The organism is Xanthobacter sp. NM-25 (genome assembly GCF_022138605.1).
GTDB lineage: Bacteria > Pseudomonadota > Alphaproteobacteria > Rhizobiales > Xanthobacteraceae > Xanthobacter.
This window is the reverse complement of record NZ_JACBFS010000004.1, coordinates 113,865-171,535: the sequence shown is the minus strand read 5'-3', so window position 1 is coordinate 171,535 and position 57,671 is coordinate 113,865. Positions and strand designations below refer to the sequence as shown.

The window sequence follows — 57,671 nt, the reverse complement described above, 5'->3', positions numbered from 1 at the left end:
GGCGTGGCGGACAGGGTCAACACATGCACCTCGGCCCGCAGCTGCTTCAGCCGCTCCTTGTGGGCGACGCCGAAATGCTGCTCCTCGTCGACGATGACGAGGCCGAGATCCTTGAAATGGATGGCTTTGCCCAACAGGGCATGGGTGCCCACCACGATGTCGATGGTGCCGTCGGCCAGCCCCTTCTTCACCTCGGTGAGGGCCTTGCCGGTGACCATGCGCGAGGCTTGGGCGATGTTCACCGGCAGGCCTTTGAAGCGCTCGGCGAAGGTCTTGAAATGCTGGCGGGCCAAGAGGGTGGTCGGCACCACCACGGCCACCTGCTTGCCGGCGAGGGCCGCCGCGAAGGCGCCGCGCAGGGCCACCTCGGTCTTGCCGAAGCCCACGTCGCCGCACACCAGCCGATCCATGGGATGGCCGGAGGCGAGATCGTCCAGCACCGACACGATGGCGGCTTCCTGGTCGTCCGTCTCCTCATAGGGGAAGCGGGCGCGGAACTCGTCATAAAGGCCGGCGGCGGGCACCAGCTTGGGCGCCTCGCCGAGCTGGCGCTGGGCGGCGATCTTGATGAGGGCGGAGGCCATCTCGCGGATGCGCTTCTTCATCCGCGCCTTGCGGGCCTGCCAGGCGCCGCCGCCCAGCTTGTCCAGCTGGGCCTCGGTCTCCTCCGAGCCATAGCGGCTCAGCAGCTCCAGATTTTCCACCGGCAGGAACAGCTTGTCGCCGCCCGCATAATGGATTTCGAGGCAGTCATGGGGCTCGCCCATGGCCTCGATGGTCTTCAGCCCCACGAAGCGGCCGATGCCGTGATCCACGTGCACTACCAGATCGCCGGCGGTGAGCGCGGTCAGCTCGGAAATGACGTCCTGCGGTCGGCGCGCCTTGCGCTTGGGCCGCACCAGACGGTCGCCGAGGATGTCCTGTTCGCCGATCAGCGCGAAATCCGGCGTCTCGAACCCGCTCTCGACCCCATAGATGGCAAGCGCCGGCTGGGTCTTGGGCAGAGCTGCGAGGCTGGCGAAGCGGGAAATGGCGGCGGCACCGGTGAGCCCATGGTCCGCCAGCACCGTGCCGAGCCGCTCGCGGGAGCCTTCCGACCAGCCGGCGAGAATGACCTTCTTGCTCTTCTGCAGCTCGCGCACATGGGCCACGGCGGCGTCGAAGACATTGCCTTCGGGATCGGCCCGCTCGGCGGCGAAGGAGCGGCCCTGCACGCCGCCCACGTCGATCATCTCGCCCTTGGTGCCCTCCGGCACCGCGAACGGGCTCATCTGAGCGACGCGGGCGGCGCCGATGCGGGCGGTCCACTCCGCGCCGGTGAGATAGAGCCGGTTGGGCGGCAGCGGATTATAGATGGGGCCGCCGGCGGGGTGCTCCAGCGCCTCCTTGCGGGCGGCATAATAATCGCCGATCTGCGCCACCCGTTCCCCAGCGGCCTCTTCGGCCAAAGGATCGAGCACGATGGGGCTCTGGGCGACATAGTCGAACAGCGTGTCCATCTGCTCGTGGAACAAAGGTAGCCAATGTTCCATGCCCGCATGGCGCCGGCCTTCGCTCACCGCTTCATAGAGCGTGTCACCCTTCTGCGCGGCGCCGAACGCGGCCACATAGGCCATGCGGAAGCGCTTCATGGTGGCGGTGGTGAGCTGGAATTCCGCCATGGGCACCAGGTCCAGCGCGCGCAATTGGCCGGTGGTGCGCTGGGTCTCGGGATCGAATGCGCGGATGCTCTCCAACGTGTCGCCGAAGAAATCGAGGCGGATGGGGGCATCGAGACCCGGCGGATAAAGGTCGATGAGGCCGCCCCGCACCGCATATTCGCCGGTGTCGCGCACCGTCGGGGTGCGCAGGAAGCCGTTCTGCTCGGCCCATTCCACCACGCCGTCGAGGGCGATGGCGTTGCCCGGCGCGGCGGACAGCGACTGCGCCGCCACCAGCGCCTTGGCCGGCACCCGCTGCACCGTGGCATTGACCGTGGTGAGCAGCACGCTGGCGCTGCCGCCCTTCACCCGGGCGAGACGCGCCAGCGTCGCCATGCGGCGGGCGACGATGGCGGCATTGGGCGAGGCGCGATCGTAGGGCAGGCAATCCCAGGAGGGGAAGCTGTAGACGTCCAGCTCGGGGGCGAAGAAGGCGAGGCCCCGTTCCAGCGCCGCCATGCGCTGCCCATCCCGGCAGATGACGGTGACGGACGGCCAGGGCGCATCTTTTTCCGCCGAGACCGACCGGGCGAGATCGGCCACCACCAGCCCTTCCATACCCTCCGCGACACGGGACAGCAGCAGCGGACGGCCTTGCACCAGGGCCTCGGCCAGGGGACGGGGACGCTTCACAACACAACTCCGGGCAGACAGGACGGGAAGGAGGCGGCGGAAAGGCCTATTCCGGCAGGCCCCGCCCCTCGTCGTGGAACGCCTTCATGCGGCGGAACAAGGGGGTGTCGTATGCCGCAGGCAGCGGGTTGGTTTCCGAGATCCAGGAGAAGATGTCGTGATCCTGGGCGTCGATGAGCAGCTCGAAATCATCCAGCTCGGGATCGGACAGGTTGCCGATCTCGGCATCGGCGAACTTGCCCATGATGAGGTCCATCTCGCGGATGCCGCGGTGCCAGGCGCGGTAGAGCAGCCGGCGGCGGCGGGGGTCGAGATCGGCGCTGGAACGCTGGCTGCCCGACATGAGATGACCTTTCCGGTGAAACGGCGCAAACGGCGCAGCCGCAAAGGCGCCGCCGTTCCTGACGGGGCTGCTTATAGAAGCATTGGACCGGGCTTGACTAGCGCCTGCGGGCCCTGGCCGGCCTCACTTGGCTTCAAACAACAGGGCGAGACGGGTCATCCACGGCTCGTCCGTCATGTCGAGCCGCAGCGGGGTCACGGAGATGCGCCCTTCATCCAGCGCCCGCAGGTCGGAGCCCGGGGCGGTGTCGAAGATGCGGCGCTCGAAGGCGATCCAATAATAGGGATGGTTGCGCCCGTCGCGCCGGGCATCGATGCGCATCAGCCGCTGGTCGCGCTTGCCCTGGAAGGTGGCGGCGATGCCGGTGATCTCGTCCGGCGCGCGATCGGGAAAGTTGATGTTCATCACGATGCCCGCCGGAATGCCCTCGTCGAGCAGGGCGCGGATGACCTTGGGCCCATGGGCTTCCGCGGTGGCATAGGTGGGATTGTCGCGGCTCTTGATGCCAAACGCCTGGGACAGAGCGATGGAGGGGATGCCCAGAATGGTGCCCTCGATCGCCCCCGCCACGGTGCCGGAATAGCTCACATCCTCGGCGATGTTCTGCCCCCGATTGACGCCCGAAAGCACCAGATCCGGCGGCTGGTCGCCCATCAGGTGCCGCACCGCCATGATTACGCAATCGGTGGGCGTGCCCTTCACGGCGAAGCGCTTTTCGTCGATCTGCCGCAGCCGCAGCGGGTCGGATAGGGAGAGGGAATGGGCGACGCCCGACTGGTCGAACTCCGGCGCCACCACCCACACGTCATCGGAAAAGGCCTGGGCGATGCGCGCACAGGCCTCGATGCCGGGAGCGTGGATGCCGTCGTCGTTGGTCACCAGAATACGCATCTGCGTCCTTCCCCATGTTCATCACCGTGCCGGCGCGTCGCCGCGCCCTCAGCTCAGCTTCTCGATCACCTTCAGCCCGCCCATATAGGGCGCCAGGGCGTCGGGCACCGCCACGGCGCCGTTCTCCTGCTGGTAGGTCTCCAGCACCGCCACCAGGGCCCGGCCGACCGCCACGCCCGAGCCGTTGAGCGTGTGCAGGAAGCGCGGCGCCCCCTTGCCGTCCTTGGCATCCGCCGGGCGGAAGCGGGCGTTCATGCGGCGGGCCTGGAAATCGCCGCACACCGAGCAGGAGGAGATTTCGCGGAACGCCGCCTGCCCCGGCAGCCACACCTCGATGTCGTAGGTCTTCTGCGAGGCGAAGCCCATGTCGCCGGTGCACAGCGTCACCACGCGATAATGCAGATCCAGCTTCTTCAGCACCGCCTCGGCGCAGGCGAGCATGCGCTCATGCTCTTCCGCCGACTTCTCCGGCGCGGTGATGGAGACCAGCTCCACCTTGTTGAACTGGTGCTGGCGGATCATGCCGCGGGTGTCGCGCCCGGCGGCACCGGCCTCGGCGCGGAAGCAATTGGTGAGCGCGGTCAGGCGCAGCGGCAGCTCGTCCTCGGACAGGATGGCCTCCCGCACCAGGTTGGTCAGCGGCACCTCGGCGGTGGGCACCAGCCACAGCCGGTTGGTGAGCTCCAGCGACTTGATATGGGCCGCGAGGCTCACCTGATCGAGCGCGGCGGCGACATCCGCCCCGCCGGCGATGAGGGCGCTCACTTCCCGCGATGCGTTGACCTGCGCCTCGGTCACCGCCGCCTCGAACTCGGCCGCGCGAAAGGTGAAGAACTGATCGTCGGCGAATTTCGGCAGCTGGGCGGTGCCATACATGGTCTCGTCCCGCACCAGCACCGGCGGGTTCACTTCCATGTAGCCGTGCTCGCCCGTGTGGGTGTCGAGGAACAATTGGCCAAGCGCCCGCTCCAGCCGCGCCATCGGCCCCTTGTTCACCACGAAGCGTGCGCCGGAGAGCTTGGCCGCGGTCTCGAAATCCATCTGGCCGAGGCCTTCACCGATCTCGAAATGCTGCTTGGGGGTGAAGGCATAGGAGCGGGGCGCTCCGAACCGGCTGCGCTCCACATTCTCGTGCTCGTCCTTGCCATCGGGGACGTCGGCCAGGGGCACGTTGGGAATGGCGGCGAGCTCGTCGTTGAGCGCCTGCTCCACCGCCTTCACCTCGGCTTCCAGCGCCGGGACGTCTTCCTTGATCCTGGCCACTTCCGCCATCAAGGCCTGGGCCTTGGCCTCGTCCTTCTGGGCCTTGGCCTGGCCGATCTCCTTGGAGGCGGCGTTGCGGCGGGCGAGAAGTCCCTCCAGCCGGGTGAGGCTGGCGCGGCGCTGCTCATCGAGGCCGATCAGCTTCTTCACCAGGATGTCAGCGGCCAGCTGCGCCTCGGGCGCATTGCCGCCACGCCGCGAAAGGGCGGTGACGAGGCCCTCCGGCTGTTCCCGGATCCATTTGATATCGTGCATGGCAAGGCTCCGCCGCGTGCATCGGCGCCCGGCGCCGCCCCAGCACCTTCAGCCCGGGGGCTTGCCCGAGGCCGAGGGCACGGCGGCCCGCCGCGCGCCACAAATCGTTGCTGATGGGACGCCGTCCGCCTCAGTCGGCGGTCGATTCGGCCGCGTCGCGGGCCGCCTCTTCCGCCGCCCGCCGCTTTTCGACGAGCCCCACCAGATAGACGGACACCTCGTAGAGAAGGAGGGTCGGCAGGGCAAGGGAGAGCTGGCTGACCACATCCGGCGGTGTCAGCACCGCCGCCAGAATGAAGACCCCCACGATGGCATAACGGCGGGACTTCTTAAGCATCTCCTGGGTGACGATGCCGATGCGCGCCAGCAGGGTGAGCACCACCGGCAGCTGGAAGCAGATGCCGAATGCCAGGATCAGCGTGGTGATGAGGGAAAGATATTCCGACACCCGCGGCAGCAGCGAAATCTCCGCCTGCCCGTCACCGCCCGCCTGCTGCATGTTCAGGAAGTAGGTCATGGCCAGCGGCATGGCGACGAAATAGACGAACGCCGCGCCGATGAGGAAGCAGATGGGGGTGGCGATGAGATACGGCCGGAAGGCCGCCTTCTCATGCTTGTAGAGCCCCGGCGCCACGAACATGTAGACCTGCGCCGCCACCACCGGGAATGACAGGAAGGCGGCGCCGAACATGCCGAGCTTGATCTGGGTGAACAAAAATTCCTGCGGCGCCGTGTAGATGAGCTTGATGCCCGGCGCGAAGCCGGAGGCGAACTCATAGGGCCACAGAAGGATGTTGTAGATCTGCTTCGCCAGGGTGAAGCAGAGGAAGAAGGCCACCAGAAACGCCACCACCGATTTGATGAGGCGAGACCTGAGTTCAATCAGGTGGTCCATGAGCGGCGCCTTCGAGGCGTCGATATTGTCCTCGTCGCTCATTGCGGGCTCGTCGGGGCGGCAGGGCTCTGCGGGGAAGCGGGCGACACCGGTGGCTCGGCGAGCGGGAACACCGGCGGGGGCAGCGGGTCGTTGGGGGGCGGAGGCAGCATCTCGTCCAGGGTGGGCAGTGGCGCCGGGGCAACGTCCTGCGCGATCAGCGCCTCAGGAGCCGCGCCCGCCGGGCGGGTCGCGGCGCTGACGGTGGCGCGGATTTCATCGCGCACGGCGCTCAGCGGGTCCGGCGCACTGGCGGCAGGGCCGGCGAGCGGCGCCGCCGGGATCTCGGGCTCCGCCTTCGCGCCACCTTCCACCGTCGCACGGATTTCGTCGCGGATGGTGCGCAGCGGATCGAAGGTGCTGGTGGCGCCGATGGAGTTCAGCGTGGAACGGGCACTGTCCGTCACATCGCTGATCTCCTTGCGCATGTCGGCGATGTCCGCCTCGCGCAAGGCGTCCTGGAACTGCCCCTGAAACTCGCCGGCCATCCGGCGCAGCTTCGTCACCGTGCGGCCGACGGTGCGCAGCACCGAGGGCAGCTCCTTCGGGCCGATGACGATCAGCGCCACAATGCCGATCAGCATCAGCTCGGACCAGCCGATATCGAACATGAGCGCCTCAAGCCCACGGCCGTGCCGTGGCCCTCCTTCAACGCATCAGGGAGAAGCGCGGCCTCAGACGGCCTTCTTCTCGCCCTCGGTGGCGCTGGTGGTCTGGTTGGGGAGCGGACGCGGCGCCTCGGACGCAGCCGGCTTGGCCGGCTCGTCATCGTCCGCCATGCCCTTCTTGAAGGACTTGATGCCCTTCGCCACGTCGCCCATCAGGTCGGAGATCTTGCCCCGACCGAACAACAGGAGCACCACGGCCAGCACCACGATCCAGTGCCAGATGCTCAACGAACCCATTCCGGTCATCCTCCGAGAGGTGATTCTCGCCCAAGGCCGGAGCGCTCGGGTCTGGTGAAATTGGACAGTATGCCCCGCGCGCGGCGAAAACAAGGACTCCCCCGGCATCCACAGGCGACTTGCATGCAATTGATGTTGCGATGCACCAAGTGCCGGTGCGCGGGGGACATTTGGGCCGTGCCCCCGGGCGGCTCACTCCGTTTCCGCGGGGTCGTCGGAGGGGGGTGGCGACAATGTGAAGTCGAGTGGATCGGCCTCCAGCGCCTCTTCATCCGCCTGCAGCTCGGGATCGTCGGTGGGCAGGGGAATGGTGAAGCCGGCAGGGATGCGCCCATCCAGCAGACCGGCCCCCTTGAGCTCATCCATTCCCGGCAGGTCGCCCACGGAATCGAGGCCGAAATGCACCAGGAAGGCCGGCGTGGTGCCGTAGGTCACCGGCCGGCCAGGGGCGCGCCGCCGCCCGCGCAGGCGGATCCAGCCGGTTTCCAACAGCACGTCCAGAGTGCCCTTTGAGGTGGAGACGCCGCGGATCTCCTCAATCTCCGCGCGGGTCACCGGCTGGTGATAGGCGATGATGGCCAGCACCTCGACGGCCGCCCGAGACAGCTTGCGCTGCTCGGGCGCCAAATCGGCCAGCGCCGGGGCGAGATCGGGAGCGGTGCGCAGCATCCAGCCGCCGGCGACCCGCGCCACATTCACCCCGCGACGGGCATAATCCTGGGTCAGAGCCTCCATCAGGGCGTCGAGATCCGCGCCCGCGGACAGGTGCGGGCGGAAGGCACGGGCCTCCAGCGGCTGGGACGCGGTGAATAGCAGAGCTTCGATCACCCGCAGATCCCGCGCGAAGGCGACCGCCCGCTCGTCATCGGGACGCACATCGAAAAGGTCGATCCGCGGCGCGGGCCGTGTCATGTGTCCTCGCTCCGTGGCGGCCCTGCCCCCTCGGCCGCCGCGCCCTCCTCCGGCGCATCTCCCACAGGGGCCGCTACAGCCGCCCCCCGGGCGCGCAGCCAGAGCGGCGCGAACGGCGCTTCCTGGCGAATATCCACCAGCCCCTCGCGCACCATCTCCAGGGTGGCGGAAAAGCTGGAGGCCAGCGCCGTGGCCCGCTGGTCCGGCTCGGTGAGATACTCTAGCAGGAATTGGTCGAGCCGCATCCAGTCCGCGGTCAGATCCCGCCCCAGCAGCCGTTCCAGCCGCTCGCGCGCGTCGGCCAGTGACCAGACAGCACGCATCTTGAGAGTGACCGTCGACAGGGCCTCGGTCTGGCGCTGAAGGGCGTAGGCGGACAGCAGATCATAGAGGCTCGCCACATAGACCACCGGCCGCGGGCTGCGTTCCGTGGCTTCCGGGCGGGCCCGCGCGAACAGCTCCCGCCCCATCTGCGGGCGCGCCATGAGCTGTTCCGAGGCCCTGCGGATGCGCTCCAGGTGACGCAGGCGCCGGGTGAAGGCGGCGGCCAGCTCCTCAGCGCTGGGGCCCTCCTCCTGCGGTGGCGCGGGCAATAACAGGCGGGATTTGAGATAGGCGAGCCACGCCGCCATCACCAGATAATCGGCCGCCAGCTCCAGGCGCCCGCGACGCGCCTGCTCGATGAAGCTGAGATACTGATCAGCCAGCTCGAGGATTGAGATGCGGGTGAGATCGACCTTCTGGGTACGCGCCAGGGCCAATAAAAGGTCGAGCGGCCCCTCGAAGCCGTCGAGGTCGACGACGAAGGCGCCCTCGCCACCGCCTGCGGAAAGGTCCGCCGGGTCTGCGAAGGCGCTGTCGTCGTCCACCATGCTCACGCTCCGGCGTCGAGCAGCCGGCGCACCTCCGCGCGCAGGCCTGCGGGATCCACCGGCACCGTCCCTTCCCGCAGCGCCAGGGCGCGCGCGGCACGGTCGGCCGCAAGGCCTTCAAGGGCCGGCGCTGCCTCGGCCACCGGTTCCATCTCCTCCATCTTGCCGTTGCAGTGGAGCAGAAGATCGCAGCCGGCGGCGATGGCGGCACGGCTCCGGCTACCCAGATCACCCGCCAGCGCGCCCATGGACAGGTCATCGCTCATCAACAGCCCATCGAATCCGATGAAGCTGCGGATCACCTCACCGATCATCACCGCGGAGGTGGTGGCCGGCCGCTCGGGGTCGATGGCCGCATAGACCACATGGGCAGTCATCGCCAGCGGCAGGTCGCGCAACCGGCGGAACGCCTCGAAATCCGCCGCCTCAAGCACGGCGCGGTCGGCTGTGACCACGGGCAGGCGCTCGTGGCTGTCGGCGGGCGCGCGGCCATGCCCGGGGATATGTTTCAGCACCGGCAGCACGCCGCAATCCAGCAGCCCGGCCGCCGCTTCGCGGGCCAGGGCGGCCACCGCCTCCGGCGTCGTGCCATAGGCGCGATTGCCGATGATGCCGTGGCCGTCGGGATGCCGCAGATCCGCTACGGGCAGGCAATCCACATCAATGCCGAGATCCATGAGATCGGCGGCGATGGCCTGGGAATTGAGCCGCACCGCGGTCAGCGCCGCCTGAGGATCGCGCAGATAGAGGGTCCCGAACGCTTCGGCGGGCGGATCGTCATGCCAATGGGGCGGGCGCAGCCGCTGCACCCGGCCACCTTCCTGGTCGATCAAGACCGGCGCTTGCCACCCCACGGCGGCACGCAGCTCCTCCACCAGGCCACGCACCTGATCGGGCGTCTCCACATTGCGTGCGAAGAGAATGAAACCCCATGGCGCGGAGGCGGCGAAGAATGCGCGCTCCTCTGCCGTGAGCCGAAGGCCGGAACAGCCGGCAATGAAAGCCCGTGACCTCATGACCTGCCCCTATAGGCGCCGCTCACCCACCGTCAAGGTGAACCGCACACACGCGCCATGCAGGCGCGCATAAAAAAGGCCGGGACGAGCCCGGCCTCAGGTGGTTCTGTTGCGGACCAGGTCAGAGCCCGGCCACGTATCGGGAGGGATCGACCGCGGTCGAGCCCTTCCGGATCTCGAAGTGGAGCTGCGGGCTCTGCACATTGCCGCTCTGGCCCGCCTTGGCGATGATCTGGCCCCGGCGCACCGTATCGCCGCGCTTCACATCCAGCTCGCTGGCATGGGCATAGGCGGTGACATAGCCATCGGCGTGCTTGATCAGCACCAGATTGCCGTACCCCTTCAGCTCGTTCCCGGCATAGGCAACGACGCCATCCTCGGCGGCGCGCACGGCGGTGCCCGACGGCACCGCGAAATTGACGCCATCATTGTGGGCGCCACCGGGCTTGGGACCGAAGGAAGCGATCACGCGCCCGCGCACCGGGGCGCGGAACTGCGGGCCGCTTCCGGCGGCGCGGGGCGTATCCTCGGGCTCGACGGCGCTCACCTTGGCGGCGGTCTCAACCTTCGGCTGTACGGCGGCTGTCTTGGTGGGCGCCGGCGCGGCCAGGGGCTGTGCGGCCACGGTGGAGGTCGAAGGAGCAGGCGCCGGAGCACGAGTCACCACCGGAGTCGGCGCGGGCCGCACGCTCGGTGCCGGGGGCGCGACGGGGCTCGCCTGCGCCACCACCGGGCGGGCCGGAGCGGCCGCGCGGGGCATGGGCGCCGGGGCGGGAGCCGCCGGGACCGCCTGCGCCAGATTGCCGGGCGCTGGCGGAGGAATGACGAGGGTCTGGCCGGTTCGCACCGTCATGCCGGGCGCGATGTTGTTCGCGGTGCCGAGGGCGGCCGGAGAGACCTGATAGTGGCGCGCCACCGAATTGAGTGTCTCGCCGGGCTGAACCACGTGGGAGGCCCCGGCTGCGACGCGGGTTGCCGGCACGGCGGCCCCATAGGCAGGCTGGCCATAGGCAGATGTGCCATAGAGCGGCTGGCCGGCGGCGGGGGAGGCATAAGACGTGGCGGTGGCGCCGGGGGCCGCCGCATAGGGCGGCGCCAGGGGCTGGGTATCCACCCGTCCGGTGGGCACGGCGCCGAGAGAGCCGGTCACTTCCGGCGCTGGCGGCTGGGGGCCCGAGGCATCGGCGAAGCGCGCCACGTCGGCACTGCAACCGGCCACCGCGCCGGACACCAGCCCGATCACGGCCAGTCGCGCGAAGACTTTACGCCCGTTGGTCTCGCTGGAATTACGCATTTCACCGTACTCACACGCAACAGAACTTCGGCCATTAGAAGCCGCAGGCGTAAACGTGCGCTTAAGTCACCTCCCCTGCCCGTGACCGCTCCACGTTTTCCCCAGGATGTTGCAAAGTTGTCACATCTGGCCGCTGTCACGGCGCGCCCCTTGACCCGGGCGGCAAATCAGTTTCCCAAATCCCTGCGCCCGCGAAGCAGGGCCAGCGGAGCGGGAGCGACAGGCATCGAGATGGCGCGCAATCCAATCATCGGCGACCTGGCGGGGCACCTGGCGGCGGATCTGGCGATGGCCCTTCGGTTCTATTCCCGCCTGCCCCTGCCAGCGCGGGAGGCCGGCGACCACGATGCCCCTGCCCTGGACCGCATCGCCTATGCCATTCCCCTGGCGGGCCTCGTCATCGGCCTCATTGGCGGCGGTGTGCTGCTGCTCGCGCGCGCCCTGCAGTTCCCCACCCTGCTGTCGGCGGCCCTGGCGGTGGCGGTGATGGTGCTCATCACCGGCGCGGTTCACGAGGACGGGCTCGCCGATACGGCGGATGGCCTGGGGGGCGGGCGGGACCGGACGCAGCGCCTCGCCATCATGCGGGATAGCCGGGTGGGCACGTTCGGCGCGGTGGCGCTGGTGCTCAGCCTTCTGCTGCGGGTGGCGGCGCTGGACGCCCTGTTGACGACCACCAATCCGCTCCGCACGGCGTTCGCCCTGGCCGCCGCCGCCGCGGCCTCCCGTGCCGCCGGCATTCTGCTGCTGCGCGCCCTTCCCCCCGCGCGAGCCGATGGGGCATCCGCCGCGTTCGGCCAGCCCAGCCCGGCGGCGACCATGGCCTGCGCGTTGACGGCGGCCCTCATCGTCGCCTGTCTTGTGGTGCCGAGCTTCGGGGTCGGCGCCATGTTCGCCGGCCTGCTGGCGCCGCTGCTGGCGCTCGCCATCATCGCCCGGCTTGGCGTGCGGCTCATCGGCGGGCAGACCGGCGACCTGGCGGGGGCCACCCAGCAGCTCGCCGAGATTGTGTTCCTGCTGGCCCTGCTTATCTTCAGTCGCGGCTGAAGCTCGTCTCGCGAACCGATTCCATGACGTTCCCCACCGCGCCCCGCTTCGCTTCCGAAGCCGCCTCTCGTCTTCGCCCCGCCCCCCATGCCCCACGCGGCGGGAGGGCCTGAGCCATGCGCGGCAGCGATCGGTTGCTCTGGATTCTCCTGATCGGCCTTTTCATCGGCGTGCTGGTGCTGGTGGTGCACCATGAGCAGGGGGAAGTGGCCGGCCTGAGCCTCGACCAGTTCGGCGGGCTCGTCGGCCAATTGTCCATTGCCATCGCAGTAGGGGCGGTGGCGTGGTCCATCTTTCGGGGACGCATCGGCGAGGCGCTCATGGCCGCCGCGTTCTGGGTGGTGCTCGCCGCGCTTCTGGCGGTGGTCTACACCTATCGCATGCCGCTGCTGCAGGTGGCCCAGCGGGTCACCGCCCAGCTGGTGCCGGGCTACGCCTTCAACATCGCGACACCCGGCCATGTCACGGTGGAGATCCAGCGGGGCGCCAATGGCGAGTTCGCCGTGCGGGCCGCGGTGAATGGCGCCGGCGTGTCGATGCTGGTGGATACCGGCGCCTCGTCCGTGGTGCTGACCCAGGAGGCGGCCCGGGCAGCCGGCCTGCCGCTGGACTTCCTGACCTATGACGTGCCGGTGGAGACCGCCAACGGCCGCGTGAAGGCGGCGGCGGTGGTGCTCGACAACGTCATCGTAGGAGGCATCGTCGAACGTCGGGTGTCGGCGCTGGTGTCGCCCCCGGGCGCCCTTCGCAGTTCACTTCTGGGCATGACCTTCCTGTCGCGGCTCGAAGCGTTCGAGTTCCGTGGCGACCGCCTGGTGATGCGCGGCGCCGCCGCCGAGCCCTGAAGCTCAGATGTCCTCCAGCGCTATCTTGTGGCGCGGCGGCGGAAAGGCGGCGTCGATGGCTGCGAGATCCTCGGCATCGAGCACGATGTCGCGCGCGGCGGCATTGGCTTCCACGTGCACGATGCGGGTCGCCCGGGGGATGGCGATCACATTGGGACGGCGCAACACCCAGGCCAAGGCCACCTGGAAGGGGTCCACCCCATGCTTGCGCGCCACCGCTCCCAACGCCCCATCCCGCGGCAGGCGGCCCTGCTCGATGGGGCTATAGGCCATCACCGGAACGCCCGCCGCGGCGAGGAACGGCAGCAGATCAAATTCCGGTCCACGCCGGCTGGGGTTGTAGAGGATCTGGTCGGTGGCACAGGCCCGCCCGCCGGCGGCGAACAGCTCCTGCATGTCCGCCACGTCGAGATTGCTCACCCCCCAATGGCGTATCTTGCCGGCCTGCTGCAGCGCCTCGAAGCCCGCAAGGGTCTCGGCCAAAGGATGGCTGCCGCGCCAGTGCAGCAGGTAGAGGTCGATGCGATCGGTGCGCAGCCGCTGCAGACTGCGCGCGCAGGCGGCCACCACGCCGGTGCGGCTGGCGTTGTGCGGATAGACCTTGCTGACCAGAAACACCTCGTCGCGGCGGCCGGCGATGGCTTCACCCACCACCTCCTCCGCGCCGCCTTCGGCATACATCTCGGCGGTGTCGATGAGGCTCAGCCCCAGATCGAGCCCGGCCCGCAGCGCCGCCACTTCAGCCCCCCGGCGTTCCGGCGCCTCGCCCATGAACCAGGTGCCCTGGCCGAGGGCGGACACCGCTTCGCCGCCAGGGAGGATCACCATCTTCTGCATCGCGCGGCCCCATGAATTGACACCCCCACCTTAGCCGAGGGCGACACGGCGCTCCAACGCGGTGACGCTGTTGCCTGCGACCCAGGCGACACGCAGAAGATGTGCGCGTCAATCCATAAAACGTCCCCGCTCAAAACGTCCGCTGATGCGTCTTTTTGCTTCCCATTCCCCAGGGGAAGACATAACACTTCCGCCAATATCGGGGGGTGCGGAAATATCCATTTTTGAACAGCTCTAATCTGCACCCTCCATTTGTAGTCTATATACTCCCAAGGCGAGCCATATCCATGAAACAGCATTTTCTTGCGGCCGCTCTGGCCCTCGGCCTTGCGACTGCGCCCACCGCCCTATCGGCGGAGGAGATCACCCTTTATTCCGGTCGCGGCGAAGCCCTTGTGGGCGCGCTGATCAAGCAATTCGAAACGGAAAGCGGCATCAAGGTGAACACCCGCTTCGGCGGCTCGGCCGAGCTCGCCGCGCTGCTGCAGGAAGAGGGCGCGCGCTCGCCGGCGGATGTCTTCTGGGGCCAGGAAGGCGGGTCTTTGTCGGTGCTGGCGCCGCGCTTCGCGCCGTTGCCCCCGGCCGTCAACGCCGCGGTGGCGGCGCCCTTCCGCAATGACGCCAACAGCTGGGTCGCCACCTCGGCGCGCACCCGCACCCTCGCCTATTCCAAGGAGCGGGTGAAAGCGGCCGATCTGCCCGCCTCGGTCAAGGACCTCGCCAACCCGAAGTACAAGGGCCGGGTTGCCTGGGCCCCCACCAATGGCTCGTTCCAGGCTTTCGTCACCGCCTTCCGGGCGCTGGAGGGTGATGCCGCCGCCAAGGCCTGGCTGGTGGCCATGAAGGACAATGGCACCAAGGCCTACCGCAACAACGGCACGCAGATCGAGGCGATCGCCAATGGCGAGGTGGATTTCGGCCTGGTGAACAATTACTACCTCGGCCGCTACACCGCCCGAGACGCCAATTATCCGGTGAGCCAGACCCATTTCGCTGCCGGCGATCTGGGCAATCTGGCGCTGGTTGCCGGGGTGGGCATTCCCGCCTCTGCCGACAACAAGGCCGGTGCGGAAAAGTTCATCGCGTTCCTGATCTCCAAGCCGGCCCAGACCTTCATCACCGACAAGGGCAATGAGTATCCCGTGATCCCCGGCGTGCCGCCCAAGGCGGGTCTGGAGCCCTATGAGACGCTGGTGAAGATCACCCCCAAGGTGGACATCTCGGCCCTGGCGGATCTGGAGGGAACCCTCAAGCTGCTGCGGGAAGTCGGCTTGATCTGACCCCCATGACAGCCCAACCGGAGGCGGCGCCGCTTGCGCCGCCTCGTCGTTTCCGGCTCCGCATTCCCGTGCACGGGCCGCATCCGGCCCTGCTGGCCCTCGCCGGCCTGGTGGCGGTCGGGCTGCTGCTGCCCTTTGCCTATCTGCTGCTGCGCGCGCTGGAGGCCGATCCGGCGGCTGTGGTGGGCATTGTGCTGCGCCCACGCAACCTGATGCTGCTCGGCAACACGCTGGCGCTGGTGGGCCTCGTTCTGGCCCTATCCACGCTGGTGGCTCTGCCCCTGGCCTGGCTGACGGCGCGCTCGGACCTCGGCGCGCGCCGGCTGGTGACCGTGCTGTCGGTGCTGCCGCTGGCCATTCCCGGCTATGTGATGGCCTATGCGCTGATCGGCGTCTCGGGCTATGCGGGCCTCGCCAACACCCTGTTCGGCCTGCGCCTGCCCCGGCCCGAGGGGCTGAGCGGGGCGGCTTTCGCCCTCACCCTTTATATTTTTCCCTACCTCTTCCTCAACCTGCGTGCGGCGCTGCTGGGGACCGATGCGGCGCTTGAGGAGACCGCCCGCAGCCTTGGCCTGTCGCCCGGGCGTGTGTTCCTGCGGGTGACGCTGCCCCAACTCATCCCCGCCTTCGCGTCGGGCTGGCTGGTCATCACCCTTTACGTGCTGGGCGATTTCGGCGTGGTGGCGCTCATGCGCTACGAGGTGTTCAGCTACGCCATCTTCACCCAGTATTCGGCTGCCTTCGACCGAACCTACGCCGCGTGGCTGTCGCTGATGCTGCTGGCCGTCGGCGCCGTGGCGGTGGGGGCGGCCACCTATCTGGGCGGCCGGCGCCGCCTGGCGCGCATCGGCACCGGCGTCGCCCGCCGCGCCGCGCCCGTGCCTCTGGGCCGGCTGCGTCCGGTGGCCATCGCGTTCCTGGTGCTCCTGTTCGGAACGGCGCTCGGCCTGCCGACGGTGACGCTCGCCTATTGGATGTCGTTCCTCACAACCCAGAGCGCCGCGGCGGATGATCTGGGCGAACTGGCCACGGTGTTCGCCAGCAGCCTTTCGGTGGCCGGGCCCGCGGCTGTGGCCGCCGGGGTGCTGGCGGTGCCGCTCGCCGTGCTGATGGTGCGCTACCCGAGCGGGTTCTCCCGCCTGCTGGAGCGCACCACCTATCTCGGCTACGGCGTGCCACCCCTCGCCTTCGCCCTGGCCATGGTGTTTCTCACCCTCTCCCTTGCGCCCTTCGCCTACCAGACCCGGGCGCTGCTGGTGCTGGCCTTTACGCTCCACTTCCTGGCGCTCGCCTTGGGCCCGCCGCGCACCGCGCTGATGCAGATGGGCGTGCGGCCGGAGCAGGCGGCGCGGGCCCTCGGCTATGGGCGCTGGAGCGCCTTCCTGCATGTGAGCGGACCGCGGCTGCGGCGGCCCGTGGCGGCCGGGGCGCTATTGGTGTTCGTGGTGGTGGTGAAGGAACTGCCCATCACCTTCCTGCTGGCGCCGCCGGGCTTCACCACCCTGGCCACCCGTGTCTTTTCCTACACCTCCGAAGGGCTGCTCTATGAGGCGGCGCCCTATGCGGCGCTGCTGGTAGTCTTCTCGAGTCTGTTCGTGGGACTGATGGTGCGCTACGAGGGCAGCCGATGACGACGCCGCTCCTCAGCATTCACGGCCTGCGCAAGGTCTATGGCGATGCCGCGACGGCGGCGGTGCATGATGCCAGCTTCCAAGTGGCCCCGGGCGAGATCTTCACCCTGATCGGCCCCTCGGGCTGCGGGAAGTCCACCCTGCTGCGCATGATCGCCGGGTTCGAGGTGCCGCAGGGCGGCAGCGTGCGGCTGGACGGCCGCGACATCACTGCCGCGCCCCCCGAAAAGCGTCGCATCGGTATCGTCTTTCAGGACTATGCGCTGTTTCCTCACCTGAGTGCCCGGGACAACGTGGCGTTCGCTCTGCGCGGGGGCAGACAGGACGCCCGGCGGGCCCGTGCCGAGCCGTTTCTCGCCAGCGTGGGCCTCGAGGGATTGGGGGATCGCTTTCCCGACCAGCTCTCCGGCGGCCAGCAGCAGCGGGTGGCGCTCGCCCGTACGCTGGCCGGCGCGCCGCGCCTGATTCTGCTGGATGAGCCCTTCTCCAACCTCGACGCCAGCCTGCGTGACGCCACCCGGCGGGAGATCCGCGAGATCCTGCGGGCGACGGGAGTCGGCGCCATTTTCGTGACCCATGACCAGGAGGAAGCCCTTTCCTTCGCCGACCGGGTGGCGGTGATGCGCGCCGGTCGCATTCTGCAGGTGGGCGAGCCGGAGGAGATCTATGCGCGGCCGGCGGATCGCTTCGTCGCGGGCTTTCTCGGGCGCACCAATCTCCTGCCCGCCGAGGCCGGCGACGTGACGGCGACGTCACCGCTGGGTGAGGTCATCCTTGCGGCACCGGCGCACGGTTCGGTCTTGCTGTCCCTCCGGCCGGAGCAACTGGCGGTGACGGCTGATGAGGGTATGACCCCGTCGCACGGGGCGATTGTCTCGCGCGAGTTCAAGGGCCGCGATGTTACCCTCTGGGTGCAGCTGGGCCCGCATCTGCTGCAGGTGGATGCGGGCGCGCGCAGCCCGCTGCGTCCGGGTGATCAGGTCAGGGTCACGCTCCGTGAGGGCACGCTGGCAGTGGCCCTGCCCCCGGAAGCCTGAGCGCCGCCGCGTCGGGTGCACCGGCATCACGCGCGGCGGGCGAACGCGCTCGGCGGCAGGCCGGTGGCCTTGCGAAAGGCCGTGCTGAAATGGCTGAGACTGGCAAAGCCGGTGGCCAGGGCCACCTCAGTCACGGTCCGGCCCTCGGCGAGCATTTGCGTCGCGGCCTCCATCCGCACCTTGGTGAGATAGGCGTGGATGGAGTGTCCCACATGGGCGCGGAAGCCGGCCTTGAGGCTCTTCTCGTTCAGGCCGACGGCCCGGGCGAGGCGAGCGATGGTCCAGGGCTCGTGGAGCCGCTCTTCCATGAGCCGCTGCGCCGCGTCGATCTTGGATTGGTCCCGTTCCGCCCTCAGGGCCGTGTGGCCCGCGTTCAGGAAGGTGCCCATCACCACCGCCAGAAGCTCCAGCGCCTTGCCTCGCAGATAGAGGCGCCGCAGGTCCCGATGGGCATAGGCGCATGAGATGATCTGGAGCGCGATCTGGAGCAGGGGTGCCGGCGCGGGAAAGCCGACCATGACGGCGCCGCGCTCGGGCACGCTGCAATCCGCCAGAAGCGCGCCCCCGTAGCGCCGCCAGAGCGGGCCGCCGAGATCCTGCAGCACCGAGGGTTGGAAGCGCACGTCCATCATGCGCAGGCGCCGGCCGCCGCGAATGGTGTCGATGCCGCTCACGGTCTGATCGGTGGCACAGACCACCGCGGTTCCCGGCGTCACCTCCAGGGGCTGGCCGCCGTCTATGGCCAGAGTGCCCTCGCCATCCAGAAAAATGGAGACGGAAAAGGTGGCGGGGCCCTCCACCGCGATCACCACATCTTCGGTGGGCACAAGATCCAGCATGGCGATGGAAACGCCGTCGCCGAGGTCGTCGACGCTCATGTGGCGCTCCCAGCCAAGACCGTCCACGGCGGGGGCGGCGGCGGTGAGCCACTGTGCATAGCCGGCCTGGGGCGGAACGGTCATGGCGGTTCGCCCATCCATCGTCTGCGCATCCTCCTGCGAAAAGTCCCGGATCTGCAAACCACAGTCCCGATACCGTTAGACAGCCCGATGAGACAAGCATAGCGGATGAAAAAAGTCAGCGCGAACGATCAGGAATATTTTAGATATGTTCTCAACAACGCGGCGGATCGGGATCGCATCGTCATTTGCACTTATGCCGTTGATGCTTCTGCCCACTGTTGGCTTTGCTCAAGACGCGGCCTCTGGCGCATCTTCCGAGATCAATCTCGAAGAAATCACCGTCACCGCCAACAAGCGTCCGCAGGAATTGGAGAAGGTGGACGGCGCGGTTTCGGTGCGCACCGCCGATCAGTTGCGCGAAGCGGGCGTCACCACGGTGGCCGACCTGGAGCAGGTGTTCCCCGGCCTCGTCATCCGCACCCGCGGCAATCGCGCTTACGCCAACATCACCGCGCGCGGCATGTCCTCGCCGGATTATTACAACCCCACGGTCCAGATCTATGTGGATGGCGTGCCGCAGCTGCCATCCGCCTTCACCCAGCCCCTCGTCGACGTGGAGCGGGTGGAGTTCCTGCGCGGCCCGCAGGGCACGCTTTACGGCCGCAACGCCTATGGCGGCGTCATCAATATCGTGACCAAGAAGTCCGATCGCGGTCGCGTGGATGCGAGCATCACCGCCGGCACGCCCGAATCCTGGGGCGAACTGGCCGCCACCCTGCCGGTGGTGCCGGGCAGCACCTATCTCGATGTCGCCGTGAAGGCGGAACGTGCGTTCGGCTCGGTGGACGACGTCTCCACAGCCCGCAGCAACGTGGACACCTCGACCGACATGATCGGCCGCGTCGCCCTGCGCTATGCCCCCACCGACAGCAATTTCGATGGCACCCTCGCCTTCAGCCGCGAGCATACGGAAAGCCACGAGGAACTCTATCTGCTCGACAGTCAGGTGGGCCGGCGGGCCTATTTCAGCGCCCTGCAGGGCCCCATTCCGCTGCTCGAACGCACTGTCTCGACGGTCTCCGCGACGGGGAACTGGCGCCTGGGGGACTTCAAGCTCTCCTCCATCTCGTCCTATCAGGACGTGGACATGACCCGCGACATCGCCGCGGCGCCGGGCCTGCTCATGTCCTTCCCGGAGACCGATGCGGCGTTCTCCCAGGAACTGCGCCTCGTTTACGACGCCAGTGGGCCGCTGACCTCGGTCATGGGGCTGTTCTATCAGCACGACGCCTTCACCCGCGAGGCGGATGGCTATTCGCCCTATTACGGGCCCTCGCGCAATGCGGTGGACACCAACAGCTACGCTGCGTTCGGCGAGGCGACATACAAGATCACCGACAAGTTCGACATCACCGGCGGTCTGCGCCTGTCCTATGATGAAAGCTCCATCGATTTCACGCGCTGGGGCAGCAATTACTATGGCTACTACGCCGGCAGCTTCGCCAATTCGGCGAACTTCACCAGCCTGCAGCCGAAGGTGGCGGTGGGCTACCAGTTCAGCGACACCACCCGCGCCTATGGGCTGATCTCGCGCGGCTACAAGCCCGGCGGCTTCAACCATGCCGTGACCTATCCGGACGACGCGGAAGCCTACGACCCGGAAACCGCCTGGAACTATGAAATCGGCCTGCGCACAGCGACGCCCGACCGGGCCATCGAGCTCTCCACCGCGCTGTATTACATCGCCTCGGACAACAAGCAGATCTATGTGGGCCCGGTGGGCTTCCAGGTGATCCGCAATGCCGGTCAGGCGGAAAGCTACGGCCTCGAACTGGAGGCGCGTTGGCGGGCCACAGAGCAGCTGAGCTTCGCCGCCACCGCGACCTATGGGCGCTCGCTATTCACCGACTTCACCGACCCCACCACCGGCCAGAGCTATGACGGCAACACGGTGCCCTACGCGCCGAATGCCACGGCCAACCTGTTCGCGCGGTATCTCATCGACCAGACCTGGATCGATGGAACCGTGGCCGTGACGGGGGCGGTGCACTATGTGAGCACCACCTATTTCAACGAGGCCAACACCCTCTCCCAGCCCGCATACACCACGGTGGATGCCGGGCTGGAAATGGCGTGGACCTCCGGCTTCAGCCTCAAGCTGTTCGTCGAAAACATGTTCGACGAGACCTATCGCACCTACAGCTATGCTTCGGGCGCCAACGTCTTCTCCAACGTGGCCCAGGGCCGGCTGGTGGGGCTGACGGTGCGGGGCAGCTACTGATGGCGGCACCTGCGGCACCATTGCCGCTGCCGAAGATCCTCGCCGCCATCGGCGGGGTCTATGTGGCGCAGAGCCTGGTGGGCGGGCTCACCTTCATGGGCATCCCCGCTGTGCTGCGGGCCGAGGGTGTTCCGCTGGAAACCCTCGGGCTGGTGGCGCTGCTGATGCTGCCATGGGCGCTGAAGTTCCTGTGGGCCCCGTGGGTGGAGCGCTACCGCATCCGTGTGGACGGGACGCGGCGCTCGCGACAGGTGGTGGCGCGTGGCCAGGTGGCCTGCGCCCTTGCCCTGGCGGCCCTCGCCCTCGCCGGGCCCGGCAACATCCGGATGCTGTTCGCCCTGCTGGCGCTGGTGGCCCTGGCATCGGCGACGGTGGATATCGCGGTCGATGCCTTCGCGGTGGAACAGCTCTCCGCCGCCGACCGGGGATGGGGCAACGCTGCGCAGGTGGGTGGGGGTTATCTGGGCCTGGTTTTGGGCGGCGGTGCCTTCCTGGCGCTGGTGCCACACGCGGGATGGGCGGTGGCCACCGCCACCATGGCCGGCGCCGTGCTGCTTCTCGCCCTGCCTTTCCTGTTCGGTCGCGAGCCGGCGCGCGCGCCCGCGCCGCGCCCGCACACGCCCTCCCTCACCTATGCGCTGCGCCGCCCGCAGGTGCGCCGGGGGCTGCTCGTGACGGTTCTCTTCGAGGCCGGCGTCCGCCTGGTGCAGATGCTCGCGGGGCCGCTTCTGGTGGATCGGGGCCTGGATCTGTCGACGCTCGGCCTGCTCAACGGTGCCGGCGCCGTGGGGGCGGGCCTTCTAGGCACCGCCCTCGGCGGCATGCTGGTGCGCCGCCAGGGGGCGCAGAGGGCGCTTCTCATGGCGGCAGGGGGCCAGGTGGCCGCCCTCTTCACCCTCGCCCTGGCCGTCTCGATGGGCGCCGATGTCACCATCCTGGCGGCACTGGTGGTGGTGAAGACCCTGGCCATGGCGACCGGCTTCGTCTGCCTTTACGCGCTGCTCATGGGGTGGTCATCCCTCAAGCAGGCGGGAGTGGATTTCACCGTCTTCCAATGTGCCGACGCCGCCGTCGCCGGTCTCGCCGGATATGGGGCGGCGCTGGTGGCCGGTCGCCTGGGCTACGGCCCTGCCCTCCTGGCCGCAGCGGGCATCGCGGCGGCGGGCCTCGTCGGCATCCGCCTCCTGCTCAGCTCCCACAGCCCGGCGCTCCCGCGCCATGCCGTTGAATCCGAGGTCTGATTGCCATGTCGTCGTCATCCGTTGTCATTTCCGGGGCCGGGGTCGCCGGCCTTGCCGCGGCCTGGTGGCTGGGCCGTGCCGGCTGGCATGTCACGCTCGTGGAGCGCGCCACGGACCTCAGGTCCGGCGGCTACATGATGAGCCTGTCCGGCCCCGGCCACACCGCTGCCGCGCGCATGGGACTGCTGGCAAAGCTGGAGCCGCGCGCCTACCACGTGCATGAAAACGTCTATCGCGATCGCAACGGCCGGGAGGTGATGCGCCTCCACTTCCAGGAATTCATCGAGGGTCTCGATTATCTGGTGATGCGGCGCACGGACCTCATCGAGGTGCTGCGCGCCGACCTGCCCGGCCAGGTGGAGCTGCGGTACGGCACCACCATCCGTGATGTGACGGACGGCGCGGATCAGGCCCGCGTGACCTTTTCCGACGGCACCACTGCGACGGCCGATCTCGTGCTGCTGGCCGATGGCATGCGCTCCGCCCTGCGCGAGCGGTTGATCGCCCCCGCAAGCCAATGCCTGAAGCCGCTGGGCTACCGTTTCGCGGTATATGAGCTGACGGACCGGCTCGGCCTCGGTGCGGACTTCGTTTCCTACACGGAACCGGGCCACATTGCCGAATACTACACGCTGGCGGAAGGCCGGGTGGCGGCGCTCCATGTCTGGCATTCCAGCGCCGCGGGGCCGGTGGCCGCCGCCGACCGCTGGGGGCTCCTCGAAGAGGTCTGCGCCCGCAGCAACCCGGCCGTTCGCACCCAGCTCACCGCCGCGCGCAGCGAAGGGGCGGTCGTGCTGGTGGACGATCTCGCTTTGGTGGAGTTGCAGCGCTGGTCCAAGGGCCGGGTGCTGGCACTGGGCGATGCCGCCCACTGCCTCACGCTCATTTCCGGCCAGGGCGCCGGCATGGCCCTCACCTCCGCGGCGATCCTCGCCGATGCCCTGTCCCGCGCGCCGATCCCGCAGGCGCTGGCGGAACACGAGGCGCGGCTGCGCCCCTCCATCCTGCGTCTCCAGGATCGCAGCCGGAAAATGGCGGGGGTGTTCGTGCCGCGCTCGCCGGTGGCGTTCGAGCTGCGCAATTTCTTCATGCGCCACGTGCCACGCAAATGGGTGGGGCGCTACTTCATCAATGCGGTCACCGCCGAAATCCTGGCGGCGCAAGGACCGGCGGCAAAGGTGGGCTAAGCGAGCCTAGAGCAGGCTCGGCGCCACCAGCGTGCGCGCCCGCAGCTTCAGGAGCGGGCGCGACATCAAGAGCGGCAATAGCCGCCGGCTGATCCAAAGCCCAGCCGGGCTGCGCGGCACATAGCTGCGCGCGGTCGCCCGGGCGTGGCGCTGCACGGCGGTGATGACCGGGCGCAGGCGCGCCTCCCAGGCCTCCAGAACCTCCGGGAGATCCTCCTGCCCTAGCCGCTCGGCGAGCAGGAAGGCACCCGCCATGGCCATGGAGGCCCCCTGGCCGGAGAGGAAGGAGAGGCACCAGGCCGCGTCCCCCACCACCGCGATGCGGCCGCTCGACCAATGCGGCATTTCAATCTGGGCCAGGGTGTCGAGATAAGCGGCGTTCCAGTCCACCTCGCCCTCGATGAGACTCTGCAGCACCGGCGCGGTGCCGGCAAAAGCGGTCCTCACCGTGCGATGGCGGGCCTCGGGTGGAACCGCCGCCTGCTCCGCGCTGCGCCAGCACAGCAGCGTGGACAGCTCCTGCGGCCCGGACTGGTAGAGGATCGCCTGCCGCCCGACCTCCATATAGCCCTCATAAGGCGGATCGAGCCGCAGGTCGGACGCCATGCGCCACGCCGCCCCGCGATACCCCAGGGGACGGAGATAGGCGGGCGTGGGCCCGAAGGCCAGCCGTCGCACCCGGCTGTTGGCGCCATCCGCCCCCACCACGAGGTCGAAGCGGCCCGCTTCACCATCACTGAAGCGCACATCCACGCCGTTCGGCTCCACCGCGAGGGCCGCCACCTCCACCCCGAAGCGCGGCGCGCCGTGCCCCTGGGCCGCCAGAGCCGCGGCGAGAAGCCGGACAAGCGTGTCCCGCGCCACATGCAGCATCTTGCCGCCGGTAAGCTCCGCGAGCACCGACTGACGAAACCGGAACAGCTCGCGCCCCGATGCGCCGTCGCGATAGACGGAATCGGCGGCGGGCAACGCCGCCTCGCGCAGCGCGGTGAGGATGCCAAGCCGCTCCGCCACGTCCCAGCCATTGGCCTGGAGGCTCACCACATAGCCCCCGGTGTTGAGGCTCCGCGCCCGCTCCACCAGGGTCGGCGCGAAGCCGCGCCGCGCCAGGGCCAAGGCCAGGGTCAGGCCCGCCGGCCCGGCGCCAACGATGAGGATCCGCATGGCGCCCTCAGAAGCGCGCGCGGGCCTGGACGCCGATCATGCGCGGATCGCCAGGCGCCCCGTAAGGACCATATCCGTTGTCGGTGGCGACCGTGTAATAATCCTGATCGAACAGGTTGAGCGCCACGAGGTAGACGCTCCACGTCTTGGCCTCGACGCCGAGCCGCGCATTGACGATGCCGTAGGCCCCCTGCTCGATGGTGTTGTCCACGTCGAAATAGAAGGACGAGCGCCAGTTCCAATCCACGCGCGCCACGCCATTGAGCTGCGCGGTGAGCGGGCGGGTGTATTGCGCCGAAAGGGAGAGCGAGTATTTCGAGGCGAGCGGCTGCCAATTGCCATCGGCGTCGCCGCCGCTCTGGGAGGCGGGGGCGTCGATGAAGCGGGCGTCGAGAAAGCCGAGGCCCGCGAACAGTTCCAGCCCCTCCAACGGCCGCGCCTTCAGCTCAATCTCCGCGCCGTAATTGCGGGATTTCGGCGCGTTGGCGATCCACACGGAATAGCCGTTGAACGAATAGATCTGCTGGTTCTCCCAATCGAAATAGAACACCGAGGCCGCCACATCGAGCTTGCCATCGAACAGCGAGGCTTTCACGCCGCCCTCGTAGTTCCAAGCGCTTTCCGGCTCGTAGGCGAGGTCTGAGGTGGGCGCGAAGGACAGGTTGTAGCCCCCCGCCTTGTAGCCGCGGGAGAGCGTGGCATAGGCCCGCACCTTCGGCGCCAGCTCATAGGCAAGGCCGATCTTCGGCGACAGGTCGGTGCTGTTCATGGAAGGGGACAGCACCTGCGCCGGCGCGCCCAGCGTCACACCGGCGACGCTGGACCGGTGGTCATAATCGATGCCCCGATGGTCATAGCTGAGGCGGGCGCCGGCAAGAATGTCAAACCGCTCCGTCACGTGCCACGTGGCATCACCATAGAGCGCCGCGGACCAGCCGCGCAGATTGGAATGGGTGCCCTCCTCATAGCCCGCCGGCAAGGTGGGCTGGCCGGGATAGAAGCTGTTGGCCGGCACGGCGTAGTTGAACCCGGTATATTCGTAGCGGGTATCATCGGAACCGAAGAGGAAGGCCCCAAGGGTCCAATCCAGCGCATCATTGGGCTTGGTGACGAGGCGCAGCTCCTGGGAGGCCTGCCCGTAATCGCGGGTGAAGCCATTCTGCCGGAAGGGCGATGGAGTGAAATCGCCCCCCTCGCCATCGCCCTCGGCGCCGCGCCAGGCGGTCACCGAAACCAGGTCCAGGCCGCCGAGGTCATAGGTGGCCTGCAGCGAGGCGCCATAGCTGGCGATGCTGGAGACATAGGGGATAGCGGCATTGTAGCCGGTGTCCCAAACCGTGCCGAACGGGCCGCGATTGCCCCGGCTGCCCTGGTCCTTCGCATAGTCGGCGGAGAACAGCAGTTCCAGCGTATCGCTGGGACGCGACACCAGTTGGATCCGCCCGCCGCCGTCCTTGGCACCGTCATAGTCGGCGCCATCGGCAAGGTTGGGCACCCAGCCATCGGAATAGTCGCCGAACGCCACCGCGCGCACCGCCAGATCGCTCCCCAGCGCGGCATTGACCACGGCGCGCCCCTGCAGGGTCATATCGGTGCCGAACAGCACATCGAGCTTGGTGTAGCTGGCGCCCAGCTCCGGCCGCGCGCTGCGCACGTTCACCGCGCCGGCGATGGCGTTGCGGCCGTAAAGGGTGCCCTGAGGACCGCGGAGGATCTCGATCTGGTCGAGATCGACCATGGTGAGGTTGAAGGTTGCGTCGTTGCCGACAAACACCCCGTCGCGGTAGATGGCCACGGTGGGATCGGTGCCGAACGCGGTGTTGGCGACGCCGCGGATGGAGATGACGGACGCATCATTGCCGCCGCGCTGGCTGCGCATGAGCGTGTTGACGCTGGCGTCGAACGCATCCTCCAGCCGCTCGATGGTGCGCGCCTCGATATCCTTCTCGGTGAACACGCGCAGGCTCGCCGCCACATCCAGGAAGGGCTGGGCACGGCGCATGGCCTCGACGGTGATCTCGTCCAGCTCGATGGTCGCCTCCGCGTCCTGCGCAGCGGCCGTGGCCGGCAAGGCAAGGGCGGCGAAAAGGAGGGGCAGGCGTGATGCGTGGGTCATGGGTCGGGATCCCCGGGCCTGGCGCCTGGGGTGCCGGATGTCTCGACCAGACTTTTCGCAAACATAGCCAATGGGTTGGACCTGAAAGACGTATGCCATCAGTCCAATTGCATATGCGCGCGGCTCACCGCCTCAGCCGCGAGGGGGCAAAGCCGAAGCGGCGGCGGAAGGCGGTGGAGAAATTCGAGGGATGGCCGTATCCGGCGCGATACGCCGCCTCCGATACCGACAACCCCTCCCGCTCGATGAGCGCGCGGCCCAGCAGCAGGCGCTGCTCGGCCACATAGCCCCCCGCGCAGGTAGCGAAAGCGCTGAAGAAATCCCGCTTCAGCTTGCTGGCGCTCATGCCGAACCCCTCGGCCAGGCCGGTGAGGCTGACGATGCTCGCCGGATCATCATCAATGCGCGCGCGCACCGCCATGATGCGGTCGCGGTCGCGGGCCCTCAGCGCATCCGCTTGGCCGGCATCTCCCGTGCCGAGCGAATCGACGAGCGCAACCAGCAGATCCAGCGCGCGGCTTTCCAACACCAGCGCCGCGAGGCCCGGTACCGCAGGAGCCTGGAGCACCTGCCAGGCGATGCGTTTCAGATGTGCATCCAACGGCCGGCGTGTGACGCTCAGCGGCCGTTCCATGGCCCTTCGCAACGGCTCGAAGGCCTCCGATCCGGGACGGGCCGAGGTGGCGAACCATTCCGGCGTCACCACCAGCTCCACCGTGCGGACCGGCTGGCCGGAATGCAGCATGGTGCGGCACGGACGGCGGTCGTTGTCCGAGGAGATCCAGACCTCGTTGGGGCGAAAGCCCCCGTCGATGCCCCGGGTCTGCGAGGTCGCGGCACCGTCCAGCACCACGGACAGGGTGCAGGCCGGGAAGCTCTCGCTCTCGAAGAGAAAGGGCACCTCGACCGACATCTCCCGGGCGAGCAGGAACAGCCCCGGCTCCACCTGCACCGAAGAGAAGCGCGCATCCGCGTCCCGTGCGGGCGCGAACGGGTGATCCAGCAGGGTGCGCAGGTCGTCGAGCGAAGTATGGCGTTGCTCGAGGCTCATGGTGATGACGTCCGTCTCCGCGCCAGGCAAAGGCGCGCCTGAAGTGACGCACAATAGAAGGGAAAACCCTCCGACTGTAGGGCATGGTGGAAGATCTGATTTCGAATAATTCCATGCAGCCCTGCACACGGAGCGCCGGAACGCGACGACGGCAGATGCCTTTACCTCGATCGGCCTGCACTCATCTCATCGAAACGTGCTTGCGTGCTCCCATCCGGCCGTGAACGAAGCGCAGAACGCGGACCTGCCCGGACAATTGGATCTCTCTTCGGCTTGCATGGTATGCTCTGCCCTGAAAACACTCACCAGCCCGCCCGTCCCTCCGCCACCGCGCCCTCTCGCGCGCGAGGGAGGGGGGCGGACGAGGGACTTCGACTTTTGACGTTAGAACATGACAGCCTGCGCTTCTCCGTCGCCCCGATGATGGATTGGACGGATCGTCACTGCCGGGTCTTCCATCGCACCTTCTCGCGCCGCGCGCGGCTCTATACCGAGATGGTCACGGCGCCGGCGGTGATCCATGGCGATCGCCAGCGGCTGCTGGGGTTCAGCGCGGTGGAGCATCCGGTTGCGGTGCAGCTCGGCGGCAGTGATCCGGCGCAGCTGGCCACAGCCGCACGCGTCTGCGCCGATTTCGGCTATGACGAGATCAATCTCAATGTCGGGTGCCCGTCCGACAAAGTGCAGGGGGGCAATTTCGGCGCGTGCCTCATGCGCGAACCGCATCTGGTGGGCGACTGCATCGCCGCCATGAAAGCCGCCGTGACGATCCCCGTCACAGTGAAATGTCGGATCGGCGTCGACGACCAGGATCCCGAGCAGGCTCTCGACACGCTCGCCGACGCGGTGATCGCGGCGGGCACCGATGCGCTGATCGTGCATGCCCGCAAGGCTTGGCTGAAAGGCCTGTCGCCCCGGGAAAACCGCGATATTCCACCACTGGACTACGGCCGGGTTCAGCGGCTGAAGCAGCGTCTGCCGCAGGTTCCCATCGTGCTCAACGGCGGCCTGGAGACCCTCGATGCCGGGCTCGCCGCCGCCGCCGGGCTCGATGGGATGATGTTCGGCCGCGCCGCCTATCACAGCCCTGAGTTGCTACATCAGGTGGACCCCCGCCTTTATGGCGAGCCCGCCCCCTGTGCCGATACCTATGCGGCGCTCGAGGCGTTCGAGCCCTATGTGGCGGCGCATCTGGAGGCCGGCGGACGCCTCGCCGACATCACCCGCCACATGCTGGGGCTGTTCGGAGGCCGTCGCGGCTCGCGGCTCTTCCGCCGCCGGCTTTCCACCGAGGCAATTCAGCCCGGCGCCGGGCTCGACGTGCTCAGGGGGGCGGTGGCCGAAGTGCGCAGCCGCGACCTGGGAATAGCGGCCTGAAGCCAGCCCTTGCGCCGCGCGCCGGGCAGACCTTCCCACCGCCCCCTGGACACCGGCAACGATCCAGCGCACAGGAGCACGGGGATCAATCCTTCGCCCTGCCCTCCTCTTCCCGGTCGCGTGCCGCGGCCTTCCGGAACGCACGTATGCTCTCATCCATCGCCTGGAGCGAACTCGCCGAGCTGTCCCTGGCGCTGCTGGCTGGCGGCATCCTCACCGGCCTCATCGCCGGCCTGCTGGGGGTGGGCGGCGGCGGCGTCATGGTGCCGGTGCTCTATGAAGTGTTCCGGGTGATGGGGGTCGAGGACAGTGTGCGCATGCAATTGTGCGTGGGCACCTCGCTGGCGGTGATCATTCCCACCGCCATCACCTCCTACCGCGCGCATCAGAAGAAGGGCGCGGTGCGCCCCGACGTGCTGCGACAATGGTATCTGCCCGCCATCGCCGGCATCCTCGTCGGCAGCGCCATTGCCGCCGCGGTGTCCGGCTGGGTGTTGCAGGCGGCGTTCGTGCTCATCATCACGGGCCTTGCCATCAAGAGCCTGCTCGGGCGTGACGACATCCGCCTGGGCGAGACCCTGCCCGGCCGCCGGGCCATGCTTGGTTACGGCTTCTTCATCGGCCTCGCCTCGGCGCTGGTCGGCATTTCCGGTGGCGGCCTCGCAACCAATGTCCTGTTGCTCTACGGCGTGCCTATCCATGTGGCCGTGGCCACCTCGGCGGGCATCGGCATCATCGTGCCCATTCCCGGCATCATCGGCTATGCCGTTGCCGGCTGGCCTCACCTCGCCGAGCTGCCACCGCTGTCGCTGGGCTATGTCTCGGTCATCGGCTTTGTTCTGATGGCGCCGCTCAGCGCCCTGTTCGCCCCCGTCGGTGCGCGGATCGCCCACCGGCTCAGCCGGCGCCACCTGGAAATCGCGTTCGGCGTGTTCCTGCTGATCGTCGCCTCGCGCTTCGTGGTGGCCATCTTCTGGCAGTAAGGCGGCTCACCAGCGGTGCGAGAAGCCGGCGGTGATGCTCTTGTTCAGTTCCGATCCGGTATCCGCCAGGGTGGTGGTCACGTTGACCGCGCCGAACACCTTCTGCTGCGCACTCACGCTCGGAAGCAGCTGCGGCGTGCTATCGGAGGCGGACGCGCCGAACGAAAAGGTCGTGCCCGTGTCGATCATCTTGATGCGGAAGGCCTTGTCGGTCTGCCAGCCCCCGCCGGAGGTGCTGCGGGCGATCTCGTAGCTGTCCGAAAGCTCGGCCTTCAGTCCCTCATAGAGCGTCCAGCTGCGCGACAGGGTGGTGCCGAGCTTGCTTTCCTCATCGCTGGGGCTGACCGCCACGTTCACTGAACCCTTCTGCCACATCAGCCAGCTCGGCAGTTCGGGCAGCGCGACCTTGGCAAAGGCGGCGCCACTCACCGCCTGCGTGCCAGGCACCAGCCCCGGCACCGCGCTCGACGCCTCCGTGGACAGGCTCATGCCCACCTGGGCGCCAAGATCGGCCAGCTGCCGCTCGTAGCGCATGGAGGTGGAGCCGTCGGCATTCAGGCTGCGGCTGGTGGAGTCTCCCGAATCCGCCCATGCGCTGGCCGCCAGAGCAAGGCTCAGCGGCAGACTGAGGATGGCGGGCGCATGTCGCATGGGTCGCATCGGCCTCTCCGGCAAAGTGCTCGCTAGACGGCCGCCGCACGGCCGGACGGGAATGACAGACGTTCAGATCACCCCCGATCGCTGCAGTGGTCCCAGCCTGATGCGGAAAAGTTAAGGCAGTGATGCTGCCCGACACCATTCCCGCGACCAGTGCGACTCTGCGGCCACAGCCCGTCTTTGCCGGCGCCCCGCCCTTGCTCGCCCCGAAACGGCGCCTTATCCCCACACCATGGAGGAAAGAATGCCCGCATCCCTGGACCAAAACACGATTGCCGCAGCCCTCGACCTGCTCAGCCGCATCGCCGGCGCGCTGGATCGCATCGCCCCGCCGGACCGCCTGGTGGCGGATTTCGACGCGGCGGACGCGTTCGTGTGGCAGACCGATCCGCTGCGGCTGGAGCCGGTGCCCCACGTGAACCGGGTCGAGCTTGATCTGCTGCAGGGAATCGACCGCGTCCGCGATCAGCTGCTCGACAACACCCGCCGCTTCGCCCACGGCCTGCCCGCCAACAACGCTTTGCTCTGGGGTGCCCGGGGCATGGGCAAGAGCTCTCTGGTGAAGGCGGCCCACGCCACCGTCAACCGCACCCTGCCCGCCGGCCAGGATTGGCGGCTGAAGCTGGTGGAGATCCACCGCGAGGACATCGAGACCCTGCCGGGCCTGATGGCCCTGGTGCGCGGCTCTGCCCATCGCTTCATCATCTTCTGCGACGATCTCTCCTTCGACGCTGATGACACCTCCTACAAATCGCTGAAGGCGGTGCTCGAGGGCGGCATCGAGGGGCGACCCGACAACGTCATCTTCTATGCCACGTCCAACCGGCGCCACCTGCTGCCGCGGGACATGATGGACAACGAGCGCTCCACCGCCATCAACCCCGGCGAAGCCGTGGAGGAAAAGGTGTCGCTGTCGGACCGGTTCGGCCTGTGGCTCGGGTTCCACAAGTGCAGCCAGGACGAATACCTCGCCATGGTCGCCGGCTATATCGCCCATTATCAGCTGCCGGTGGAGGAAAGCGCGTGGCGGGCCGATGCGCTGGAGTGGGCCACCACCCGTGGCGCCCGTTCGGGCCGCACCGCCTCCCAGTTCGTGCAGGACCTGGCCGGCCGCCTGGGCGTGGCGCTCAAGGCCCGCTGAGCCTGACGCGAAACGGGGGCGCCGGACCTGCCGCGCGCCCCCGTTTCAACTTTTAACCCCATGCTCTGGGGGTCAGTTCTTGCTGACGAGGCAGTCACCGCCCTGGGCCCGCAGGGCCTGGCATAGGTCATTGGCCTGATCGCGGGTCGCGAAGGGGCCCACCTGAGCGCGGTAATACACACCGCGGTCACCGAGATCGGCTTTCTTCACCGTCGCCACATAGGAACTCAGCAGGTTCGGATAGCGGGTCTGCAGCGCTTTCCAGGAGCCCATGGCATCCGCCTCCGACCGCTGCGACGCCACCTGCACCACGAAGTCGCCGCTACGGGCGACCTGCGGCGGGGCCTTGGCATCCGGCACGGCCACCGCCGACGGTGCGGCACCGGGGGCCTGCCCCGATGCATAGGCAGCCAGAGCGCTCAGGCCAGGGCTTGGCGCCGCGGCTGTCGTGCTGGCATCCCCGCCGAGACCATCCGCGCGAATGGGCACCGTGCGCACCCGCTTCGGTTCCGTGGACAGGGAATTGATGACCGGATCGGTGGCCGCCGGCGTACCGTTGCGAATGGCCGCCGTGGTCACATCCATCGGCTGCTCCTCGCGGGGCACCATGCGCTCATTGGCGCTGCCACCGCTGCCGAGACGATCGTAGATCATCTTCTGCTGGCCTTCCGGCGTGGGCGCGGGCGGCGCGACGATCTTGCTCGGGGTGCTATCGGCGCGAATGACCGGCGGACCTCCGGCGGTGCCCGATACCGATCCATGTACCGCCATGCGATAGGCGAACACGCCGGCGGTGCCGGCGACGATCAGGCCGAGCACCGAGGCCACCAGCAGCAGAGCGGCGCGGCCCTTGCGGCGGCGGGTCTCGCCTTCATAGACCTCATCCCCATGAGGCGGCATGTAGCCATCCTCGTCATACTGGGGATCGTAGGCCTCGTCATATTCGTCATAGTCGCCATCCCGCCGCTCCGCCGAGTAGGCATAGGCGGCCGGGTGCGGCTCGGCCGGCGCGCGCGCCGGCTCAGGAGCAGCCGCACGGCGGGGGGCGGGCTCATAATCCTCGTCGTCACGGATCGCCTCGCGCGGTGCGACGCCGCGCGGCTGAGGCGCCGGTGGCGCGGCAAAGCCGTCGTCTTCGGCGCCACGGCGCTGCGCGGGAGTGGCGGCGACCTGCGCCTGATGTGCCAAAGACCCGTAGCCGAGGCGAACCGAGGTGGCGGAGCGGTCGATGGGCGCGGCATCGGACCGAGGAGGAACGAGAGCCGCGCGGCTCGGCGCGGCTGCGGACGGCGGCTGCGGCGCCGGACGACGAGGCGGTTCCAGGGCCGCGCGCGGCGCCGGTGTGGCCGAGGAATAGGGATCCTGCTGATAGGACGCCTGCGTGCCAGCGGCCGGGCGCACCGGACGCGGTGGCTGCGCCTGCGGACGCGGCGGCGCGGAGAGGTCCGGAAGGCTGGGAGCGGCACGCCGCGGAGCGGGTTCGGAGGGGGCGCGCGGTGGGACAGCAGCGCGGGCGGGTGCGGGACGCGCCGGAGGTAGCTCGTCCGGCTCATCGTCATAGGAGTCGACGGGCGCCTGTGGACGGCTGGGCGCGCGCAGGTCGCGGCGCGGATCGAAGGGACGCGCGGCCGGATCGGCGGCGCGCGGCAGCGCTGGGGCTGCAGCTGCCGGACGCGGCGGGGGGGCCGGCGGCAGGTCATCGAAATCGGCGAAGGGATCCTGCTCGGCGATCAGCCGTGCCAGTTCGGCCAGCGGGTCGTCGCTGGCAGCGGGCGCCGGAGGCGGATTGCGGCTCGGCGCGGCGGCCCGCGGCGCGGCCGCGCGGGACGGGGGCGCAAGGCGTGGATCCGCCGCGGGCGCGGCATAGCCCCGTGGGGTGGCCGGATCACGCGGGGCCTGAGCACGGCCCGGCTCCGGCCGCTGCTCCCGAGGATCCCGTGGAGCCACGCCCCGTGCGCCGGCATCATTGCTGCCCGCGTCGCGCCGATAGCGGAACCTGCTTTCGTCGACCATGTCGCCTCGATGTGTTCTCGTCCGTCCCGCCCAGGCGGAGCCTTCAGCGGCCCATTGCTGCGGTGCCTGGCCGTTTGACGAGCCGCTATTTCATCTCGTCGACGGCTTCCACCCCCAGCACGTTCAGACCCGAGGCGAGCACCGTGGCCACTCCATGCACCAAAGCGAGGCGGGCCGAGGTCAAATGTCGATCATTCTCGATAATGAAGCGTAAATGAGGCAGGTCTTTTCCCCGGTTCCACTGGGCGTGGAAATCGCTTGCCAGCTCATGCAGATAGAAGGCGATCCGATGGGGCTCGCGGGCGCTTGCGGCCTGCTCCACCAGGCGCGGCCAGGAGGCGATGCGCCTCAGCAGCCCCAGTTCGCCCTCATCGTCGAGTCGCTCGAGCTCGGCGCTGGCGAAGGCGGCCGGCTCAGCCGGCAGGTCGGGAAGGGCGGCGGCGGCGTTACGCAGGATGGATTTGGCCCGGGCGTGGGCATACTGCACGTAGAACACCGGGTTCTCGCGCGACTGCTCGATGACCTTGGCGAGATCGAAATCCAGCGGCGCATCGTTCTTGCGGAACAGCATCATGAAGCGCACCGCGTCGCGGCCCACCTCGTCCACCACGTCCCGCAGCGTCACGAAGGAGCCGGCCCGCTTGGACATGCGCACCGGCTCGCCGTTGCGGAACAGACGCACCAGCTGGATCAGCTCCACATCGAGGCTCGCCGCGCCGCCGGAAACGGCCTTCACCGCCGCCTGCATGCGCTTGACGTAGCCGCCATGGTCGGCGCCCCACACGTCGATCATCTTGAGGAAGCCGCGCTCCACCTTGTCCTTGTGATAGGCGATGTCGCCGGCAAAATAGGTGTAGCTGCCATCCGACTTCTTGAGCGGGCGGTCCACATCGTCGCCGAAGGCGGTGGAGCGGAACAGGGTCTGCTCCCGGTCCTCCCAATCCTCGATAGGCGCGCCCTTGGGGGGCGGCAGGCGCCCCTCATAGACCTCGCCGGAGGCTTTGAGGGCTTCGATGGTGGCGCCCACCTTGTCCACCGCGCCGGCGGACAAAGAGCGCTCCGAGAAGAACACGTCGAACGCGATGCCCAGGGCTTCGAGATCGTCGCGGATCATGTTCATCATCTCGCCGATGGCGAAGCTGCGGAAAATGGGCAGCCACTCGCTCTCCGGCGCGGCCAGATATTCGCTGCCGTGCATTTCGGCCAGCTTCTCGCCCACCGACACCAGATAGTCGCCGGGATAGAGCCCGTCCGGAATCTCCGCCTTCTCGCCGGTGGCGGCCTCGCGGTAGCGCAGATAGGCGGAGCGGCCCAGCACATCCACCTGGGCGCCGGCGTCGTTGATGTAATACTCCCGGGTCACCTGATAGCCGGCGAAGGCCAAGAGGTTCGCCATGGCGTCGCCGAACACGGCACCCCGGCAATGGCCCACATGCATGGGACCAGTGGGGTTGGCCGAGACATATTCCACATTCACCGGTTCGTCGCCGCCGAGACTGGACCGGCCGAAGCGCGCGCCGCCATTCAGCGCCGCCGCCAGCACCTGGGGCCAGAACACCGGATCGAGAGTGACGTTGATGAAGCCGGGGCCGGCCACGTCCACCTTGGTGACATGGCGGATGCCGCCGAGCTTGCCGGCGATCTTTTCCGCGAGGTCCCGCGGCTTCAGGCCCAGATCCTTGGCCAGCACCATGGCGGCATTGGTGGCGAGATCGCCATGGCTGGCATCACGCGGGGGCTCCACCACCACGCGGGCCAGATCGAGGCCCGCGCCACGGCCCTCGGCAAAATGACCCTCGGCGACGAGGGCGGCGACGGCTTCGCGGACGTGATCGGCGAAGATCGCGTAGACGTTCATGGAATTGTCCGATCGGGTTGGTTGCCGCGCGCCTATCGCAGATCCGGCGTCGTGTCAAAGAAACGGGCGTGCTGGTCGAGGGCGTAGCGGTCGGTCATGCCGGCGATGTAATCGGTCACCCGGCGAGCGAGGCGGTTCTGATCCAAGCTTTCCAGGTCTTCATGCCAGGAGGCCGGCATGTCCCGCGGCTCTGCCATGAAGTGGGCGAACAACTCACGCAGCACGCGCTGCGCCTCGCCCATGATCGCCTCCACCCGCGCATGGCGGTACATGTGGGGATAGAGGAAGCCCTTCAGCGCCTTCTCGGCCCCGGCCATCTCCGGCGAAAATCGGATGAGCGTGCGCCCTAGCCGGCGCACCTCATCAGCGGACTGCACCCCGGCGCTGGCGGCGTTGCGCGCGCCTTCCACCACCACATCCTCGATCAGGCGGGTGATCACCCGGCGCAGCACCTCGTTGACCGTGCGCGGCATGTCGAGGCCGGGGTAACGCGCCCGGACGTCCCGGATCGCCTCGCCCACCAGCGGCAGCGGCTCCAGCTCGTCCAGGCTGAACATGTGGGCGCGGATGCCGTCGTCGAGATCATGGACGTCATAGGCGATGTCGTCCGCCAGGGCGGCGACCTGCGCCTCCGGGCCGGCGTGGCTCCACAAGTCCAGATCCTGCAAGGCGGAGTGCACGACGATGGCGTGAGGCAGGCCGCCCGCATAGTGGCCGATGCCCTGCCCCTTCCGGTCGGTCAGCGGGCCGTTGTGCTTCACCAGCCCTTCCAGGGTCTCCCAGGTGAGGTTGAGGCCGTCAAACTGCGCATACCGGCGCTCGATGCGTGTCACCACGCGCAGCGACTGGGCGTTGTGATCAAAGCCGCCATAGTCCGCCATGCAGGCGTTGAGCGCCCGCTCGCCCGCATGGGCGAACGGCGGGTGGCCAAGATCGTGGGCAAGGGCGAGAGCCTCGGCCAGATCCTCGTCCAGCCCCAGGGCGCGGGCGATGGAGCGCGCCACCTGCACCACCTCCAGCGTGTGGGTGAGGCGGGTGCGGTAATGGTCGCCCTCATTGAAGACGAAGACCTGAGTCTTCTGCTTGAGGCGGCGGAAGGCAGTGGAATGAATGATGCGGTCGCAATCCCGCCGGAAGCCGCTGCGCGGCGGCATCTCCGGTTCGTGAACCAGCCGCCCACGCGAACGCTCAGGGTCGCAAGCCCATGAAACCCGGGGCTTTGCGCCGGAAACCGCCATGTCCTGCTCCTCCCGCTCGGCCTTTTCGCGAGGCCAGCCCTTTCACTTCAACGGTTCCGGCCTTACCTTATGGGCCATTGCCAGCTTCAATTCGTAAAGTCGATACCATGGAAACCACACTCGCCTCCGAGCAGGCTTCGGCCGCTCCCGATTTCGCCGTCACCGATGCTGCAGCGCGCCGCATCCGCCAGATTCTGTCGTCGGAGCCTGCGGGCACCTTCCTGCGCCTCAGCGTGGAAGGGGGCGGATGCTCCGGCTTCTCTTACAAGTACGACATGACAACCGAGCAGGGTGATGACGACCTCATCATCGAGAAGGAAGGCGCCAAGATCGTCGTCGACCGGATCTCCCTCGACTACGTCAAGGGCTCCCAGCTCGATTACGTGGCGGACCTGATGGGCTCGGCCTTCAAGATCCACAACCCCATGGCCACGGCCAAGTGCGGCTGCGGATCGAGCTTCGCCGTCTGACCGGCGCCTGAGAGCAAACACGTCCCGCCCCCGGCGCGACCTCACGGGGCCGCGCCGAGGGGAACAGCATTGCCGCGCGGCCGCGGCAGGCCTGCCGGCCAATTGTCCGGCGGGCACGGGAAGAAGCGCTCGGTGCGCGCGTAGATCAGCAGGTCGGGCTTGAACGCCTTCACATCGTTGAAGTTGAAGTCGCAGCTTCCGGTGGTCTTCAGCGAGGCATGCATCCAGCCCACGACGCTGACGTCCGCATTGGCGAACAGCCCCGCCCAAATGCCCACGGTGAACGAATCTCCCATGATCAGCACCCGCTCGCCGGTGGGCGCATAGTCCCGCGCCACCGATTTGAAGGCGAAGTGCTCATTGTGGTGAATGAGGGCGGGATCAGGCCGTTGGGGACCGGCCGGGCTCTTGTAGAGCAGCTGGAAGTTCTCCTCCTTCACCTCCGGCGGCATGCGCATGCTGCGCAGCAGGTCGCCCCGCGGCGAGGGCACCCGCCCGCCGATCACCTGGCTCACATCCACCTGCCAGCCCGGATGGCCGGCGGCGGCCATCACCGCGTTGAAGGCGAGGATGGAGCTGCGGGTGTTCCAATGGGTATCGGTGAGGAGATAGCGGGGCCAGGGCGCCCGTCGCAGGACCCGGCGCAGGTCGACCGTGGTCACCCCCTCCGCCTCCAGGCCGGCCAGGGCGAGGCTGTATTCGGTGGTGGGATAGCGCAGGAGATCGGTCCAGGCCGGCAATTCCTCCAGCTCCACGGATTGGGCATTGGGCGGCAGCGCCACCAGCACCTTGGTGCCGAGGGGCGCGAGGCTCCGCTGCATCTCGCCGATCATGGAAACGAAGCGCTCCACCTCGGGCGCGCGCACCAGGGCGCCGGCCGATTGCTCCGGCGTGCGCTCCACGCCCCAGAACAGCTGGCCATTGCGGCCGGCATAGATGGGGTAGCTGTCGGGCGCATCCAGGGCGCGGCGCAACTCCCGGCGCAGCACCGGCAGGGTGGCGCGGAAGCCGAAATTGTCATGAATGAACTCGCCGGCATTGCGGAAGATCACATGGGCCGTGCGCCCCCAGCCCCATTCGGGCGCCAGCGGCGTGCGCGCCTTCCAGGTGCCCAGCGGGTCCGGAATGATGTTCGAGAGGAACAGCAGGCCGATGATGCCGGCCACCAGGACCCCGATGTAGCGGCGATGTCGCGCGAGCAGGTTCATGGCATCAGAACCGGTAATAGAGGAAGGGCGTGGGGATGGTACCGCCCACCCAGATCACGCTCATGATCATGAGCGCGGCGATGAGGCCGTAATCCGCCACCGTGGCCAGCACCCCCTCCCCCGACAGGATCTTCCAGCGCCGCCAGCGGAAGAAGCCGATGAGACCACCAACGATCAGCGCGACGATGGACAGGGTGTGGAGGCCGAAGCCGAGCGCCATGGAGGGCCGCGAGAAGCCGTTGGCCCCCACCAGGCCTGAGAAGAGATCCAGTGCCCCGGGCAGCGTATCGGCCCGGAACCAGACCCAGCCCAGCATCACCACCACCACGGCATAAAGGTGCGACACCGGCCCCGGAAGGCGCTTCAGCCAGCGGCCGAGCCAGGCCCGTTCCAGGATGAGGAAGGCCCCGTGATGGGCACCCCAGATCACGAAGTTCCAGCTCGCCCCGTGCCACAGGCCGCACAGCAGGAAGACGACGGACAGGTTCACATAGGTCCGCGCCGGCCCATGCCGGTTGCCCCCCAGGGGAATGTAGAGATAGTCCCGCAGGAAGGCCGACAGGCTCATGTGCCAGCGCCGCCAGAACTCGGTGATGGAGTGGGAGCTGTAGGGAATGCGGAAGTTGCGCGGCAGGGTAAAGCCCACCATCACGCCGAGGCCCACGGCCATGGTCGAGTAGCCGGCGAAGTCGAAATAGATCTGCACCGTATAGGCATAAACACCCAGCCACGCTTCCACGAAGGTCGGGTTGGTGGTGGTGTCGAACACACCCACCACCAGGCGCGAGACCTCATCGGCAATCAGCACCTTCCAGGCCAGCCCGATGGCAAACAGCCGCGCGCCGGCGGAAAACCGGCCCCAGGTGACGCGCCTGTCCGCGAGCTGCCGGGCGACCGTGGAGTAGCGCACGATGGGGCCCGCCACCAGCTGCGGGAACATGCACATGTAGAGCGCGAACTGGGCCGGGTCCGTATTGGCCCGCACCTTTCGCTTGTAGATGTCGGCGAGATACGAAATCGCGTGGAACGAATAGAAGGAAATGCCCAGCGGCAGGGAAATGTGCGGCTCAGGAAGGGCGGCCCCGGTGGGCTCCAGCAGCACATTGAGATTGCCGATGAGGAAGTCGGTATATTTGAACACCCCGAGCAGCAGCAGATTAAAGGTGACGCCGCCGATGAGGACGCGCTGCCGTTCGCGCCCCTCCTTCAGGTCCATGGCCTTGGCGATGAAGAAGTTGACGGCGACGGAGGCCAAGAGCAGCACGATGTGCGGCGTGTATCCCGAGGCGTAGAACACCAGGGAGAAGGCCAGAAAGATATAATTCCGCAGCGCGATGGTCTTCGCGGCGAAGTAGGAGACCAAGAAAAGCGGGAAGAAATAGAACAGAAACTCGATGGACGCGAACGTCATGTCGCTAGGTCACCTGGACAATGGCAAGGGTGGTGCATGCCATCCTTTTCCCCCCGCCGCAACCCTGCCGCCGGGTCGCCCCGCGTTACGTTATGTATCTGCGGACCTCCGCCGGTTGCCCCGGCCCGCGTGGGGAGTATGCTCGCCGCGCCCGAACCGACGGGCCCCCGAAGGAGCCGGATCCCCATGCGCATCGCCACCTGGAATGTGAACTCCATCCGCCAGCGGCTCGACCATGCGGTCGCCTGGCTGAAGGAGGCCAATCCGGACGTGGTGTGCCTGCAGGAGATCAAGTGCCAGACCGACGCCTTCCCCAGGGAGCCGTTCGAGGCGCTGGGCTACAATGTCACGGTGCACGGCCAGAAGACGTTCAACGGCGTCGCCCTGCTCTCCAAGCTGCCGCTGGAGGACGTGAGCCACGGCCTCGCCGGCGATGATGGCGACGAACAGGCCCGGTTCATCGAGGCGGTGGTTTCAGTGAAAACCGGCGTGGTGCGCGTCGCCTGCCTCTATCTGCCCAACGGCAACCCGCCGGATACCGAGAAATATCCCTACAAGCTCGGCTTCATGAACCGGCTCAATGCCTTTGCCGCCGACCGATTGGCCCTGGAAGAGCCGCTGATCCTCGCCGGCGATTTCAATGTGATCCCGCAGCCCATCGACGCCGCCGATCCGTCCGCCTGGCTCGGCGACGCATTGTTCCTGCCGCGCACCCGCGCCGCCTTCCGCGGCCTTCTCCATCTCGGCCTCACCGACGCGGTACGCGCCACCACCGATGCCGAACGGGTGTTCACCTTCTGGGATTATCAGGCCGGGGCCTGGCAGCGGGATTTCGGCATCCGCATCGACCATCTGCTGCTGTCGCCCCAGGCGGCCGACAAGCTCATCGGCGCCGGCATCGACAAGCATGTGCGGGCCTGGGAAAAGCCCTCAGACCACGTGCCGGTCTGGGCCGACTTTTCCATCGCTGTCTGAGGCGCAAAGCCATGGCCCCCTTTCCCGCGCAGCCCCTCGTCGGCGGTTGCCTGTGCGGCGCGGTGCGCTATCGCATCAAGCAGGTGCGCACCGCCTTCTGGTGCCATTGCACCATGTGCCAGAAGGCCTCCGGCTCCGCCGCCGTGCCGTGGGCCAGTGTCGCCCGCGACGATCTGGAGCTGACGGACGGAACGCTGACGCGCTACGCCTCTTCTGAAGGGGTGATCCGGGGGTTCTGCGGCAGCTGCGGCAGCCCGATCCTGTTCGATATGGCGTGTGAGGCGGAGGTGGATATTACCGTCGGCACCCTGGACCAGCCCGACGCCGTGCAGCCCAGCCACCATCTGTGGACCCATTCGGCCCGCGCCATGACCGCGGGCCTCGGCGCCGACCTGCCACGTTTCGCCGCCGAGCGCGACCCACCTTAGCCCAAGGCAGGCCAACGGTGCAGGCCAACGGTAGACCAAGGGTCGACCAGGGGTCGATAGCCGGCCTGCAGTCGGCGCTCTTCAGCGCCGTGCGGTCTTCAGCCAGTTTTCGAGATAGGCCAGGGCCATGGCCCGTTCATCGGGCGAGGCTTCAGCGAATACCTTTTCGTGCAGCTCCACCACCCATTTGTCTTCGGGCCGCGCCGCCGCATCCCGCGCAAGTGTGAGCCACATGAGGCCGCGTGCCGCCTGGCGGGGAACGCCCTCTTCGCCGCGGAACAGCAACTCGCCCAAGGTGGCCTGCGCCTCAAACTGCCCCTTCTGGGCGGCCAGGGTCAGCCAACGCCCGGCGTTGCGCGCGTCCTTCGGCCCGCCCACGCCTTCCAGATACAGCTTGCCCAGATGGTACTGGGCATCGGCGTCACCGAAATAGGAGGCGGCGTAGGAATACATGTCCCGCGCGCGGGTGGGATTGCGCTTCACGCCGGCCGAGGGAATGCCCACCAGATAATAGGAGCCCAGCGCGACGAACGCATTGGCCACGAAGCGCGACTGTGCCGTGCCGGGATAGTCATCCGCGTGGGAATTGGCGATCCGGCTGTAATAGGTGAAGGCCTTGGCATCGTCCCGCTTCACGCCGTCGCCATCGGCATAGATCTTGGCCAGCTTCCACTGGGCCATGGGGTGGCCCTGGGCCGCGGCATAGCCAAGAGCGTCGAGGCCCTTGGCGGTCTCGCCCTGGCGCAATGCCAATGCACCGGCACGAAACGCCTCATCCACCGGCCGCGTGGCCGGTACCACCGGCACATCCACCGGCGGGGTGATGGGCTGCTGCGCCTGGGTGGAGCCATCGAAGGCGGATGCGACCGGCGCGCTCAGCAGCAGACCGACCATGCTGGCGAACAGCAGCCCGGCCGCACGGCGCGCGGCCGGTGCGCTCACGGCGCGGCCCGGGCCACGACCCGCCCGTGGCGCCGCGCGGCGCGCTGATGGGGACAGAAGCCCGCCCCGGGGGCTTGGTAAACGTTCCGCAAACATGATGCTGGAAACTTGGCAGACGGCGGCGGCAATATCGGGGCCGAGGAAAGGCCGCCTGGCGGCCTCACTTGGGCACCGTTCCGTCGCGCTCCGCCCTGCAAGCCTATGTGCCATCCACCGCGTGCGCATCCGGACTCTACCTCAAACGCGGCGGCCGGAAACACTTTCCAGGCTACGCTCACCGCCCCGTGTCGCCCTCTGGTGTCGTGGCGTTTTGTGGCGGGATCGCGGCGTTTGCGGCGGCCGGGCCGGCGGAACCCGGGAAAGGGTGGCGGTGTGACTTTGCCGTCACACAGCCGTCAGCCCCCAACCCTGGCGGTTCCCTTGCGACTCGCGGCTGGGAGCGACCCCCGCGCGGCGGGCCGCTCACAGCCCGTTTCAGGCGCCGGACAGCTGGCCGATGGCGGCGCGCACCTTCTCCTTGCGCAGGAGATATTCGGCGCGCTTCTCCCGCTCGGCCTCGACCACTTCTTCCGGGGCCCGGGCCACGAAGCTCTCATTGGAGAGCTTGCCGTCGATGCGGGCCACTTCCTGGTCGAGCTTGCCCTCTTCCTTCTTCAGGCGGACCAGCTCGGCGGCGAGGTCCACCACTCCGGCCAGCGGCAGCGCCGCCACCTCACCGCGCACCACCATCTGCACCGACTCCCCGGGCATAGCGTCGGCAATGGTGATGTCTTCGAGCCGCGCCAGCCGGCGCAGGGCATCGTCCCACTGGGCGGCGCGGGCAGCCGTTTCGGCCGAGGGCTGCACCAGCACGAGCGGCACCTGGGCGGAGGCCGGCACGTTCATTTCGGCGCGCACGGAGCGGATCTCGGTGACGAGATCCACCACCCAGCCCACTTCGGCCTCCGCATCGGGGGCCTCCAGGCCCGCGAGGTCCGGCCAGGGCGCCAGCGCCAGCAGGCTCTCGCGCGCGGGGCCCTCCTTGCCGGTCTCGGCCCACAGCTCTTCGGTGAGGAAGGGCATGAAGGGGTGCAGCAGCGCCATGGCCACATCCAGCACATAGGCCGTGGTGGCGCGGGTCTCGTCCTTGGCGGCGCCATCCGGCCCGGACAGCACCGGCTTGGCGAGCTCCAGGTGCCAGTCGCAGAACACGTTCCACAGGAAGCGGTAGATGCCGCCCGCCGCGTCATTGAAGCGATAGGCGAGGATGGCTTCCTGCACCTCGCCGGCGGCGCGGGCGGCCTCGCCGATGATCCAGCGGTTGAGGGTGCCGTCCACCTTGGCGGGATCGAAGCCGGCGCCCCGTACGCAGCCGTTCATCTGGGCGAAGCGCACCGCGTTCCAGAGCTTGGTGGCGAAGTTCCGATAGCCCTCCACCCGCGAGGTGGCGAGCTTGATGTCCCGGCCCTGGGCCGCCATGGCAGCCAAAGTGAAGCGCAGGGCATCGGCGCCGTATTTGTCCACGAGGTCCAGCGGGTCGATGACGTTGCCCTTCGACTTCGACATCTTGGCCCCCTTCTCGTCGCGGACGAGGGCGTGGATGTAGATGTCCTTGAACGGCACTTCGCCATCCATGAAGTGCAGACCCATCATCATCATCCGGGCGACCCAGAAGAAGATGATGTCAAAACCCGTCACCAGCACGCTGGTGGGATAGAATTTCTTCAGTTCCTCGGTCTCATCCGGCCAGCCCATGGTGGAGAAGGGCCACAGCGCGGAGGAGAACCAGGTGTCGAGCACATCCTCATCGCGGGTGAGGAAGCCCGCGCGCTTATCGGCATCGGCGATCAGCGCTTCGGCCTCTTCGGCGGAGAGCGTCTCGTTGCCCACATTGTGCTTGAGGGCCTGCTCGAAGGCCTCGTCTTCATCCAGCGCGACGAAGACGTTGCCAAAGGGATCATACCAGGCGGGGATCTGGTGGCCCCACCACAACTGGCGCGAGACGCACCAGGGCTGGATATTCTCCAGCCACTCGAAATAGGTCTTTTCCCAATTCTTCGGCACGAAACTGGTGCGGCCCTCACGCACCGCCGCCAGGGCCGGCTGCGCCAGAGTCTTGGCGTCCACATACCACTGGTCGGTGAGCCAGGGCTCGATGACCACGTTGGAGCGATCGCCGTGGGGCACCATGTGGGTGTGCGGCTCGATCTTCTCCAGCAGCTCCAGATTGGTCAGCAGCTCGACGATGGTCTTGCGCGCCGCAAAGCGGTCGAGCCCGCCCAGGTGCTCCAGCACGCCGGCGTCCACCGGCTCCACATAGGCCTCCGGGCGCTCGGCGCGATCATCCGCGATACCGGAGATGTCGATGCGTGCCTCGGCATCGAGCACGTTGATCATGGGCAAGCTGTGGCGCTTGCCCACCTCGAAATCGTTGAAATCGTGCGCCGGCGTGATCTTCACCGCGCCCGATCCCTTTTCCGGGTCGGAGTATTCATCGGCGACGATGGGAATGCGGCGGCCCACCAGGGGCAGGATGACGTTCTTGCCGATCAGGTCCCGATAGCGCTCGTCATCCGGGTGCACCGCCACCGCCGTATCGCCCAGCATGGTCTCCGGGCGGGTGGTGGCGACGATGATGAAGCGGCCCTTCTCCCCCTCGATGGGGTAGCGCAGATGCCAGAGATTGCCCTTCATCTCCACCGGCACCACTTCGAGGTCCGAGATGGCGGTAATGAGCTTAGGGTCCCAATTGACGAGACGCTTGTCCTTGTAGATCAGCCCCTCACGATAGAGCTGCACGAACACCTTGAGGACCGCGCGCGACAGACCCTCGTCCATAGTGAAGCGCTCGCGCGACCAGTCGCAGGAGGCGCCGAGCCGCTTCAGCTGGCCGACAATGGTGCCGCCCGACTCGGCCTTCCAGGTCCACACCCGCTCGATGAAGGCGGCGCGGCCCATATCGCGGCGGCCGGGCTGCTGCTGCGCCGCAAGCTGGCGTTCCACCACCATCTGCGTGGCAATGCCCGCATGGTCGGTACCCGGCTGCCACAGCACGTCCTTGCCGCGCATGCGCTCGAAGCGGGCCAGGATGTCCTGCAGCGTGTTGTTGAGCGCGTGGCCCATGTGCAGGGAGCCGGTGACGTTCGGCGGTGGGATGACGATGGAAAAGCCCGGCTTGTCCTTGCGCTCGGGGCGCCCGCAGCGGAACGCGCCTTCCTGTTCCCAAGCCTCGGCAATGCGGGCCTCGACGGATGCGGGATCGAACACTTTCTCGAGCATGGACATGAGCTCCGCGGCCGCGACGCCCCGCAGGCCCGGGCGACGCCCAGGCCGTGCCGGCATCCGTCGCGCTAGGGACAGGATGGTTTCAGATGGGGTTAAGCCGCAGCACCCGGCAAAGGTCAACAGCGGCGGCTCACAAGGCCGCCCTGCGTGCACCGAAGACGCAACCCCGCCCCTGCCTCGCCCCTGCCCCGCGACACAGCGCGCCGGAGCCCGGCTTGGATGGGAATGGCCGGCCTAGCGCCGGTTGCTGGTGACCCGCTCGATCTCGGCCCGGACCGCGCGCTCCACGATGCCGGACAGATTTTCATCCAGCCACGCCTTGAGCATCGGCCGCAGGATCTCCTTCACGAGATCCTCGATGGTGCGCTCCTGCTGGGGCAAGACCAGATCACCAAGGGAGCGGAATGCGGCCGAAACGGCCGCATCCACCGCCGGCGAGAGCAGATCCCGCCGCGGCAGCGGAACGCCGGGCGTTTCATCCGGCGCCGCCACTCTCGGCGGGGCTGGGGGGCGATCCAACGGCGAAGTGGCCGGCGTGGGCCCTGTCGCAGTCTGCGTCGTGCGGCGGCCGCTATCGCGGAGCTCCTCTTCGCGGACATCCTCGCCACCTGCAGCGTCCTCGCCATGCCAAGCGCGATCGGTCCGCTCGGCCTCCGGGCGCCAGCCCACCGGTCGCGCGGCGACAGCGGGGCTTTCGCGATGGCGACGCGCGGTCATCGGACGGAGCATGGGGCGCGCACCTCCATCCGCTGCGGCGCGGCCCACGGCTGCGCTGCCCGCACGTCCACCTTGCGCCGCCATCGGCGGTTCAAGCCAGGCGTCCGCCCCATCGCTCAGGTCATTCAGCGTGTCATCCTCCGGTCCAGGGGCCTGAGGATGCTCATGGCGGTGGTGCAACTCGTCCTGCGGCTCGGCCGCATACCGGCCCCCGGCGACCGGAGACGGCGGCCGCTCCCGGCTGTGCGCCGCCGGCGGCTCCGCCAGCCGTGCCCGCATAGGGAGGGGCGGCATGGGGTGTGGAGTGGCGGGGGGTGCCGTGACGGCGTGCGCAGGCATGGCCTGCACCGGCGCGGGTCGTGCGTCCCCGGGCCGCGCAGCACGAGCCCCTGCCGCTCCGCCAGACGGTGCGGCACGCCGTTCCGGAGCCGGGCGCGCCAGATCGGCCGAGGAGGCGGAACGCGACGGATCGTCATCGGCGATGATGCGACGGATGGACGCGAGAATCTCTTCCATCGACGGCTCTTGCGCCTTCGGATTAGCAGGCATGTCGCAACCCCGGCCGTGGCGGCAGGTGGCGCTCATATCCCGGCGCCGCCCACCCCAGAATCACCATCAGGACAGGAGTATGACACCGGCGACAGAGATCGTGCCAGCGCCCTCCCCCCGCTTTCCCGCTATTGACCGTCGGGCGTGCGCACGCCGGCCCAGCTGTCGCGCACCTGATGATAGTGCACAGCCGGGTTGTAGACGTTGACCTTGAGCTTGAGCGACTGGGCGTCGAGCTTGCCGATGGTGGACACCAGAGAATAGGCCGCCACCACCCGGTCGCGCTGGGCGATCACCAGCGCGGAGCGCGAGTTGGTCAGGTCGCGCTGTGCGTTCAGCACGTCGGTGGTGGTGCGCTGGCCGACGCGCCACTCTTCACGCACGCCTTCCAGGGCCAGGGTGTTCGCCGCGACCGAGGCCTGCGCCGCCTGAATCTGCACCTTGGTCGCCTCCAAAGCGCCCCAGTACTGCACGGCCTGGGAGCGGATGGCGTCGCGGTTCACATCCACCTCGATGCGGGCCTGCGACAGCAGCTCCTTCGCCTGGCGGATGTTCGCGTACTCCACGCCGCCCTGGTAGATCGGCACCGACAGGTTGAGCGTCACCGCCGCCGAGCCGAGGGACTGCACCGACAGCGAGGTGTCGTTGGCCTGGGACAGCTGGCCCTGCACATTCAGATTGGGCATCAGCGCGCCCTCGGCCACCTTCACCTGGAAGGTCGCCGCGTCCACCGCGAACTCTGATGCCTTGACCGCCGGATGAGTCGAAAGACCCGCGGACACCACCTTGCCGAGATTGTTCGGCAGCATCCATTCGATGGAGCGGGGCGTGGTGAGCTTGCCCGGCTCCACACCGATCACCTGACGATAAACACCGCGCGCGGAGCTGAGATTCGCGACCGCCTGGCTCACCTGATACTGCGCATCGGCGACGCGGGCCTCGGCCTGCGCCACGTCGGTACGGGTCACCTCACCCACGTTGAAGCGGTCGCGGGTGGCGCGCAGTTCCTGTTCGAGGGCGGCCAGGTTCTGGTGCTGCAGATCCAGGAGCGCGATCGCCTGGATGACATCCATGTAAGCGGTGACGCCGTTCAGGAGGACGGCCTGCTCCGTGTTCCGCAGGGTCTCGCGGGAGCCACGCACCTGGCTTTCGGCCGACCGGGTCGAATTGGCGGTGATGAAGCCGTTGAAAATCGTCTGAGTCGCGGTCAGCGCGAAGGTCCGCGACCACAAGGTGCCATTTTGCTGTGGCGAGCCGGTCGCCTGCTGGCGCACGCCGGCTGGCCCTACGGCTGCGCTCCCGAACAAGGTCGGCCGGTAGCCGGAGAGCGCCTGAGGAACGCTTTCGTCCACCGCCCGCGTGCCGGCGCGCTGGGCGTTCAGGGTCGGATTGTTGACGTAAGCCGAGGCAAGCGCCGAATCGAGAGGCTGCGCCCCCGCGCCGGACGCCGTCACAATGACGGCGCCGACCCCCGCCAGGATAGCGATTACGTCTCGGCGAAAGCTCGTCGCAAGCGACATCTATATCTCCTGGGCCCTGCACGACGGTAAAGATACGCTGCATGCACCCGTCGTGCGGTAACGGATTGGCAACATATCCGCAGCTCACCGCTTGGGAAACCGATCGGTTCGATTTACCCGTCGCTTTTCGCCTGACCGCGGCAAACAGGCCACAGAAGTGTCAGAAAACGAAGCGTGGCGCGGCCTCGAAGCCGGGCAGGCGCGGCACGGCGGCGTTGAAAGCCGGCCATTCAGACACCTGGCCGGACACCTTCGTATAAAGGCGGGCCTGACCGGCACCGCCCTGGCCGAAGACCGTCACCAGCCGCCCGCCCTCTTTGAGCTGACCGAACAGGGTCGGGGGAATCAGATCCACGGCGCCGTTCACGAAGATCACGTCATAGTCGGCTTCCGCGGGCCAGCCGGCCACCAGCGGGCCCTGCATCACCGCCACATTGTCCACCCCAAGCTCAGCCAGGGTCTTGGTGGCGGCGGCCGCGAGTTCCGCGTCCTCCTCCAGCGCCACCACCTGCTGCGCCAGCCGCGACAGCACGGCGGCGGTGTAGCCGGTGCCTGCCCCGATATCGAGCACGTGGTCCTTTTCCTGCACATCGGCGAGCTGAATCAGCCGCGCCACCACCATGGGCTCCACCAGATAGCGGGCCGGGGTGCGCCCCTGCGCCGGGCGGATGATGAGATCGTCGTCGATATAGGCCAGGGACTTGAGGGGCGCGGGCACGAACTTCTCCCGCGGGATTTCGAGCATGGCGCCGACGATGCGGTGGTCGGTCACGTCGTTGGCGCGAACCTGGGCGTCCACCATGCCACGGCGAAGCTCGACGAAATCGATCATGTCATCCCTCCGGACCTCAGCGCGCGGGCATCAGTCTGGCTAGCCCGCCGGGTCAGTTCGAGTTCAAGAGCCACATTGCCGCCCCTTTTGCAAGGCGCCATCAGGGGTCGGCCGCCGGCCGAAAGGCAAACCCGCGCTGTGGCAGGCCGTCGCACGGGGGCAGCCCGGACTTGCCGGCCCGGCGCATGCGGCGTCAACCTTCCGGGCGCTCTCCCAGGGGGAGCCGATGCCGGAGCCTTCGCCATGACCGCCCCCCTTTCTCCCGCCGCCGGGCGCCCCGCCGCCACCACCGAGCAGGCGGTGCATGATCTGGTGCACGGCTTCTATGACGTGGTGCGTGCCGATCCGCTCATCGGACCGGTTTTCATGGCGCACATCGCCGCCGAAGCCTGGCCCGTGCACCTCGCCAAGATGTGCGATTTCTGGTCGTCAGTGCTGCTGAAGACCAAGCGTTACGATGGCCGTCCCCTGCCCCCGCACACCACGCTGGGGCCGTTGAACGATGCGCATTTCCTGCGCTGGCTGGCCCTGTTCCGCCCGGTGGCGCGGGCCACCCTGCCACCGGAAGACGCCGCCCGCGCCATCGCCCACGCGGAGCGGATGGCCAACAGCTTCCGCATCGGCATTGCCATGCACGCCGGCGGCGACGTCACCCGCATGGCGCCGCTGCCCAGCGAGGCGGAGGCCTGAGCCGGGCTTTTGCACAAAGCCCGGGATTGCGCCCTGCCCCAACTTGCGCCCCCGCGACGAACCCCTTATGAAGCGCAGCTCGTGAGGCCACGTGGCGGAGTGGTTACGCAGCGGACTGCAAATCCGTGTACGGGGGTTCGATTCCCTCCGTGGCCTCCACGGCAGCCCGGAGAACCGCCGTCCGGCCCGGCCACTTCGGCCTCGCAGCCCGCTCTGCCCATCCTTCACCACGGATCGGATCCGCCGGAACGGGCCTCTCGCGGCTCCGCCTTGAGCGCACGCGCATTGACTTGAAACGACCGCGGCGGTTCAACAACGCACCAAGCGGTGCGCATTTGCCGACCGCCGGAGAACCGCATGAACGCAAAATCGGCCCCCCCGCCGCGGGAGCCCGTGAGCAATGATGAGACGGTAAGCATCCTGCGCCGCCTTCTGCTCTCGGACGGCAAGCGGCACTGGAAAGGCTACGCTCTCGCTTTCGCCTTCATGGCCACCATGGGGGCCTGCACCGCGGGCCTCGCCTATCTGATGAAGGATGCGGTGGACGCCATCTTCGTGGCCCCCACCCCCGCCGCCGTCTGGGCGGTGGCTATCGTCGTGATGGTTCTGTCGGTGATCAAGGGCGCCTCGACCTACGGGCAGAGCATCACCATGGCGCGGATCGGCAACCGCATCGTGGCCGACAATCAGAAGCGCGCGTTCGACAAGCTGCTGCGGCAGGACGTGAGCTATTTCGCCACCCGTCACACGGCCGAGGTCTCATCCCGCTTCAATGCCGGTGCCAACGGCGCCCGCGGAACCCTCAACCTGGTGGTGGCGAGCATCGGCCGCGACCTGCTCTCGCTGCTCATGCTGGCCGCGGTGGCCATCTTCCAGGATCCGTTCCTGGCGATCATCGCCCTGGTGGTGATGCCGGCGGCGGTGTTCGGCACCCGCAAGCTCATCCGTCGCGCCAAGACCATCTTCACCACCGGGTTCAAGTCCGGCGTGAAGCTCTCGTCCATCGCCCTCGAGGTGTTCCAGGGCATCCGCACGGTGAAGGCCTACACGCTGGAGCCGGAGATGCTTCAGCGCACCCACGCTTATATCGACGAGGTGGAGAAGAACGCCAACCGGCTCGTGCGCACCCAGGCGAAGTCCAGCCCGCTGATGGAGAGCCTGGGCGGCCTCGCCATCGGCGGCGTCATCCTTTACGCGGGCTATAACGTGATCGTGGTGGGGCGCTCGCCAGGGCAGTTCTTCTCCGTGCTGACGGCGCTGCTGCTGGCTTATGAGCCAGCGAAGCGCCTGGCCCGCCTGCACGTGGAGCTGGTGAACCACCTGATGGGCGCGCGCATGCTGTTCGAGCTGCTCGATTCGCCCGCACCCGAGCTCGATCCCCCGGGCACGCCCGACCTGCCGCGTCCTCAGGGGCGAGTGGAGCTGCAGCATGTGGAATTCGGCTATCGCCCCGGCGAGCCGGTGCTGCGCGGTCTCGACCTGGTAGCCGAGCCCGGCCAGACCACGGCGCTGGTGGGCCAATCGGGCGGCGGCAAAACCACCGTCATCAACCTCATCGAGCGCTTCTACGAGCCGCAGAGCGGCGCGGTGCTGTTCGATGGGGTGGACACCCGCACCGTCACCCGCCGCTCGGTGCGCTCCGCGGTGGCGCTGGTGAGCCAGGATGTCTACCTGTTCTCCGGCTCCATCCGCGACAACATCGGCTATGGCCGCCCCGGCGCCAGCGAAGACGAGATCATCGCCGCCGCCCGCGCCGCCCATGCCCATGACTTCATCATGGGCTTTGAAGGCGGCTACGACACCCATGTGGGCGAGCATGGCGCGCAATTGTCCGGCGGCCAGCGCCAGCGCATCGCCATCGCCCGCGCCTTCCTGAAGGACGCGCCGATCCTGCTGCTCGACGAGGCCACCGCCGCCCTCGACAGCGAGTCGGAAGCTGAGGTGCAGAAAGCGTTGCAGCTGCTGCAGCGCCAGCGCACCACCATCGTCATCGCCCATCGCCTGCAGACCGTGGTGGGGGCCGACAAGATCTGCGTGATCGAAGGCGGCCGGGTGATGGAATCGGGCACGCACGACGAGCTTCTGGCCAAGCGTGGGCGCTATTTCGGCTTCTACCACATCCAGTTCGCCCACGAGTCCACGCCGCCGGAACCCACGGGCGGCGATGATCCGCAAGCGCTTCTGCGCGCTTGATTTCGGCACCCGACGCAGCGCACTTGTGCACACCCAATGGGGCCCGGAAGCGGAAAACCTCCGCTTTCGGGCTTCACAAGCCCGCGGGGGATTGCTATATCGCCGGCCTCGGTCGGAAACGACCTGTTCCCCGATAGCTCAGTTGGTAGAGCGTTCGACTGTTAATCGAATGGTCGCAGGTTCGAGTCCTGCTCGGGGAGCCATCTCTCAAACGCCGCGCACCGGCGTTTCTCTTTCCAGACTCGCAAATCTGCCGTTCCGCGGTGTCCCCGCCGCACTACGCCATTCCTGACACCTGCGTCTGACGCAGGGGAAGTGGCGAGCAGCTGCATACCTCCTCCCTGCAAACTCTGCTGTCCATTGACGGAATGGCGATCGGCTCAGCGCCCGATGTGGCGACCGGGGCGGCAGACCACCTGCGGATGCTTGGCGCGGCACCTGCAGCGCCTGTATGCATGGCTCTTTCAACCGTGAAGGGGAGGTGGCCATGCAGCCTCCGGGCGGCCCCGCGACGCGCGAAATGTCAGAATCCGAACCCAGCCCTGAGCGCTCAGATGCGCTCGGCCGAGGACGGCTGCTTTATGTTCTCGATGTCCTTCTCACGACCCGCAGTGTGACAGCGGCGGCGCGGCAGCTTGGCCTGCAGCCATCGGGCGTGAGCCGCATTCTCGGCGAGCTGCGCACCGCGCTCGACGATACCTTGCTGATCCGTTCGGGCCGAGGGCTGGTGCCTACCCCCAAGGCGGAAAGCCTGCGCCCACAGATTCGCGACATCGTCCGCGACATCGACGCCGTCTTTGCCGATCCCGCGACCGGCAGCGCAGCGGACAAGCCCGCACCCTTCGACCGTCGTTGGAACGTGCCCTATCCCGAGACAGTGCCTCAGTTGGCGGTCGCATCCGCCACGCTCAAGCAGGACGCGGAGCCGGCGGGCCGGCGGCAGGAGCCAGACAAAGCCGAGACGCCGCCGCACGCGCAGCTCGCCCAGCTCATCGGCACCGTCGCCGGCCGCCGCAAGGCACCGGGCCATAGCCTCGATGTGGAGCAGGCCCAGACGGCCATGTCGATCATCCTCGATGGCGCGGCGGATCCGGTGCAGGTGGGCGCGTTCCTCAGCTTCATTCATCTGCAGGGCACGACCGCGACGGAGCTGGCCGGCTTCGTCAGAGCGGCCCGGCAACACGTCTCAACCCGCTTCGGGCGGCCGGATCATCTGCGCGCCGATCTGGACTGGCCCTGCTACATCTCCCCGCGAGACCAGCGTCCGCCGTGGTTTTTCCAAGCCGCCAGCCTGGTGGCCCGGGCCGGATATCGGGTGGTGCTCCACGGCAGCAGCGGCAGCGGCCTCACGGCGGGGCGCCATAGCGTGGTGGCGGACCTGCTGGGCATCGTTTCCTGCCGCACACCTGCACAGCTGGAGGCGGCGCTTGGCGCGCACGCCATCGCCTATCTGCCCTTGCCTGCTCTTTCGCCGCAGCTGTTCCGGCTGCTCGGTCTCCATGCGCTCACGGAGACGCGTTCGCCGGCCCATGAGCTGGTGCATCTGCTGCAGCCGGTGCCTGCCCGCGCCACCCTGCTGGGCGTGGGCAAGCCCTCCTATCAAGAGATCCACCGCGACACCGCCGTGTTGCTGGGTGAGCGACACCTGGCGATGATCGACAATTCGCGAGACGTGGCCCAATTCAACCCATTCCGCGCCACCACCATCCATCGGCTGGTGGACGGGGTTCCGCGCGACGACTTCGTCGCCAGCCTGCCCGCACCCGCCTCGCGGGATCGCACGCCCTTCACCAGCATGGAGCACTGGAGCGCGGTATGGCGCGGCACCGTTCGCGATCCGCGCGCCGAGAGCATCGTCATCGCCACGGCGGCAACCGCCCTCCTCTGTCTCGATGCAGACTCAGGGATCACCTTCGATGACGCCCGCCAGCGGGCATCGGAGCTTTGGGCCGCGCGCGACAGGAACTGACGCTCCGGCTGTGGACCTTGCGGAACCGCAGCCCACCCTGTGTCATTTCGGCAACACTCCGTTTCAGCTACCCCACCGAAGTGGGAACAAGCTATTGTTTTCAATTCATTTTCTAAATCGCGCGATCCACCTCATCCGCGCGCGAGCGGGGGTGCATCGCCGCTCCTCCTGAACCACAAAGGGTGGAATGATCCCTTCCGATACCCCGGCATCGTGCGTCATGGTGCATTTAGAAGCGCTCTGAATTATGCGCGTTGATACGTTGAGACACGATCCGTAATGCTCCGGTCATTTCCAGACATTCACTGAATTCTGGCGCACAATTTATAAGTATTCTTAGGAGCATATCATGCAACGGGATGGCTCGGACCTGTGCCTCAGACCCCTCATTTCCGGGGCGCGAACGACGGCGGGCACGTTGTTGGGCTTCACCGTGCTGCCTATGGCGGCATTGGCCCAGGAAGCGGATAGCGCGAATACCAGCACCACCCGGCGGGATTCACCGAACGTGGTGGAACTGGACACGGTCGAGGTGCAGGCGGCCGAACAGGGCAACACCAATTTCGCCTCGCTGGGCATCGCCCGTCTTCCGACTACGGTTCAGGACACGCCGCAGACCATCACCGTCGTTCCGCAGGAACTCATCCAGCAGCAGCAGATCACCACTCTGGGCCAGGCGCTGCAGAACGTGCCGGGCATCACCATGTCCTCTGGCGAGGGTAATGGCGGCCCGGCCGGCGACCAGTTCCGCATTCGCGGCATTCCCGCCCGCGGCGACATCTATTCCGATGGCCTGCGAGACTTCGGCATCTACACCCACGACATGTTCGACACTGAAAGCGTCGAGGTGATCATGGGGCCGAACGGCGAGGCCTTCGGCGTTGGCAATGCCGGCGGCCTCATCAACCAGACCACCAAGCGGGCGCATCGCGGCAACGTCACCAGCATCGACCAGCAGCTGGGGTCCGGCCCGCTCTATCGCACCACCATTGATGGCAACTACCAGATCGACGAGAAGACGGCGATCCGACTCAACGCTGTCTACAACAAGCAGGACGTGGCGGACCGCAACAACATCTTCACCGATCGGGCCGGCATCGCCGCCAATATCGGTTTCGGACTTGGCACGGACACCACCTGGTTCCTGAACTACATGTATCTGCATGGCGACAGCATGCCTGACATGGGCGTGCCGTTCGTCACCGCGAAAGACGGCATCGTGCGGCCCATCACCGATTTCGGCCTGGTCAGCTACGATTCCGCGACGTCTTACGCCCGCAGTTTCAATCGCGACATCACCGACGTGCAGGTGGTGACGTCCAACTTCTCGAAGGAAGTGAACAACTGGTTCACCTTCAATAACGACACCCGCTTCTCCGTCTATGCCCGGGATTTCAGCGCCACCAACCCGTCGGCGTGCACCGGCACCTGCGCGGCGACCATTCTGAGCGGCGGCAACTACCGGCTGAGCTATGGGGCCGGCGGCGGAATGACCTACAACCAGACCGGCTGGGGCTTCCAGAACGTCGCCTCGGGCCGCTTTGAATTCTCGGTCGGCGGCTTCAAGAACAAGGCGATCGTCGGCATCGACACCGTCTATCAGGAAGATCAGCGGCACATGATGACCGCGGTTAACCGCGTCAATGATCAGATGATCATCAACCCGCGCTATCTCTACCCGCAGACCTGGTTCTACTATAACGGCGTCAATGCGCGGCTGGCCAATGCCACAGACATCGGTCTGTTTGCCAGCGATCGGCTCTGGTTCACGGAGCAGCTGTCCGTGCAGGCCGGCGTGCGCTGGGACTATTTCAACAGCGAGTTCAATGGCGTCGTGGCGGGCATCGGCGGCTCGCAATCGGCGCAGGAATTCAGCCCGGCTGTCAGCATCATCTACGAGCCCTCGCGCAACTACACCTATTACGCCTCCTTCTCGCGGACCTACCGCCCCATCGGCACCGACGTGGCCGCGGCAACCGGAGGTTCTGGGTCGGAAGTGCCGCAGGACACCGTCAACAGCGAGCCGGAAAGCTCGGACCTGTATGAGCTCGGGGTGAAGGCCAACTTCCTCAACGGCCGGCTGGGGGCCACGGCCGCGGTGTTCCGGGTCGATAAGGAGAATTCCTACGCCGTCGATCCGACCACCGGCGACATCACGCCCGGCTTCTCCGATGCCGGCCTCGGCCTCAGGGTGCAGGGCGTGCAGCTCGGCCTGAACGGTCTCGTCACGCAGCAGTGGATGGTCAATCTCGGCTATTCCTACCTTGATGGCGAGACCACCTATTCGTCGACCATCGCGCAGATCGGCAATGTGGCGCCCAATGTGCCGACGAACAATTTCTCGGCCTGGACCAGCTACGACCTCGAAACCCTGGTGCACCCCGACACCAAGCTGATGGTGGGCGGCGGTGTGCGCTATGCCTCGGCCTATTGGTCCGATGCCGCCAACACCGGCCGCGTGCCCGAGACGTTCTCGCTCGACGCCATGGTGTCCCTGGAAACCCACGACAAGAAACTCCGCATGGCGCTCAACGCCTACAACCTCACCGATCATCAGAACTACACCTCGTCGTTCAACGTGGCGCGCGTGGTTCCTGCTTCGGGGCGGACCTTCATGTTCAATATCGGCACGACATTCTGAAGGAGGCTCGTGCCATGCGTCCCCGCCCTTTCCGGTGGGGGCGCATGGCCATCGCCCATGCTGTTGACGATCCCGAATGTCCTGAACGCGGAGGAGCTCCGCGCCGCCCGCGACCTGCTCGATCGGTCGGAGTGGGTGCACGGCCGCGCCACCGCCGGCACCCTCGCCGCGCGGGTGAAGAACAACGCCCAGCTGGCGCCGGACAGCCCGCAGGCCCTGGCCCTCGGACAAATGGTGCTGACAGCCCTCGGCCGTTGCCCCAGCTACACCTCGGCGGTGTTGCCGCTGCGCGTGTTGCCGCCCATGTTCAATCGCTACGACGCGGGCATGACCTTCGGCCTGCACACGGACAACGCCATTCGCGCGCTTCCCGGTGGTTCCGGCCAGCAGTTGCGGGCTGATGTCTCAACCACCCTGTTCCTGTCGGAGCCCGACGACTATGACGGCGGCGCCCTGGTGATCGAGGATACCTACGGCGCCAAGGAGGTGAAGCTGCCGGCCGGCCACATGGTGGTCTATCCCGCATCGAGCCTGCACCGCGTCACCCCGGTGACGCGCGGCAGCCGGCGGGCGGCGTTCTTCTGGGCCCAATCCATGGTGCGGGACGATGGGCAGCGGGCCATGCTCTATGATCTCGATGTGGCGATCATCGAGCTGCGCCAACGGGTGGGCGATGACGACCCGGCCGTGCAGCGGCTCGTCAGCCACTATCACAACCTTCTGCGTCGCTGGGCCGAGCTGTGAGCGCGGCGCAGGGCCCCGCCGCCCCGACCCTCGCCGAGGCGCAGCTGGCGCTGGGACAGATGGAGCTCGACCGCGGTGCGCCGGCCGCCGCCCTGGAGTGGTTCCGCGCCGCCGCCCGCAGCGGCGATCCGCAGGCCTTCAACATGCTCGGGCGCTGCCATGAACGGGGCTGGGGCATCGCCGCCGATCCGGCCCGGGCGGCGCATTACTATCA

At 67.8% G+C, this 57,671-nt stretch carries 47 protein-coding genes and 2 tRNA genes (2 of these 49 cut by a window edge); 22 read left to right on the top strand and 27 right to left on the bottom strand.

All coding sequences use genetic code 11. From position 1 onward, the window contains the following. The 11 genes from mfd to MEU52_RS12410 form a co-directional block, all read right to left on the bottom strand. Positions 1-2,333, bottom strand: partial view of a transcription-repair coupling factor gene (gene mfd / locus MEU52_RS12460; RefSeq protein WP_238122612.1) — the 5' portion only. 1,177 nt of this gene lie to the left of the window's left edge; 2,333 of the gene's 3,510 nt are visible here — the first part of the coding sequence; it begins with the start codon at positions 2,331-2,333; the stop codon falls past the left edge of the window. Between the two features lie 46 nt (positions 2,334-2,379). Further along, positions 2,380-2,676, bottom strand: coding sequence for an FAD assembly factor SdhE (locus MEU52_RS12455; RefSeq protein WP_238122611.1), 297 nt, complete (start codon positions 2,674-2,676; stop codon positions 2,380-2,382). Between the two features lie 123 nt (positions 2,677-2,799). Further along, the gene (surE, locus tag MEU52_RS12450; protein WP_238122610.1) at positions 2,800-3,567 is read right to left on the bottom strand and encodes a 5'/3'-nucleotidase SurE; all 768 of its coding nucleotides are present in this window, start codon (positions 3,565-3,567) and stop codon (positions 2,800-2,802) included. 48 nt (positions 3,568-3,615) lie between these two features. After that, a complete protein-coding gene (gene serS / locus MEU52_RS12445) occupies positions 3,616-5,085 on the bottom strand; it encodes a serine--tRNA ligase (protein WP_238122609.1) in 1,470 nt (489 codons plus the stop codon). Between the two features lie 130 nt (positions 5,086-5,215). Beyond that, positions 5,216-6,022 (bottom strand): twin-arginine translocase subunit TatC, encoded by an 807-nt coding sequence (tatC, locus tag MEU52_RS12440; RefSeq protein ID WP_238122608.1) that lies wholly within the window; start codon positions 6,020-6,022, stop codon positions 5,216-5,218. Then, positions 6,019-6,630, bottom strand: a complete 612-nt coding sequence (gene tatB / locus MEU52_RS12435; protein ID WP_238122607.1) for a Sec-independent protein translocase protein TatB — start codon at positions 6,628-6,630, stop codon at positions 6,019-6,021. The genes tatC and tatB overlap by 4 nt, the downstream gene beginning before the upstream one ends. Positions 6,631-6,693: 63 nt before the next feature. Next, positions 6,694-6,924: a twin-arginine translocase TatA/TatE family subunit gene (locus tag MEU52_RS12430; protein WP_238122606.1), complete on the bottom strand. Its 231-nt coding sequence runs from the start codon at positions 6,922-6,924 to the stop codon at positions 6,694-6,696. 192 nt (positions 6,925-7,116) lie between these two features. Then, entirely contained in the window at positions 7,117-7,836 is a 720-nt protein-coding gene (scpB, locus tag MEU52_RS12425) for an SMC-Scp complex subunit ScpB (protein ID WP_238122605.1), read from the bottom strand. Continuing rightward, a complete protein-coding gene (locus MEU52_RS12420) occupies positions 7,833-8,708 on the bottom strand; it encodes a segregation and condensation protein A (RefSeq protein ID WP_238122604.1) in 876 nt (291 codons plus the stop codon). Before MEU52_RS12420 ends, scpB begins: the two co-directional genes overlap by 4 nt. A 2-nt stretch (positions 8,709-8,710) precedes the next feature. Next, positions 8,711-9,724, bottom strand: coding sequence for a beta-N-acetylhexosaminidase (gene nagZ, locus MEU52_RS12415; protein WP_238122603.1), 1,014 nt, complete (start codon positions 9,722-9,724; stop codon positions 8,711-8,713). Between the two features lie 121 nt (positions 9,725-9,845). Beyond that, positions 9,846-11,018, bottom strand: coding sequence for a M23 family metallopeptidase (locus MEU52_RS12410; protein ID WP_238122602.1), 1,173 nt, complete (start codon positions 11,016-11,018; stop codon positions 9,846-9,848). 231 nt (positions 11,019-11,249) lie between these two features. On the opposite strand from MEU52_RS12410, the gene cobS reads away from it, so the two are divergent. Continuing rightward, positions 11,250-12,065 (top strand): adenosylcobinamide-GDP ribazoletransferase, encoded by an 816-nt coding sequence (gene cobS, locus MEU52_RS12405; protein WP_238122601.1) that lies wholly within the window; start codon positions 11,250-11,252, stop codon positions 12,063-12,065. 116 nt (positions 12,066-12,181) lie between these two features. After that, positions 12,182-12,910 carry a TIGR02281 family clan AA aspartic protease gene (locus tag MEU52_RS12400; RefSeq protein ID WP_238122600.1) on the top strand — a complete coding sequence of 243 codons (729 nt, stop codon included), beginning with the start codon at positions 12,182-12,184 and terminating at the stop codon, positions 12,908-12,910. 3 nt (positions 12,911-12,913) lie between these two features. Here the strand turns inward: MEU52_RS12400 and MEU52_RS12395 are convergent, their stop codons facing one another. Next, positions 12,914-13,747 carry an aldo/keto reductase gene (locus MEU52_RS12395; protein WP_238122599.1) on the bottom strand — a complete coding sequence of 278 codons (834 nt, stop codon included), beginning with the start codon at positions 13,745-13,747 and terminating at the stop codon, positions 12,914-12,916. Positions 13,748-14,034: 287 nt separating this feature from the next. Here MEU52_RS12395 and MEU52_RS12390 point away from each other — a divergent pair, with 287 nt between their 5' ends. The 3 genes from MEU52_RS12390 to MEU52_RS12380 are packed head-to-tail and all read left to right on the top strand — an operon-like array spanning position 14,035 to position 17,695. Next, positions 14,035-15,027, top strand: coding sequence for an iron ABC transporter substrate-binding protein (locus MEU52_RS12390; RefSeq protein WP_238122598.1), 993 nt, complete (start codon positions 14,035-14,037; stop codon positions 15,025-15,027). Between the two features lie 5 nt (positions 15,028-15,032). Next, positions 15,033-16,658: an ABC transporter permease gene (locus MEU52_RS12385; RefSeq protein WP_238122597.1), complete on the top strand. Its 1,626-nt coding sequence runs from the start codon at positions 15,033-15,035 to the stop codon at positions 16,656-16,658. Then, a complete protein-coding gene (locus MEU52_RS12380; RefSeq protein ID WP_238122596.1) occupies positions 16,655-17,695 on the top strand; it encodes an ABC transporter ATP-binding protein in 1,041 nt (346 codons plus the stop codon). Before MEU52_RS12385 ends, MEU52_RS12380 begins: the two co-directional genes overlap by 4 nt. Before the next feature lie 26 nt (positions 17,696-17,721). Here MEU52_RS12380 and MEU52_RS12375 read toward each other — a convergent pair whose 3' ends face one another. Next, positions 17,722-18,657 carry a helix-turn-helix domain-containing protein gene (locus MEU52_RS12375; RefSeq protein WP_238122595.1) on the bottom strand — a complete coding sequence of 312 codons (936 nt, stop codon included), beginning with the start codon at positions 18,655-18,657 and terminating at the stop codon, positions 17,722-17,724. 202 nt (positions 18,658-18,859) lie between these two features. Here MEU52_RS12375 and MEU52_RS12370 point away from each other — a divergent pair, with 202 nt between their 5' ends. From MEU52_RS12370 to MEU52_RS12360, 3 genes are read left to right on the top strand one after another with little or no spacing between them, the layout of a single operon-like run. Then, positions 18,860-20,878, top strand: coding sequence for a TonB-dependent receptor (locus MEU52_RS12370; protein ID WP_238122594.1), 2,019 nt, complete (start codon positions 18,860-18,862; stop codon positions 20,876-20,878). Further along, a complete protein-coding gene (locus tag MEU52_RS12365) occupies positions 20,878-22,119 on the top strand; it encodes an MFS transporter (protein ID WP_238122593.1) in 1,242 nt (413 codons plus the stop codon). The genes MEU52_RS12370 and MEU52_RS12365 overlap by 1 nt, the downstream gene beginning before the upstream one ends. 5 nt (positions 22,120-22,124) lie before the next feature. Next, positions 22,125-23,306, top strand: a complete 1,182-nt coding sequence (locus tag MEU52_RS12360) for an FAD-dependent monooxygenase (protein ID WP_238122592.1) — start codon at positions 22,125-22,127, stop codon at positions 23,304-23,306. Positions 23,307-23,312: 6 nt separating this feature from the next. Here the strand turns inward: MEU52_RS12360 and MEU52_RS12355 are convergent, their stop codons facing one another. The 3 genes from MEU52_RS12355 to MEU52_RS12345 all read right to left on the bottom strand — a co-directional run bounded on the left by MEU52_RS12355 (position 23,313) and on the right by MEU52_RS12345 (position 27,637). After that, positions 23,313-24,470 (bottom strand): FAD-dependent monooxygenase, encoded by a 1,158-nt coding sequence (locus MEU52_RS12355; RefSeq protein ID WP_238122591.1) that lies wholly within the window; start codon positions 24,468-24,470, stop codon positions 23,313-23,315. Between the two features lie 7 nt (positions 24,471-24,477). Beyond that, positions 24,478-26,586 (bottom strand): TonB-dependent receptor, encoded by a 2,109-nt coding sequence (locus MEU52_RS12350; RefSeq protein WP_238122590.1) that lies wholly within the window; start codon positions 26,584-26,586, stop codon positions 24,478-24,480. A 124-nt stretch (positions 26,587-26,710) separates the two neighbouring features. Then, entirely contained in the window at positions 26,711-27,637 is a 927-nt protein-coding gene (locus MEU52_RS12345) for a helix-turn-helix transcriptional regulator (RefSeq protein ID WP_238122589.1), read from the bottom strand. Positions 27,638-28,015: 378 nt separating this feature from the next. On the opposite strand from MEU52_RS12345, the gene dusA reads away from it, so the two are divergent. Both dusA and MEU52_RS12335 read left to right on the top strand, forming a co-directional pair. Next, positions 28,016-29,014, top strand: coding sequence for a tRNA dihydrouridine(20/20a) synthase DusA (gene dusA / locus MEU52_RS12340; protein WP_273546302.1), 999 nt, complete (start codon positions 28,016-28,018; stop codon positions 29,012-29,014). A 146-nt stretch (positions 29,015-29,160) separates the two neighbouring features. Beyond that, positions 29,161-29,997, top strand: coding sequence for a sulfite exporter TauE/SafE family protein (locus MEU52_RS12335; RefSeq protein ID WP_238122588.1), 837 nt, complete (start codon positions 29,161-29,163; stop codon positions 29,995-29,997). A gap of 6 nt (positions 29,998-30,003) precedes the next feature. Here MEU52_RS12335 and MEU52_RS12330 read toward each other — a convergent pair whose 3' ends face one another. Continuing rightward, complete coding sequence (locus tag MEU52_RS12330) at positions 30,004-30,657, bottom strand: hypothetical protein (protein WP_238122587.1); 654 nt, start codon at positions 30,655-30,657, stop codon at positions 30,004-30,006. Positions 30,658-30,898: 241 nt separating this feature from the next. Here MEU52_RS12330 and MEU52_RS12325 point away from each other — a divergent pair, with 241 nt between their 5' ends. Next, positions 30,899-31,795, top strand: coding sequence for an ATP-binding protein (locus MEU52_RS12325; RefSeq protein WP_238122586.1), 897 nt, complete (start codon positions 30,899-30,901; stop codon positions 31,793-31,795). A gap of 72 nt (positions 31,796-31,867) precedes the next feature. On the opposite strand, the gene MEU52_RS12320 is transcribed toward MEU52_RS12325, so the two are convergent. From MEU52_RS12320 to MEU52_RS12310, 3 genes are all read right to left on the bottom strand, one after another. Then, positions 31,868-33,808 carry an SPOR domain-containing protein gene (locus MEU52_RS12320; protein ID WP_238122585.1) on the bottom strand — a complete coding sequence of 647 codons (1,941 nt, stop codon included), beginning with the start codon at positions 33,806-33,808 and terminating at the stop codon, positions 31,868-31,870. An 85-nt stretch (positions 33,809-33,893) separates the two neighbouring features. Next, positions 33,894-35,666 carry an arginine--tRNA ligase gene (gene argS, locus MEU52_RS12315; protein WP_238122584.1) on the bottom strand — a complete coding sequence of 591 codons (1,773 nt, stop codon included), beginning with the start codon at positions 35,664-35,666 and terminating at the stop codon, positions 33,894-33,896. 32 nt (positions 35,667-35,698) lie between these two features. After that, on the bottom strand, positions 35,699-36,904 hold the full coding sequence (locus MEU52_RS12310) for a deoxyguanosinetriphosphate triphosphohydrolase (protein ID WP_238122583.1): 1,206 nt from the start codon (positions 36,902-36,904) through the stop codon (positions 35,699-35,701). A 107-nt stretch (positions 36,905-37,011) separates the two neighbouring features. Between MEU52_RS12310 and erpA the strand changes: the two genes are divergently transcribed. Further along, the gene (gene erpA, locus MEU52_RS12305; protein ID WP_238122582.1) at positions 37,012-37,374 is read left to right on the top strand and encodes an iron-sulfur cluster insertion protein ErpA; all 363 of its coding nucleotides are present in this window, start codon (positions 37,012-37,014) and stop codon (positions 37,372-37,374) included. 41 nt (positions 37,375-37,415) lie between these two features. On the opposite strand, the gene MEU52_RS12300 is transcribed toward erpA, so the two are convergent. Both MEU52_RS12300 and MEU52_RS12295 read right to left on the bottom strand, forming a co-directional pair. Further along, positions 37,416-38,582: an alginate O-acetyltransferase AlgX-related protein gene (locus MEU52_RS12300; protein WP_238122581.1), complete on the bottom strand. Its 1,167-nt coding sequence runs from the start codon at positions 38,580-38,582 to the stop codon at positions 37,416-37,418. A 4-nt stretch (positions 38,583-38,586) separates the two neighbouring features. Beyond that, entirely contained in the window at positions 38,587-39,993 is a 1,407-nt protein-coding gene (locus tag MEU52_RS12295) for an MBOAT family O-acyltransferase (RefSeq protein ID WP_238122580.1), read from the bottom strand. A gap of 186 nt (positions 39,994-40,179) precedes the next feature. Here MEU52_RS12295 and xth point away from each other — a divergent pair, with 186 nt between their 5' ends. Both xth and MEU52_RS12285 read left to right on the top strand, forming a co-directional pair. Next, complete coding sequence (xth, locus tag MEU52_RS12290; RefSeq protein WP_238122579.1) at positions 40,180-40,968, top strand: exodeoxyribonuclease III; 789 nt, start codon at positions 40,180-40,182, stop codon at positions 40,966-40,968. Between the two features lie 11 nt (positions 40,969-40,979). After that, positions 40,980-41,396, top strand: coding sequence for a GFA family protein (locus tag MEU52_RS12285; protein ID WP_238122578.1), 417 nt, complete (start codon positions 40,980-40,982; stop codon positions 41,394-41,396). Between the two features lie 81 nt (positions 41,397-41,477). Here MEU52_RS12285 and MEU52_RS12280 read toward each other — a convergent pair whose 3' ends face one another. From MEU52_RS12280 to MEU52_RS12260, 5 genes are all read right to left on the bottom strand, one after another. After that, positions 41,478-42,290, bottom strand: a complete 813-nt coding sequence (locus MEU52_RS12280; protein WP_273546322.1) for a tetratricopeptide repeat protein — start codon at positions 42,288-42,290, stop codon at positions 41,478-41,480. Positions 42,291-42,812: 522 nt separating this feature from the next. Beyond that, the gene (locus MEU52_RS12275) at positions 42,813-45,596 is read right to left on the bottom strand and encodes a valine--tRNA ligase (RefSeq protein WP_238122833.1); all 2,784 of its coding nucleotides are present in this window, start codon (positions 45,594-45,596) and stop codon (positions 42,813-42,815) included. A 240-nt stretch (positions 45,597-45,836) separates the two neighbouring features. After that, a complete protein-coding gene (locus MEU52_RS21970; RefSeq protein ID WP_238122576.1) occupies positions 45,837-46,094 on the bottom strand; it encodes a PopZ family protein in 258 nt (85 codons plus the stop codon). Positions 46,095-46,996: 902 nt separating this feature from the next. Then, entirely contained in the window at positions 46,997-48,388 is a 1,392-nt protein-coding gene (locus MEU52_RS12265; protein ID WP_238122575.1) for a TolC family outer membrane protein, read from the bottom strand. A 160-nt stretch (positions 48,389-48,548) separates the two neighbouring features. Beyond that, positions 48,549-49,220, bottom strand: a complete 672-nt coding sequence (locus tag MEU52_RS12260) for a protein-L-isoaspartate O-methyltransferase family protein (RefSeq protein ID WP_238122574.1) — start codon at positions 49,218-49,220, stop codon at positions 48,549-48,551. 243 nt (positions 49,221-49,463) lie between these two features. Here MEU52_RS12260 and MEU52_RS12255 point away from each other — a divergent pair, with 243 nt between their 5' ends. From MEU52_RS12255 to MEU52_RS12220, 8 genes are all read left to right on the top strand, one after another. Next, positions 49,464-49,910 (top strand): group III truncated hemoglobin, encoded by a 447-nt coding sequence (locus MEU52_RS12255; RefSeq protein WP_238122573.1) that lies wholly within the window; start codon positions 49,464-49,466, stop codon positions 49,908-49,910. A gap of 85 nt (positions 49,911-49,995) precedes the next feature. After that, a tRNA-Cys gene (locus MEU52_RS12250) sits at positions 49,996-50,069 on the top strand. A gap of 198 nt (positions 50,070-50,267) precedes the next feature. Continuing rightward, positions 50,268-52,103: an ABC transporter ATP-binding protein gene (locus tag MEU52_RS12245; protein ID WP_238122572.1), complete on the top strand. Its 1,836-nt coding sequence runs from the start codon at positions 50,268-50,270 to the stop codon at positions 52,101-52,103. Positions 52,104-52,230: 127 nt separating this feature from the next. Then, positions 52,231-52,306: transfer RNA gene (locus MEU52_RS12240), tRNA-Asn, on the top strand. Positions 52,307-52,590: 284 nt separating this feature from the next. Further along, the gene (locus MEU52_RS12235) at positions 52,591-54,072 is read left to right on the top strand and encodes a glycosyl transferase family protein (protein ID WP_238122571.1); all 1,482 of its coding nucleotides are present in this window, start codon (positions 52,591-52,593) and stop codon (positions 54,070-54,072) included. Positions 54,073-54,421: 349 nt separating this feature from the next. Continuing rightward, a complete protein-coding gene (locus tag MEU52_RS12230; protein ID WP_238122570.1) occupies positions 54,422-56,713 on the top strand; it encodes a TonB-dependent receptor in 2,292 nt (763 codons plus the stop codon). 57 nt (positions 56,714-56,770) lie between these two features. Continuing rightward, on the top strand, positions 56,771-57,457 hold the full coding sequence (locus tag MEU52_RS12225) for a Fe2+-dependent dioxygenase (protein WP_238122569.1): 687 nt from the start codon (positions 56,771-56,773) through the stop codon (positions 57,455-57,457). Further along, positions 57,454-57,671, top strand: the 5' portion of a protein-coding gene (locus MEU52_RS12220) for a tetratricopeptide repeat protein (RefSeq protein WP_238122568.1). 448 nt of this gene lie beyond the right edge of the window; only the first 218 of its 666 coding nucleotides appear in the window; the start codon lies at positions 57,454-57,456; its stop codon lies beyond the right edge, outside the window. The genes MEU52_RS12225 and MEU52_RS12220 overlap by 4 nt, the downstream gene beginning before the upstream one ends.

Coding starts and splice junctions, on each gene's coding strand:
- MEU52_RS12335 (WP_238122588.1), top strand. CDS start 29,161: ATGCTCTCATCCATCGCCTGGAGCGAACTCGCCGAGCTGTCCCTGGCG.
- MEU52_RS12350 (WP_238122590.1), bottom strand. CDS start 26,586: ATGACCCACGCATCACGCCTGCCCCTCCTTTTCGCCGCCCTTGCCTTG.
- argS (WP_238122584.1), bottom strand. CDS start 35,666: ATGAACGTCTACGCGATCTTCGCCGATCACGTCCGCGAAGCCGTCGCC.
- MEU52_RS12420 (WP_238122604.1), bottom strand. CDS start 8,708: ATGGTGGACGACGACAGCGCCTTCGCAGACCCGGCGGACCTTTCCGCA.
- MEU52_RS12410 (WP_238122602.1), bottom strand. CDS start 11,018: ATGCGTAATTCCAGCGAGACCAACGGGCGTAAAGTCTTCGCGCGACTG.
- MEU52_RS12260 (WP_238122574.1), bottom strand. CDS start 49,220: ATGATCGATTTCGTCGAGCTTCGCCGTGGCATGGTGGACGCCCAGGTT.
- MEU52_RS12280 (WP_273546322.1), bottom strand. CDS start 42,290: ATGGTCGGTCTGCTGCTGAGCGCGCCGGTCGCATCCGCCTTCGATGGC.
- MEU52_RS12275 (WP_238122833.1), bottom strand. CDS start 45,596: ATGCTCGAGAAAGTGTTCGATCCCGCATCCGTCGAGGCCCGCATTGCC.
- MEU52_RS12330 (WP_238122587.1), bottom strand. CDS start 30,657: ATGCGACCCATGCGACATGCGCCCGCCATCCTCAGTCTGCCGCTGAGC.
- xth (WP_238122579.1), top strand. CDS start 40,180: ATGCGCATCGCCACCTGGAATGTGAACTCCATCCGCCAGCGGCTCGAC.
- MEU52_RS12230 (WP_238122570.1), top strand. CDS start 54,422: ATGCAACGGGATGGCTCGGACCTGTGCCTCAGACCCCTCATTTCCGGG.
- MEU52_RS12375 (WP_238122595.1), bottom strand. CDS start 18,657: ATGACCGTTCCGCCCCAGGCCGGCTATGCACAGTGGCTCACCGCCGCC.
- MEU52_RS12370 (WP_238122594.1), top strand. CDS start 18,860: ATGCTTCTGCCCACTGTTGGCTTTGCTCAAGACGCGGCCTCTGGCGCA.
- MEU52_RS12285 (WP_238122578.1), top strand. CDS start 40,980: ATGGCCCCCTTTCCCGCGCAGCCCCTCGTCGGCGGTTGCCTGTGCGGC.
- serS (WP_238122609.1), bottom strand. CDS start 5,085: ATGCACGATATCAAATGGATCCGGGAACAGCCGGAGGGCCTCGTCACC.
- surE (WP_238122610.1), bottom strand. CDS start 3,567: ATGCGTATTCTGGTGACCAACGACGACGGCATCCACGCTCCCGGCATC.
- MEU52_RS12295 (WP_238122580.1), bottom strand. CDS start 39,993: ATGACGTTCGCGTCCATCGAGTTTCTGTTCTATTTCTTCCCGCTTTTC.
- tatB (WP_238122607.1), bottom strand. CDS start 6,630: ATGTTCGATATCGGCTGGTCCGAGCTGATGCTGATCGGCATTGTGGCG.
- MEU52_RS12380 (WP_238122596.1), top strand. CDS start 16,655: ATGACGACGCCGCTCCTCAGCATTCACGGCCTGCGCAAGGTCTATGGC.
- MEU52_RS12325 (WP_238122586.1), top strand. CDS start 30,899: ATGCCCGCATCCCTGGACCAAAACACGATTGCCGCAGCCCTCGACCTG.
- MEU52_RS12345 (WP_238122589.1), bottom strand. CDS start 27,637: ATGAGCCTCGAGCAACGCCATACTTCGCTCGACGACCTGCGCACCCTG.
- MEU52_RS12400 (WP_238122600.1), top strand. CDS start 12,182: ATGCGCGGCAGCGATCGGTTGCTCTGGATTCTCCTGATCGGCCTTTTC.
- nagZ (WP_238122603.1), bottom strand. CDS start 9,724: ATGAGGTCACGGGCTTTCATTGCCGGCTGTTCCGGCCTTCGGCTCACG.
- MEU52_RS12255 (WP_238122573.1), top strand. CDS start 49,464: ATGACCGCCCCCCTTTCTCCCGCCGCCGGGCGCCCCGCCGCCACCACC.
- MEU52_RS12360 (WP_238122592.1), top strand. CDS start 22,125: ATGTCGTCGTCATCCGTTGTCATTTCCGGGGCCGGGGTCGCCGGCCTT.
- MEU52_RS12225 (WP_238122569.1), top strand. CDS start 56,771: ATGCTGTTGACGATCCCGAATGTCCTGAACGCGGAGGAGCTCCGCGCC.
- MEU52_RS12355 (WP_238122591.1), bottom strand. CDS start 24,470: ATGCGGATCCTCATCGTTGGCGCCGGGCCGGCGGGCCTGACCCTGGCC.
- MEU52_RS12300 (WP_238122581.1), bottom strand. CDS start 38,582: ATGAACCTGCTCGCGCGACATCGCCGCTACATCGGGGTCCTGGTGGCC.
- MEU52_RS12310 (WP_238122583.1), bottom strand. CDS start 36,904: ATGGCGGTTTCCGGCGCAAAGCCCCGGGTTTCATGGGCTTGCGACCCT.
- MEU52_RS12265 (WP_238122575.1), bottom strand. CDS start 48,388: ATGTCGCTTGCGACGAGCTTTCGCCGAGACGTAATCGCTATCCTGGCG.
- MEU52_RS12235 (WP_238122571.1), top strand. CDS start 52,591: ATGCAGCCTCCGGGCGGCCCCGCGACGCGCGAAATGTCAGAATCCGAA.
- MEU52_RS12385 (WP_238122597.1), top strand. CDS start 15,033: ATGACAGCCCAACCGGAGGCGGCGCCGCTTGCGCCGCCTCGTCGTTTC.
- scpB (WP_238122605.1), bottom strand. CDS start 7,836: ATGACACGGCCCGCGCCGCGGATCGACCTTTTCGATGTGCGTCCCGAT.
- erpA (WP_238122582.1), top strand. CDS start 37,012: ATGGAAACCACACTCGCCTCCGAGCAGGCTTCGGCCGCTCCCGATTTC.
- MEU52_RS12455 (WP_238122611.1), bottom strand. CDS start 2,676: ATGTCGGGCAGCCAGCGTTCCAGCGCCGATCTCGACCCCCGCCGCCGC.
- MEU52_RS12245 (WP_238122572.1), top strand. CDS start 50,268: ATGAACGCAAAATCGGCCCCCCCGCCGCGGGAGCCCGTGAGCAATGAT.
- MEU52_RS12395 (WP_238122599.1), bottom strand. CDS start 13,747: ATGCAGAAGATGGTGATCCTCCCTGGCGGCGAAGCGGTGTCCGCCCTC.
- MEU52_RS12430 (WP_238122606.1), bottom strand. CDS start 6,924: ATGGGTTCGTTGAGCATCTGGCACTGGATCGTGGTGCTGGCCGTGGTG.
- MEU52_RS12320 (WP_238122585.1), bottom strand. CDS start 33,808: ATGGTCGACGAAAGCAGGTTCCGCTATCGGCGCGACGCGGGCAGCAAT.
- MEU52_RS12390 (WP_238122598.1), top strand. CDS start 14,035: ATGAAACAGCATTTTCTTGCGGCCGCTCTGGCCCTCGGCCTTGCGACT.
- cobS (WP_238122601.1), top strand. CDS start 11,250: ATGGCGCGCAATCCAATCATCGGCGACCTGGCGGGGCACCTGGCGGCG.
- tatC (WP_238122608.1), bottom strand. CDS start 6,022: ATGAGCGACGAGGACAATATCGACGCCTCGAAGGCGCCGCTCATGGAC.
- MEU52_RS12365 (WP_238122593.1), top strand. CDS start 20,878: ATGGCGGCACCTGCGGCACCATTGCCGCTGCCGAAGATCCTCGCCGCC.